This is a genomic window from Streptomyces sp. NPDC031111 (assembly GCF_055570675.1).
Map to the genome: position 1 here is coordinate 170,879 of NZ_JBVIGS010000004.1, position 49,636 is coordinate 220,514.

Below are 49,636 nucleotides of genomic sequence, written 5' to 3' on the forward strand. Positions count from 1 at the left end.
GGTCCTCGTCGGCCGGACGCCCTCGACCGAAGGAGCCTGACATGCCGTTGTCCGTATCCCTGTCCGTCGACGGAGACGTCGCCGTGATCGAGCTGAGCGGTGAACTGGACGCCCGTACGGCGCCCGACTTCCACCAGACGATCGAGAAGGCCGCGGCGCACGGCACCACCGTCGTCGAGATCCGCATGCACCGCCTCGGCTACATGGCCAGCGCCGGACTGCGCTCGCTGGTCTTCGCCCAGCAGAAGGTGTCCGACGACGTCAGCATCCGGGTGGTCGGCGCCAGCGAGCCGGTCGCCCGGACGATCCGGACCGCCGGCCTGGACCGCACGATCACGCTGGCCGATGAGTGAGGGGATCCGATTGGCGCAGCGGGCATCCGGGTTACGGGTGCCCGCCACGCTCGCCGCGCTGAGCGACATCGCCGGGTTCGTCCTGGCCCTGGCGGGGCGGGCCCGCCTCGACGAGTCCGCCGCCTACCGGCTGCGGCTCGCCGTGGACGAACTCGCCACCAATGTCGTGACGCACGGATACGGCGAGGCGGGCGTCCCGGCCGGCGAGATCCTGGTGACCGGCGGCTTCGACGCCGACCGGCTGTGGGTGCGCATCGAGGACACCGCGCCGCCCTTCGATCCGCGCGACGGCTGCCGCGCACCGACCACGGACGTACCGCTGGAGCGGCGGCGCGTCGGCGGACTCGGCATCCACCTGGCCCTGACCAGCGTGGACGAGTTCGCCTACGACCGGCAGGGCGGCCGCAACGTCAGCACGCTGACGATGCGCACCCGGCCGGTACGGCCTTGAGGAGACGCTTCATGCCCACCACCACGGTGCTCGTCGTGGACGAGGACCCGCCCGTTCCCGGGGCCCTGCTCGACGCCCTGGAACAGGTGGCGCCCTCGGTCACCCTGCGGTCCCTCGTCCGGCTCGGGAACGAACCGTCCGCCGCGCTGCCCGCGGCGGACGTGCTCCTGGCCCCGGCCCGGTGCGCACCCGGCGCGGTGCGGGACGTGGTCCGGCGGCTGCGCCGGCGCGGGGCGGACCCCGTCGTCGTGGTGTACGCGGTGGACGGCTTCGAGGAGCTCGAGCCGCATGTGCGGGCCGGGCACGACTATCTGGTCCCGCCGTTCCTGCCCGCCCTGGTCGGCGCCCGGCTGACCGGGTCCGCGGACCGGTCCGGGCGGGACCGCGCGGCCGGCGCGGCCGAGGCGCGCACGGAACTGATCCGCTACGAGCGGGAGCTGGAGATCGGCCGGGAGATCCAGGCCGGTTTCCTGCCCGAGGACCTGCCGGTGCCCCGGGGCTGGGAGATCGACGTCCGGTTCCGGCCGGCCCGGCAGGTCGCCGGGGACTTCTACGACGTGTTCGAGCTGGTGCACCGCAGGAGGCTGGCGATCGTGGTGGCCGACGTCTGCGACAAGGGCGTCGGCTCCGCGCTCTTCATGGCGCTGATCCGCAGCCTGCTGCGGCACACCGCGGAGAACAGCGGCCTCCAGCACCTGGTGGCCACCTCCCCGGCCGCGAACCGCGCCGGGGTGCCCGTCGTGGGCGCCACGTCGCTGCTGACGGCGGTCAGCGCCACCAACGGCTACCTCACCCGCAACCATCTGCGCCAGGGCTACTTCGCCACCCTGTTCTTCGGCGTCCTGGACCCGGTCACCGGCAGCCTCGTCTACATCAACGGCGGTCACAACCCGCCGCTGCTGCTGGACGCGGACGGCGGGGACCCGACCCCGCTGGAGGCCACCGGCCCCGCCGTGGGGGTGCTGCCGGACTCCTCCTTCACCCTGGGGTACGCGCAACTCGACCCGGGGGACACGCTGTTCGTCTACACCGACGGTGTGCCCGAGGCCCGCTGCCCCAACGGGCGGTTCCTCGGCGAGGAGCGGATGCTGCGGCTGCTCGCCGGGCCCGCGCCGCGCGGCCGGGACCTGGTGGAACGGCTCGACTCGGCGGTCCGCGCGCACACCGCGGACGGGGAGCAGCACGACGACGTCACCATGCTCGCCCTGCACCGGCCGCGCGCCGGCGGACCGCCACCGGCCGCCCTGGCGGTGGCGTGATGGCGCGCACCGTGGTGATGCACTCGCACCGGGGCGGCACCGGGAAGTCGACGCTGCTCGCCAACATGGCGTATCTGATCGCCGGTGAGGGGCGGCGCGTGGCCCTGGTCGACACGGACATCCAGTCGCCGACCCTGGACGTCCTGTTCGGACTGGGTCCGGGCGACTGCTCGCTCACCGACTATCTGCTGGGCCGCTGCGAGATCGAGGACGCGGTCCACCAGGTGGGCCCCGAGGGGCTGTACGTGGTGCCGGCCCGTACGGAGCCCGGATCGCTCGCGGAGATCATGTCGGCCGGATACGACGTGGGCCTGCTGCCGGAGGCGTTCGGCCGGCTCGTGGCCTCCTACGACCTGGACGTCCTGCTGCTGGACACGCACGCGGGCCTCAACAACGAGACGGTCACCGCCATGGCCAGCGCCGATCTGCTGGTGATCGCCCTGCGGGCGGACCGCATCGACCTGGCGGGCGCCGACGAGCTCGCCCCGCTCGCCGGGCGGCTCGCCTGCCGGCGGGCCCTGGTGATCAGCATGGCGCCCGAGGGCGTCGAGGCGGCCGCCGTCCGGGCGCGGGCCGAGCACGCCTACGGCGCCGAGACGGCCGGAATCCTCCCTTACGTCGCGGAACTCGCGGCGCTCGGCGGGGACCGCATATTCGCCGACGCCCGCCCCGGCCATCCGGTGATCGCGGAACTCCGCAGGATCATCGGCGTACTAGCTCCGGCGGACCGGAGGAAAAGGGCGACGGAAGCGGATTCCTGAAGTTCAGGAAGTTCCCGAAGTTCCTGAATTTCCGGAGGAAAGGAATACCGAAAGCGAAAGCGGCGGGAGAACCGCAAAAGGCGCGAGAAATTGCGGGAAGGCTCACCGAGCGCGACACAACGCGCGGAAAACGGGGGTGCGGATGGAAAGCGTACCGGCAATGGCCCTGGCGGGCGGCCGGGGGGTGCGGGCCCGCCCGATCACCCTCAACTCCGCCGACCACCTGCGCAGCAAGGCGGCCATGCGGGTGGCCGGGCGGCCGTTGATCGAGTGGGCGGTCGGCGCGCTCCGGGACCAGGGCGTGGGGCGGTACTACGTCGTCGCCAACGGCGGGGAGAACCGGGCCCAGACCCAGGCGATCCTGGGCCACGGCGACCGGCTCGGCGTCACCGTCCGGTACTCCCGGACCCGCTTCGACCGCGACAACACGGGCAGCGGGGAGGCCACCCTGCGCTGCCTGGAGTACTGGGACCTGACCGGGCTCGCCCTGGTCTTCCCCACGGACTCCCTGTTCGACTTCGACCTCGGCGACATGGTCCGGGCCCACCGCGCGGCCCGCGCCGACGTCACCGTGGCCACCGTACGGCGCCCGGCGGCCACGGCGGCCGGCAAGTACGGGGTGCTGCGGCTCGGGCGGGACGGGCTGGTCGACGGCTTCCTGGAGAAGCCGGACCTCGCCGCCGTGCGGGCGCTGACCCGCGGGGGCGGCGACGATCCGGTGCACACCAACGCCGGGATGTACCTGATCGACTGCGAACGGCTGCGCATGGCCGCCCGCGACCCGGAACTCGCCGCGCTGACCCGGTGCCGGCTCGACTGGGGCGGCGATCTGCTGCCGTACCTGGTGCGGCGGGGGCACCGGGTGCTGGCCCGCCCGATCGCCCGGTTCGGCGACCTGGGCAGCCCGCGGGACTATCTGGACACCCTCCGGGACCTGCTCCTCGGCCGCTATCCCCGGCTCAGCGAGGGGCTCGGCGAACCGGCGGGCCCCGGCGGGCACCGGGTCCATCCCTCCAGCCTGGAGATGAAGGACCGGGTCAGCGGACGCACCCTGGCGGAGAAGATCGAGGACGGCAGCGTCCGGATCGGCCCCGGGGTGCGCATCGGGCGGGACGTGGAGATCGCGCCCGGTGTGGCGCTGGCCGAGTCCGACATCGGCGACGGGGTGGACATCGGCGCGGACAGCACCCTGCGCGGGGTGGCGTGCGGCGACCACAGCGTCATCGGCCCCGGCGCCCGGCTCACCGACGTCTTCCTCGGCTGCATGGCCGACGTCCGCTCCACCCTGAGCGAGCCCGTGGTCCTGGACGACTACTGCGCCCTCGGCGACGAGGTCCGGGTGCGGCCGGGAACACGGCTGCGCGGGGTGAGCGCCTTTCCCCGGCTGGAGATCGGCGGGGGCATTCCGAGCGGCACGAGTCTGTCCGGCGTCCGCGATGTGCTGCGGTGCCTGTGAGGAGTCCGGAATTCACCCTTGTACGGCTGTGGAAGGGCCGGAATATCGGCACGGCCGCAGGGCGTGTGAATCTTTGACCAGTTTATACCTGACGAAGTATCGAGTGACTGAGCAATTCCTCTCGAAAAGCGCCGGGCGGCGTGGTCACATCGAGAACGCCGGACCCTGGCAGCGTCACCGGAATTCACGAAGGAGAGATCGGCCATGAGGATCCTCGTCGTCATGACGGCCAAGGCAACGCTCCATCTCCTGGACGGTGAGCGGCACCCGTCCGGCTTCTGGGCCGAGGAGTTCGTCGTCCCGTACCAGATCTTCACGGACGCCGGACACGTCGTGGACGTCGCCACCATCGGCGGCCAGTCCCCGACCGTCGACCGGACCAGCATCGACCCGCAGTTCCTCCAGTACGTCCGCCCGCAGGGCTCCGCGGACGACGACGCGGCCAACGCCGCCGAGTACGTCCGTGTCATCGAGAGTGTGCCGCAGCTGAAGAAGCCGCTGGTCCTGGAGAACCTCACCGAGCAGGACATCGCCGGCTACGACGGCCTGTACGTCAGCGGCGGCCACGGCGCCATCGGCGACCTGCCCAAGTCCGACGAGCTGGCGCAGATCCTGCGCTGGTGGCTCGCGGGCGGCAAGCCGCTCGCGACCGTCTGCCACGGCCACACCTCCCTGCTCGCCCTGCGGGACGGCGAGGGCCGCTGGCCGTTCGAGGGCTACCGCATGACCGCGTTCTCGCACTCCGAGGAACTGGTCACCAACATGGCCGGCCGGCTGCCGTTCATCCTCGAGGTGGAACTGTCCCGGCTCGGCGCCAAGTACGAGAAGGCCGACGTCATCTGGGACTCGCACGTCGTGGTGGACCGCAACCTGACGACCGGCCAGAACCCGTACTCGTCCAAGGCGCTCGCCGAGACGTTCCTGGAGCGGCTCGGCTCAGCGTGAACCCGTCCGCTCCGTCCGCCCCCACCGGAGGCAACCATGTCCAAGCGCGATCTGCCCGACCGCCCCTTGGCCCACCCCGGCACGCTCTACGTCGACGGGAAGTGGACACCGGCCCGTGACGGGGACACGGTGCCGGACGTCTCTCCCGTGGACGGACGGGACATCGTGCCCGTCGCCCAGGCCGGCGCCGCCGACGTCGACAGCGCGGTCGGGGCCGCGCGCCGGGCGTACGAGGAGGGACCCTGGGGCCGGCTGCCCGATCAGGAACGGGCCCGGCTGCTCACCCGCGTCGGAGAGCTGATCGAGCGCGACAACGACGAGATCGCCCTGCTGGAGACGGTGGACATGGGCAAGCCGTTCGCCTTCTCCAGCACGGTCGACGTGCCCATGGCCGCCCGGCTGATGCACTACTACGCCGGCCTGTGCACCCAGGTGGACGGCGCCACCCGCAACCCGGCGGGCGACAGGTTCGCCTACACCCGGCGGGAGCCGCTGGGCGTCGTCGCGGCGATCACCCCGTTCAACTTCCCGCTGCTGCTGTCCATGACCAAGATCGGCCCGGCCCTCGCGGCCGGCAACACGGTCGTGCACAAGCCGTCCCCGGCCACCCCGCTCACCGCGCTGAAGATCGCGGAGCTGTTCGAGGAGGCCGGTGTTCCCGACGGCGTGCTCAACGTCGTCACCGGACCGGGCGTCGCCCTCGGCGAGGCACTGGTCGAGCACCCCGGCATCGACAAGATCGCCTTCACCGGCTCCACCTCGGTGGGCCAGGGCATCATCCGCAAGGCGGCGGCGACCCTGAAGAAGGTGACGATGGAGCTGGGCGGCAAGTCCGCGAACATCGTCTTCGAGGACGCCGACCTGGACGCCGCCGAGGAACTCGCGTTCTTCGGCATCTTCTACAACAAGGGCGAGATCTGCACCGCCGGCTCCCGGCTGCTGCTGCACCGCTCCGTGCACGACGAGATGGTGGAGCGGCTCGTGGCGCGTGCCGCGGCCCTGATCCCCGGGGACCCGCGCGAGGAGTCGACCCTGTTCGGGCCGCTGGCCCACCGCGGCCAGTTCGACAAGGTCTCCTCCTATGTCGAGCTGGGCCAGAAGGAGGGCGCCGAACTGCGCGTCGGCGGCGGACCGTTCACTCCCGAGGGGACGTCCGGCGAGGGGCTGTACTTCCTGCCGACGATCTTCACCGGCGTGGACAACGGCATGCGCATCGCCCAGGAGGAGATCTTCGGCCCGGTGCTCTGCGTGATCCCCTTCGACACCGAGGAGGAGGCCGTACGGATCGCCAACGACAGCGCCTACGGCCTCGCGGCCGGCGTGCACACCCGGGACCTGCGCCGGGCGCACCGGGTGGCCGCGCGGATCAACGCGGGCACGGTGTGGGTGAACTGCTACAACCAGTACGACCCCGCCGTCCCGTACGGCGGCTACCGGGCCTCCGGGTTCGGCCGCGAGTGCGGTCCGGAGTCCCTGGAGAGCTACACCCAGACGAAGTCGGTCTGGATCGGCATGGACTGAGACCGTCCACCGGATGGACCGGGACGGTCCACCGGATGATCGAGGCCCCCCGCCGGACCGGCCCCGTGCCGCGGCGGGGGACCGCCGTATGCCCGGAGAAAGCGACTTCACCAAGTAATTTCAGACCTGACCAAGTGCGGCCGGAATACCCCGCCCCTCTGGCTCGCGTCGTAATTGCTCGGACAGGATGTGCGGACGGAACGAAAAGCGGCAAGTGACCGTAATTCCGAGGCCGGAACGAGCGAGGTGCTGTACCGATGAAGACGTGCGTCCTGGGGGCCGGCCGTATCGGCGCCACGCTCGCCCGGCTGCTGGTCGCGGCCGGGCACGAGGTGCGGATCGCCAACGCGAGCGGCCCCGCCCGGCTGGCCCCGCTGCTGGCCGAACTCGGCCCCGCCGCGACCGTCGGCTCCCCCGCCGAAGCCGTCCGGGACGCGGACCTCGCGGTGCTGATGGTCCCCTTCGGCAGCGCCCGGACCCTGCTCCCGCCGGCGTCCTTGGCCGGAAAGGTGCTGGTCGACGCCATGAACGCGTTCGGCGAGGACCTGGGCGAGCGCGGGTCCAGCGAGCTGGTGGCCGAGTGGTACCCGGCGGCCCGCCCGGTGAAGTCGCTCAACACCATGCACTTCGAGACGCTCGCCACCGCCGGGCGCCCCGGCGCGGACCTGGCCGAGCGGCTCGCGCACTACGTCGCGGGCGACGACCCGGACGCCAACGCGACGGTCTCCGCGCTGATCCGGGAATTGGGATTCGCGCCGGTGGAAACCGGTTCGCTGCGTACCGGCGGACTGCTTCAGCAGCCCGGCGGGCCACTTTTCGACAAACCGCTCACCGAACGCCAGGCGCGTATTGTCCTCGGATTCTGAAAGACCCCTCGAAGGTCGGAAAAGGGCGTGGTCATGAAGGTATCCCTCACTGTGAACGGGGCGCCGCGGGAAATGGACGCCGACCCATCTGAACTCCTCGTGGAACGGCTCAGGGACGGCCTGGGCCTGACCGGCACCAAGGTCGGCTGCGACACCGGCCAGTGCGGCAGTTGCGTGGTCCGGCTGGACGGACGGTCCGTCAAGAGCTGTCTGCTGCTCACCGTCCAGGCGGCCGACTGCGAGGTCACCACCATCGAGGGGGTCGGGACCGGCGGCGAGCCGACCGGTCTCCAGGAGGCGCTGCGGGCCGAGCACGGCACCCAGTGCGGCTTCTGCACCCCGGGCATGGTCATGGCGCTCGGCGAGCTGGTCGAGGGGGCGGACACCGAGCCGGCCGAGGGCGAGATCAGGGAGTGGCTCACCGGCAACCTCTGCCGGTGCACCGGTTATCACGGCGTGGTGCGCGGAGTGCAGCGTGCCTGCGCCGCCGGGCCCGTCGGCCACGCGGTGAAGGAGTGAACCCGTCATGACCACAGCGGAGGAACGTTCCACCACGGCCGGATCCGAGACCGGCCCCGCCCCGTCCGGCGGCAGCGGCCTGCTCGGCACCCCGCTCGACGTCCGCGAGGACGAGGAACTGCTGCGCGGCACCGCCACCTTCATCGCGGACGTGCGGCTGCCCGGCACCGCCCACATGGCGATCCTCGGCAGCGACCACGCGCACGCCCGGATCCGCGGCATCGACACCGCGGCGGCCGAGGCCATGCCCGGCGTCCTCGCCGTCGCCACCGCCGCCGACTTCCAGGACGTCATGCCGCTGCCCTGCATCTGGGTCCCCGGCGGCGTCGAGAGCCACTTCCCGCCGCACCCCTACGGCCTGCCCGGCGCCCGCCCGGTGCTCTCCGGGGACGTGGTGCGGCACGTCGGCGACCCGATCGCCGTCGTCGTCGCCGAGACCGACAAGCAGGCGGCCGCGGCCGCCCGCGCCCTCGTCGTCGACTACGAGCCGCTGCCGGTCGTCCTGCGCGCCGACCACGCCCTGGAGGACGGCGCCCCGCAGCTGCACGAGGCCGTGCCGCACAACCTCAACGCCCACTGGACGTGCGGCGACCGGGAGCGCACCGACCGCGCCGTCGCCGACGCCGAGATCGTCGTCGAGCTCGACCTGGTCAACCAGCGCACCGTCAACAGCCCCATCGAGCCGCGCGGCGCCGTCGGCCACTACGACCCGGACACCGGCGACTACACCCTCTACGCCTCCACCCAGGGCCCGCACAACCACCGCTTCCTGCTGTCCGCGCTGGTCCTCGGCATCCCCTTCAACAGATTGCGCGTCGTGGCCCCCACGGTCGGCGGCAGCTTCGGCACCAAGGGCTACCTCTACCCCGACATGGCGCTCGTGCTGCTGATGTCGAAGCGGCTGGGCCGGCCCGTGCAATGGGTCGACACCCGCACCGGGCTGATGAACTCCACCGTGCAGGGCCGCGACCACCGCCAGCACGCGGTCCTCGCCGGCACCCGAGACGGCCGGATCACCGCCGTCCGCTGCACCAGCTACGCCAACCTCGGCGCCTACCCGTCCACCATCGGACCCGGCGTCGCCACCGCCCTGATGGGCCGCAGCATCACCGGCATGTACGCGATCGACGCGGCCTTCTGCGAGGTCTACGCGGCCTTCACCAACACCGTCCCGCTCGGCGCCCAGCGCGGCAGCGGACGCGCCGAGGCCGCCTTCCTGATGGAGCGGCTGGTCGACCGGTACGCCCGCGAGATCGGCATGGACCCCGCCGAGGTGCGCCGCCGCAACCTCGTACCGGCCGACGCCTTCCCGTACGACAACGGCCTGGGCTGGACCTACGACTCCGGCAACTACCCGGAGAACTTCGACAAGGCCCTCGCGCTCGCCGGGTACGACGGCCTGGACGCCCGGCGGGCCGAGGCCGCCCGGCGCGGCAAGCGGCTCGGCGTCGGCATCGCCACGTACGTCGCCGTCTGCGGTGTGGGCCCATCGACCCGCATGTCGCAGGAGGGCATGCTCGGCGGTACCTGGGAGAGCGCCAACATCCGGGTGCACCCGACCGGCGAGGTCACCGTCACGGTGGGCTCCGCCTCCACGGGCCAGAGCCACCACACGATCTTCGCGCAGGTGGCCGCCGACCAGCTCGGCATCGACCCGGCCGCCGTGCAGGTGCTGGAGGCCGACACCCTCAAGGCCCCCTACGGGCAGGGCACGTACGGCAGCCGTTCCTACAGCATGGCCGGGCCCGCGGTCGCGCTGACCGCGCAGAAGATCAAGGACAAGATGCGCTGCGTGGCGGCGGCCATGTTCCAGGTCTCCGAGGACAAGGTCGTCCACGCGGGCGGCAAGGTGTTCGTCCCGGGGGACGAGGACAACGGCAAGACGTTCGCCGACCTGGCCATGGCGCTCTGGTACGGCTGGAACCTGCCGCCCGGGATCGAGCCCGGCCTCGACGAGACCACCCACTTCGACCCGCCGGACTTCAACTACCCCTTCGGCACGCATGTCGCGGTCGTGGAGATCGACGAACTCACCGGTGAGACCGAGGTCGTGAGCTACACGGCCGTGGACGACGCCGGGAACATCGGCAACCCGACGATCGTGCGGGGCCAGATCGAGGGCAGCATCGTCCACGGCCTGGGGCAGGCGCTGATGGAGGCCGCCGAGTACGCCGACGACGGCCGCCTGGTCACCCGCGACCTGCGCACCTACGCCCTGCCGCGGGCCACCGACGCCCCGTTCTTCGCCCTGGACCGGACGGTCACGCCCAGCCCGCACAACCCGCTGGGCGCCAAGGGCGCGGGCGAGATCGCCACGGTGCCGCCGGCCGCCGCGGTCACCAACGCAGTCGTCGACGCGCTGTCCGACGTGGGTGTCACGCACATCGACATGCCGCTCACCCCCGAGAAGGTGTGGCGGGCGATGCGCGGGGAGCCGGGGGCGGCGCCGTGACGGCCGCCGCGCCCGCGACCCACGCCCCTGTTGACCACCGCACCTGGGGAGCCGACCTGTGATACTCAGCGACTTCGACTACGTCCGGGCCGCCACCCTCGACGAGGCCACCGCCCTGCTCGCGGAGCCCGGCAGCCGTGCCCTGGCGGGCGGGCAGTCCCTGCTGGTCGACCTGAAGACCGGTGAGGGCACCGCCGGCCGGCTGGTCGACCTGCGGGGCGTCGCCGGCCTGCGCGGCATCCACGGCACCGGCGACGGCGGGCTGCGCGTCGGCGCCCTCACCACGCTCGCGGAGCTGGCCCGGGACCCGCGGGTGCGGGCCGTGTCCCCCGCCCTGGCGCAGGCCGCGCGGGCGGGCGGCGACCCGCAGGTCCGCAACCTCGGCACGCTCGGCGGCAACCTGGCCGCCGCCACGGAGGACCGGGGCGGTGCCACCGACCTGCCGGTCGCCGTGCTCGCCGCCGACGCGACGCTGCTTCTCGCCGGGGCCGGCGGACCGGACACCATGACGGCCGACGACTTCGCGCGCGACGGGCTCCCCGAGGGCGGCCTGATCACCGCGATCGAACTGCCCGCGCCCGGCCCGGGCGAGAGCAGCGCCTTCGAGAAGACGGCGGACCGCGCCTCCCGCTACCCGGTCTGCGCCGTGGCCGTACGCGTCACCCGGGGCCCCGGGGGCCTGACCGGCCTGCGCGTCGCGGTCACCGGTGCCACACCCCGCGCGACCCGGCTGCCCGCCGTCGAACAGCTCCTGACGGGCACCGCACCCGACACCGCCGGGATCCTCGCGGCCTTCCACGCCCAGCCGGAACACCTCTTCGTGCCCGGCCGGGGCACGTCGGCGGAGTATCTGCGCCATCTGTCCGGCGTCCTCACGACCCGCGCCCTGACCAGGGCGACGACCACCTGAACCGGCGGCGGTCCGCCCGACGCGGACCGCCGCCGGACGAACGGGGGAACCACCGTGCCGAACCAGACAGCCACCACCCGCCCTTCCGATCCGCGGCCGGCACCGCGTACCGAGGAGCCCTTCCGGTGATGTCATCGCCTCGCACCGCCCGCGCAGCCGGCCCGGGCCGTCCCGCCGGGGGTCTCGGCGGCGGCTTCCTGCTGGTCGGCGCCGTGCTGGTGCTGCTGATGCTCTCGTCCTCCGCGCCCTCCGCCCTCTACGTGCTGTACCAGGAGAAGTGGGACCTGTCGGCCGGAATGATCACGGTGGTCTACGGCGTCTACGCCGTCACCGTGCTGGCCGCGCTCCTGCTGTTCGGCGCGCTGTCCGACACCCTCGGCCGGCGCCCCGTTCTCATGGTCTCCCTGGTGCTGGTGATCCTCTCCATGGCGCTGTTCGCCTCCGCGCAGGGTCTCGGCTGGCTGCTCGCCGCCCGTGCCGTGCAGGGACTGGCGGTGGGTCTCGCCACCGGGGCGACCGGCGCGGCGCTGCTCGAACTCGCCCCGGCGTCCCGGCCAGGGCTGGGCGCCCTGGTGAACAGCGCGGGCCCGCCCGTCGGCATCGGCCTGGGCGCGTTCGGCGCCGGTCTGCTCGTGGAGTTCGCGCCCGCGCCCACCGCGCTCACCTATCTCGTGCTGGCCGGTGCCTTCGCGCTCGCCCTGCTCCTGCTGCCGAGGCTGCCGGAGACGGCGCCCGGCGCGGACGGCGGGTTGCGGTTCGCCCCGCACCGGGTCCGGGTCCCGGCCGCCGTGCGCCGCCGGTTCCTGATCCTCGTGCTCACCGTCGTCGCCGTGTGGACCGTCGGCGGCTTCTACCTCGCGCTCGGCCCGAAACTCGTCCTGGTCCTGCTGGGCAGCACCAACTACCTGGTCGGCGGCGCCACCGTCGGCCTGCTCGCCGGCACGGCCACCGTCACCCAGCTGCTGATCGGCCGCGTGCCGCCGCTGCGCGCCGCGATGCTCGGACTGACCCTGATGATCGCGGGCCTGGGCCTGGTGCTGCTGTCCCTGGGCATGGAGTCGCCGGTGCTGTTCCTGCTGGCGACGGCCGTGCTGGGCAGTGGCTGGGGGGCCGCGTTCCTGGGCGCCTTCCGGGCGCTGATGGGGCTGGCCGCTCCGCAGGGGCGGGGTGAACTCACCGCCGCGGTCTATGTGTTCGGCTATCTGGCGATGAGCGTGCCCGCCGTGCTCGCCGGCATGCTCAGCAACCGCTACGGCCTGCGCACCGCCTCGGTCGGCTTCATGGCCGCGGTGGCCGCGATCTGCGCCCTGGCCCTCGTCGCCACGGCCCTGCTCTCCCGCCGCCCCGCCCCCACGGCCCCACCGGCGGGCACCGCGACCCTGGGCACCCCCTCCTCGGGCCCCTCCGGTCCTGCGGCTTCCGGTCCTGCGGCCGGCTCGCCGTCCGGCGGTTCCGCGACGCCCGGCGCCCCGGCGTCCGGTTCCGCCGCGCTCCGTGGCTCCGGGGCCGGTGATGCGGTGGCCGGGCGGGACGCGGCCGAGAGGAGCGCCGCTCCCTCGGCCCCACGGACGGGCACGGCGGCCCTGGGCCCCGCCGATCCAGTCGCCCCGGCGGCTTCCGGTCCTGCGGGCGGCTCGCCGTCCGGCGGTTCCGCGACGCCCGGCGCCCCGGCGTCCGGTTCCGCCGCGCTCCGTGGCTCCGGGGCCGGTGAGACCCCGGCGGCGGTGCGGGACGCCGCCGAGAGGAGTGCCCAGTGACGGGTCCGGCGGAGTTGCGTGCGGTGCTCCGGGGTCTGGAGCTCTTCGCGCGGGTCACCGAGGAGCAGCTGGACTGGCTCGCCTCGGTCTCCCGGCCCACCGTCCACCAGGACGGCGAGATCCTCTTCCGCGACGGGGACGAGGCCACGCACTTCTACGTCCTCCTGGACGGCGGACTCGTCGTCTCCAAGGTCGTCGACGGCCGCGAGGAGATCCTCACCCGGCACTTCGCCCACGACGTGCCGGCCGAGCGGCACGACAACAAGCCCTCCGCCGCCCACCGCTTCACCGGCGAACTGCCGCTGCTCACCGAGGGCGGCTACGTGGCGACGGTCGCCGCCTCCGGCACCACCACCGTCCTGGCGTACCCCAAGGACGTGTTCCTGGACATGCTCGCCCGCTGTCAGGGCGTCGCCGCCGTGCTGCTGCCGGTGCTCGCCTGGCGCATCAAGTCCTCCGAGGTGCAGGCCCGCAACCGGGCCACCGTGGAGGCGCTGGGCACGCTGGCCGCGGGGCTCGCGCACGAACTCAACAACCCCGCGGCGGCCGTGGCGCGCGCCGCCGAGGACCTCGGCGCGGCCATCGACCCGCTCACCGCCACCGCGCGGGACTGGGGCGCGGCCGCCGACCCCGGGGAGCGTGCCGTGTTCGACCGGCTCACCGCCGAGCTGGCACGGACGCCCGACCCCCTGGACAGCGACCCGTTCGCCCAGGCCGACGCCCTCGACGACATCGAGGAGTGGGCCGAGGACGCCGGCGCGAGCCGGCCCGGGCTGCTCGCGTCGGGCGTCGCAGACCTCGGCCTCGACCTCGACTGGCTGCGCACCCGCCTGTCCGGGGTGGGCGAGGAGGCGCTGCCGGCCGCGCTGGACCACCTGGCGGCCGTACTGGAGACCCGGGCGCTCACCGCACAGCTGAGGGCGGCCGGACCGCGCATCTCCCAACTGGTCGCGGCCACCCGCGACTACGCCAACCTCGACCGGGCCCCCGAGCAGCAGTTCTCGGTCACCGAGGGCATCGACACCACGCTGACCATGCTGCGCGCCAAGCTCGCCCGGGTGAAGGTGGTCCGCGAGTACGCCCCCGGCCTGCCCCGCCTGACCGGCTACCCGAGCGAGCTGAACCAGGTGTGGACCAACCTCGTCGACAACGCCGTCGACGCCATGGGCGGCGAGGGCACGCTCCGGCTCGGTGCCCGGGTCGAGGGGGGCTGTCTGGTGGTCGAGGTGGCCGACACCGGACAGGGGATCCCCGAGGAGACCCTGCCGCGCATCTTCGAGCCCTTCTACACCACCAAGGACGTCGGCAAGGGCACCGGACTCGGCCTGCACCTCACCTACCGGATCGTGACCCAGCGCCACCGGGGCTCGATCACCGCCCGGTCCCTGCCCGGCGACACCCGTATGACCGTCCGGCTTCCGCTGGGCGGCACCGCCGACGGCACCGTCTGCGCGGTCCCCGGTGCCTGACCGGCACCCCACAGCCACCACGGCACCACGGCACCACCGTCACCCACCACACCGATGAGGGAGCTGCTCATGCCCACGTACGACCTCTCCACGCTGCACCCCGTCTTCCAGCGGCAGATGGAGGCGCTCGCCGCGCTCGACATCGACGCGCTGATGAAGAACTACACCGACGACGCCGTCCTGCTCCGCTTCGAGGGCGTCTCGGAGGGAATCGACGCGGTCCGGGAGACCTTCACCGGATATCTCACGCTCAAGCCGTCCCTGGTGGAACTCCAGGAGTACGTCGAGACCGACGACACGATCTTCTATCGCGCGATCATGAATCTCAACGGTGAGCCGGAGCACGCCTTCGGAACCATCGTCGTCAAGGATGGCCGAATCTGGCGGCAGGCGGCCGGATTCGGTAGCTGACTCGATTCAGTCGGCACGAAAGCTGGCCTTGTCCGCCGAGAGGACCGTAGGTTCTCCGGTATTCTGCGCGGAGAGGCCCGACCCCGGGCCTCTCCGCGTCTACAGGTGATTTAAAAGGAAACCTGGGGGGAAGAGCGTGGAACAGGAAACCGGCCGGGTCGAGGCGTTCAGCGACGGCGTATTCGCCATCGTCATCACCATTCTCGTCCTGGAGATCAAGGTACCCGAGGACGAGGGCTCGCACCTCTGGGACGGGCTCGCCGAACAGTGGCCGCACTACGCGGCGTACGTGGTCAGCTTTCTGGTGATCGGCGTCATGTGGGTCAACCATCACACGATCTTCAGTCATCTGAAAAAGGTGAACCGCCCCCTCCTCTTTCTGAACCTCCTGGTCCTGATGGTCGTCTCGGTGATTCCCTGGACCACCGCCGTGCTCGCCGAGCACCTGAAGGACTCCGAGTCGGCCGAGATCGCGGCCATCCTCTACAGCGGCTGGACCGTGGTCTACGCGGTGGCCTTCATGGGCTTCTGGTGGTACATCACCCACGTCGGACACCTCTTCCACGACCGCGTCGACCGCGAGGGCGCCCGCGCCACCCGGCTCCGCTTCGGCCTCGGCAGCATCGCCTACCCGGTCACGCTGCTGATCTCCTTCTTCTCCGCCCCCCTCGCCCTGATCGCGCACGGCGTCATCGCCCTCTACTACGCGGCGAACCAGATCCCCATTCCGGTGACCAACGACGACAACGGCGGGGAGAAGGGGAACGACGGGGAAGCGGGGGCGGACGGCAATAGCGGGGCGCAGGGCGACGCACGGGGCACCGCTGCCCCGTCCCCCAGCACCACCTGACATCCGGCCCGCGTTTTCCTCATTCCCCGGACCCCACCGGTTTCGGTCATCGTGTCGAATATCTTCGGACACGCTGCCGTGATATGCCCCCAGCGCTCCTGCCGTTCTCGACGCGGCGCGTACCGCCGGCGCCGTCGTCGGGCCTGGCCAGCGCTATTCGGCAAGATCGGAAAAGGCTTTCCCGTGCCGTCCCCCGTCCGCGCTCCGAGCGCAGAATTTTACTTTCTTTGGGGTGACAAACCGGCCGGGGGGCGACCTCAGGAAGTCGATGCGGCCCCCTACGGCTGCGGCTTTCGGTCAAGTAGGGTCACACGTCAAGCAGTTCACGGGGGAGGCGTAGATGCAGAGCAATACGCTCCGTACAAACTCGAAGAGAGATGTTTCCGCGCTGCTGGACGAAGTGATATCTCTGCTCTTCGAATCACTGCCCAGGCGTGATCAGCGGAAATGGGCTCGGGTCTATTTGAACGGCCTCATGTCGACCTCCGGCAAGAAGACCATCCGCAACATCGCCGGAGCCGACGCCGGCTCGGTGGAGCAGAGCCTCCAGCAGTTCATCAGCAAGTCGCCCTGGGACTGGACGCCGGTGCGCCGCTCCCTGGCCCAGCACATAGAGCGCGGGGTGCAGCGTCCGCTGGCCTGGGTGGTGCAGCCGGTCGTGATCGAGAAGGCCGGGGACTGCTCGGTGGGCGTGGGCCGGCAGTTCGTCCCGCAGCTGGGCCGAATGGCCAACTGCCAGCAGGCGGCCGGGGTCTGGCTGGTGTCCAGCGAGGCGGGGTTCCCTGTCGAGTGGAGCCTGACGCTGCCCGGCCCCTGGACGACGGAACTGCTGCGCCGGCGCAGCGCCGGCATCCCGGACGCGGTGCGCTCGCGCACCCCCGCGCAGGACGCCGTCCACACGGTGCTGCGGATGGCGGACACCTGGCAACTCCAGTTGCGCCCGGTCGTCATGGAGGTCTCCAACGCCGATCTGGCGGAGACGATGGACACGTTCACCTCGTCCGGCATCCCCTGTGTGCTGAAGGTCGACGGCTCGCTGCCCGTCGTCCTCGCCACGGCGGCACGCCGCAAGCCGAGCCTGTACGCCACGTCCGCGCGCGAGCTGATCGACTCCCTGCGCTCGCAGCGCCGGCTCGTCGAATGGCCGAGGCACGGGAGGTCCGACGACCTCGTCACACCGCTCGCCTCCGCGCTGGTGCTCGCGCCGCCGGGCGAGGAGCAGACGACCGCAGCGTCGGTGCCGATGACGTTGTTCGGGGCGTGGGCCGAGGTGGGCAGTCCGTTGCCGTCGGAGTTCTGGGCCACCAACATCCAGGATCTGCCGCTGGCCCAGCTGTTCCTGCTGGCGAGGCTGACCGACCGGGTCGCGCTCGACTTCGACGAGGTGTGCGAGGGGGTGGGCATCCGGGACTTCGAGGGCCGGTCCTTCCGGGGCTGGCACCACCACATGACCCTCTCCAGCGTGGCCCATGCGGCCACGCTGCTCGCGTTACGGGGGCAGAAGTTCGCCGAACCGCCGCCGAACAGGCCCGACCCCGTCGGCGGGACCCGCCGTGCGGGCCGGGTCAACGGCGCGCGGATGGCGGCTCCGGTCGCCGACGACACGGCGGACGGCCACCCGGTGGGGCCCGTGGGCCAGACGCGGCGGCCCGCCCCGCTGAGCGTCCCGGCCCCGGCGCCCTTCCCGCGGGCCCACCGGCTGCGCGAGTTCACCTCCTGAAGGAAGGGCAGGTCGAGCCATGCTGGACATAGCAGCCGAGCTGCGTGAATGGTGCGCGGACGGGCGGGACTTCGCCCTCGCCACGGTCGTCTCGGTGACCGGCAGCGCCCCCAGACTCCCCGGCGCGGCGCTGGCCGTGGACGACACGGGCACGGCGCTCGGCAGCGTCTCGGGCGGCTGCGTCGAGGGCGCGGTGTACGAACTGTGCCTGGACGCCATGGAGAGCGGCGGGGCGGTGCGCCACCGCTTCGGCTACAGCGACGACGACGCCTTCGCCGTGGGGCTCACCTGCGGTGGCGTGCTCGACGTCCTGGTCGTGCCGGTGCCGCGCGGACACGCCGCGCGCCCGGCCCTCGCCGCCGCCGTGGACGCCGTGGCCGGCGGGCGGCCCGTCGCCCTCGCGAGAGTCTCCGACGGGCCCGGCGAACTCCTCGGCCGCGGCGCCCTCGCGGTCCGGCCCGACGGGACGTACGACGGCACCCTGGGCGGTACCGCCGCCCTGGACGCCACCGCGGCGGGCGAGGCGGCGGCGCTGCTCGCGCAGGGGCGTACGGCCGCAGTGGTCGTCGGCACGGAGGGCGGGGTGTGCGGAGAGCCGGTCACGTTGTTCGTGGAGTCGGCGGCGGCGCCACCGCGGCTGCTCGTCTTCGGCGCCGTCGACTTCGCCGCCGCGCTGGTGCGGGCCGGCCGGTTCCTGGGCTTCCACGTCACCGTGTGCGACGCCCGCCCCGTCTTCACCACGGCGGAGCGTTTCCCGGGGGCCCACGAGATCGTCACGGAGTGGCCGCACCGCTATCTGGACGCCGAGGCGCGGGCCGGCCGCGTCGACGCGCGCACGGCGCTGTGCGTCCTGACCCACGACGCGAAGTTCGACGTACCGCTGCTGGAGCTGGCGCTGCGGCTGCCGGTCGGCTACGTCGGTGCGATGGGCTCGCGGCGCACGCATCGGGACCGGGTGGCCCGGCTGCGTGAGGCGGGCGTGCCCGAGGGCGGCCTCGCCCGGCTGTGCTCGCCGATCGGCCTCGATCTGGGCGCGCGGACGCCTGAGGAGACGGCGCTGTCCATCGCGGCGGAGATCGTCTCCGTGCGCCACGGCGGCACGGGTACGGCGCTGTCTCGAACGCGGGACCCCATCCACCGCACTCCAGGGGGCTCCGCCCCCCGGACCCCCGTTCGGCCCTGAACGGGCCTCGTCCTCAAACGCCGGACGGGCTGTCTGCCCCGAGGGCGCTTGAAGGGCTCCGCGCCTTGGACCCCTGTTCGGCCCTGGACGGGCCTTGTCCTCAAGCGCCGGACGGGCTGTCTGCCCCGAGGACGCTTGAAGGGCTCCGCGCCTTGGACCCCTGTTCGGCCCTGGACGGGCCTTGTCCTCAAACGCCGGACGGGCTGATTGGGCGCGCCCGGGGCTGGAGTACGTGCGGTCAGCTCGGGGTTTGGCGCATGCGTAGGGCGACGAAGGCCAGGCCGAAGCCCAGGCCGATGAGGACCAGGCCGCTGCCGAGGGGCAGGATGCGCAGGACGGGCTCGGTGCTCGCGGCCGTGTCCGGTGCCGCCGCCCGCGAGGTCGCGGAGGGTACCGGGACGGCCGCCTGGGACGCCGGTGTCCGGGGCGCGGTGTCGTTCCCGCCGGGTGGCCGGGACACGGCCCCCTCGTCACCCGGGCGCGGCATGTCGTGCCGGGCGTCGGCGTCCGGCCGTCCGGGCCGGTCACCGGCGCCGGTGTGCCCCGGCCGGTGCGGCAGGTCACCCCTGTCGTCCCGCTCACGCTCCCTCTCGTGCCGCCCCGGCCGGTCCCGGCCCTCACCCGGTCGGCTCCCGGCCCGCGACGGCTCCCCGGTGTGCGGCGACGGCGAGGAGGAGGAAGAGGAAGAAGGGGAGGACGAGGGGGAGGGGGACCGGGACGACGGATCGGCGCCGACCCCCGCCGCGCCGTACGCCACCCCCGTACCGAAGGGCGGCGCGACAGGGCCGTACGGCATCACCGCCGCCCCCGCCACCAGAACAACCGTCGCCCCCACTGCACGCAGCCATGAAGTCACGACCGTGACCTCCCGCGCCGTCCGGTGCTCGGTCGCACCGTCGGCAAGATGGGCCGGATGGACGCCAACAGCCTCGCATTGCGTCACACTCCCGGCATGTCGGATACACCCGTCGGGTGGACCCGTCCACGTCGGCCACTTCCGGGGGCACCGCCGAAGGGGACCACGGGTGTGCGCGACAATGGCGGCATGGAGATGCCGAGGAACGAACGGTCGCCGGAGAATCCGCAGATCCTGGTCGTCGGCCAGGACGGCATGGCACTCGGCGGCGGCACCGGGGACGAGGACTCCCGCGAGACACCGGTGACGGAGCAGGTGGAGCAGCCGGCGAAGGTCATGCGGATCGGCAGCATGATCAAGCAGCTGCTGGAGGAGGTGCGCGCGGCTCCCCTCGACGAGGCCAGCCGGGCCCGGCTCAAGGAGATCCACGCCAGTTCGGTGAAGGAACTGGAGGACGGTCTGGCCCCGGAGCTGGTGGAGGAGCTGGAGCGGCTCTCCCTGCCCTTCACGGACGAGGCCACCCCCAGCGATGCCGAACTGCGGATCGCGCAGGCCCAGCTGGTCGGCTGGCTGGAGGGCCTGTTCCACGGCATCCAGACCACGCTCTTCGCCCAGCAGATGGCCGCCCGCGCCCAGCTGGAGCAGATGCGCCGCGCCCTCCCGCCGGGCGCCGGCGACGGTCAGGAGGACCCCCACATGGGCGGCCGCTCGGGCGGCCCGTACCTGTAGACAGCCTGTCCGTCCACCCTCCCGCCCGAACGAACCGAAGGGGCCCGGCATCCGCGATGCCGGGCCCCTTCGTCGTGCCGCGTGCGGCCGGGATCGGGACGAGGATCAGGACGGGGGGTTGCCCGTCGAGACCTTCAGCGTGATCTCGGGCATGTCCTCGGGGTCGACGTCCGTGCCCGCCGGCGGGAACTGCTCCCGGATCGAGCCGTCGCCGTAGGTGTTCTCGTCCACCTTGACGATCTTGAAGTCGCCCCAGCCGGCGGCCTGGAGGCACTCCTTTACCGAGCCGATGTACTTGAACTTGAAGTTCGGCAGCCGGATCTTCTCGGGGTCGTTGTACGACTCCTGAGGCTCGGTGCACTCCTCCTTGTCGATCTTCTTCGACGTGTCCGGCCCGCGGTAGCCCGCGGCCTTGGTCGCCGAGGCCGACGGGGAGGCGCTGCCGCCCCCGCCGCCCTGCGGGTCCTCGTCGCCGCCGTTCATCATCAGCGCCGTGATCAGGGCGCCGACGGCGACGAGGGAGACGACGACCGACCCGATGATCACCGGCTTGTTCCGGCCGCCCCGGCCCGAGCCGCCCGAGCCGGAGCCCTGGGGCGTGATGTTGTACGGCGGCGGGGTCGACGGCCCCTGCTGCGGCGCGTACGCCGAGGGACCGGGCGTCTGGTAGCCGCCCTGCTGCGGATATCCGTACGCGGACGACGGCGCCGGAGTGCCGTACGGGTTCGGAGCCGGCGTCGGCTGGTACGGCGTCTGGACGTTGCCCGTGGGCGCCGGGGTCCCCTGGCCGACCGGCGGGAACACCGCGGAACCGACGCCCGCGCCGCTCTGCGCCTGCGAGCCGGGGACGATGCTCGGCGGGGCCGCCTGGAAGGACTGCGCCACCCGCAGGCACTCCCCGCGCATGGCCTCCGCGCTGGGGAAACGCTCGTTCGGATTCTTCTTCAGCGCACGGGCGATCAGCGCGTCCACCGCGGGCGGCAGCGAACGGTTGATCGAGGACGCCGTCGGCGGCTCCTCCTGCACATGCGCGTACGCGATGGCCAGCGGCGAGTCCGCGTCGAACGGCAGCCGCCCGGTGACCAGCTGGAACAGCATGATGCCGACCGAGTACAGGTCCGAGCGGGCGTCCACGCCCCGGCCGAGCGCCTGCTCCGGGGAGAGGTACTGCGGGGTGCCGACGACCATGCCGGTCTGCGTCATCGACGTCACACCGGACTGCATGGCGCGGGCGATGCCGAAGTCCATCACCTTGACCACGCCGCGCTTGGTCATCATCACGTTGCCCGGCTTGATGTCGCGGTGGACCAGCCCCATCTCGTGGCTGATCTCCAGCGCCGCCAGCACGTCCGCGGTGATCTTCAGCGCCTTGTCGGCGGGCATCGCGCCCTGCTGCCGTACGTCCTCGTCGAGCACGGAGCCGAGCGGGCGGCCCTCCACGTACTCCATGACGATGTACGGCGTCGTCATCCCGTCGACGTCGTCCTCGCCGGTGTCGAAGACCGACACGATGTTGGTGTGCGTGAGCTTCGCCACGGACTGGGCCTCGCGGCGGAAGCGCTCACGGAACGCCTGCTCCCGGCCGAGTTCCGTGTGCAACGTCTTGATGGCGACCTGGCGGTCGAGCACGCTGTCGTAGGCGAGGTGCACCGAGGCCATGCCGCCCTGGCCGAGCAGGTCCCGCAGTTGGTACCGCCCGCCGGCGAGTGCCCGCCCCGCGCCCCGGCCCTGTGCGCCGTCCTGGCTCATGTTCCGCTTCCCCCGTAGCCTCTCCGGCGCCGCCGTCGGTGACCGATCGTCGTAGATCCCATGTGCTATTCCCGGCCAAGTCTGCCCCAGGGCACTGACACGTCAAGCGCGGTGCCCGTTCCGTGACCGTACGCGAAAGAAGCGTCGCGGAAGCGTTACAGCGGTCGTACTACCGGTACACGGAATTTGCACGACAGTACGGAGTACGGGTTTCATGGCCGGTCCGTCTCGTGCCGGTCCAGGGGGCCCGTCCCGGACCGGAGGCACACGCGGAGGCTGTAGCGTGGCCGACGGAGACCGTAACAACACCGCGCGCACCGCGGGCAGAAACGACGGCGAGGACTGATGGCACAGCAGCAGCGCGCTCAGGGCCCGTCCGACCCCGAGGCGACTGGCGGCGGCATCTCGGACGCGCCGGACAACTGGGGCAACGGCGGGCTTGTCGGCGACGGCCGGTACCGGTTGACCCACAGGCTCGGCCGGGGCGGCATGGCCGAGGTCTTCGCCGCCGAGGACGTACGCCTCGGCCGCACGGTCGCCGTCAAGCTGCTGCGCGCCGACCTCGCCGAGGACCCGGTCTCCAAGGCGCGCTTCACGCGCGAGGCCCAGTCCGTGGCCGGCCTCAACCACCACGCCATCGTCGCCGTGTACGACTCCGGTGAGGACGTCGTCGGCGGCCAGTCGGTGCCGTACATCGTGATGGAGCTGGTCGAGGGCCGCACCATCCGCGACCTGCTGATGAACGCCGAGGCCCCGGGCCCCGAGCAGGCGCTGATCATCGTCTCCGGTGTCCTGGAGGCGCTCGCCTACTCGCACCAGCACGGCATCGTGCACCGCGACATCAAGCCGGCCAACGTCATCATCACGCACAACGGCGCCGTGAAGGTGATGGACTTCGGCATCGCCCGCGCGCTGCACGGCGCGTCCACGACGATGACCCAGACCGGCATGGTCATGGGCACCCCTCAGTACCTCTCCCCGGAGCAGGCGCTCGGCAAGGCCGTCGACCACCGGTCCGACCTGTACGCGACCGGCTGCCTGATGTACGAGCTGCTGGCGCTGCGTCCCCCCTTCACCGGTGAGACGCCGCTGTCGGTGGTGTACCAGCACGTCCAGGACATCCCCACGCCCCCGTCGGAGGCCTCGGACGCCTCCCCGCCGGAGCTGGACGGCCTGGTCATGCGCTCCCTCGCCAAGGAGCCCGACGACCGTTTCCAGACCGCCGAGGAGATGCGCGGGCTGGTCCAGTACGCGCTCCAGATGCTCTACGACCACGGCGGTCACACCGGTACCTGGAACACCGGCCCGGTGGACATGCACGAGGGCCCCCGCACCCCGGCGGCCGGCTTCGCGGGCACGACCGCGATGCCGCACCCGGACGTCTCCGGCACGGCCGCGATCCCCCAGCCGATCCTGCCCGCCGGGTACGGCGGCGGATACGGCGGGGACGACGGCGGCTTCGAGGGCCACGGCAACAAGGGCAGCGGACGCGGCAAGCTGTGGATCCTCGCGGTCCTCGCCGTGATCGCCGTCGCGGCGGGCGTCGCGCTGGCGCTGAACAACGGCGGCGGGGGCGGCGGCGGAGGCAACCCCGACACGTCGCCGACCACCTCGCAGACCACCGAGGACGAGAAGGCCAGCGAGAGCCCGAGCGACGAGGCGACCGAGGAGACGACCGACCCGGGCACCGACACCGAGACCGACCCGGGCACCGGCACCGGCGGCAACTGGGACCAGACGTACACACCGTCCGAGACGCCGACGCACACGGAGACGCAGGACCCGACGGGCGACCCGACGGACGACCCGACGTCGTCGGAGCCCACGGACACTGAGACGGAGGAGCCGCCCGCGTCGCCGCCCGTGACACCGCCCACGGGTGGCAGCGACGGCGGGGACAACGGTGGCACGGAGGGCAGCATCGAAGGCGTGACCGGCGACTGAAGCGTGGTGGCCCGCCGCCCCCGCATCGCGTCGTACCCCCGGTTACTCCACTCGGCCCACCACCCCCGGTCACGAAACTCGGCTCTTCCCGTGCCCGGGGTGGCCGGGATAACGTGCCGTTGCTCCGGCCTCCTGCAAGGCTGTGACCAGCGCGCCTTCGGGACCTTCCCCGATTTACTTGGAAATCCAAGCAAAATCGCAGGTCAGATGGGGTTTCACAGAAATGTGGGGCTCTGGGTAACGTGCCTGTTGCAGGGCGCTCGCCGGGGCACCTGTCACGCCTGTTCCCGGTCGAGTGGCACCCACCCCGTGCCCGGTGGTCGAGAAACAGGTGAGCCGCACTGGCCTACCGGCAACCCCGGGGGCCGGACCGACGGAGGAGCACACGTGACCGTGGAGAGCACTGCCGCGCGCACACCGCGACGCAGCGCCGGAAGCAAGGCCGGCACCACCGGCACCAAGCGCACCACCAGCACCAAGAAGGCCACCGGCGCCGGGAAGAGCGCCGAGCCCGCCCTCGTCCAGCTGCTGACGCCCGAGGGCAAGCGCGTCAAGAACGCCGAGTTCGACAAGTACGTCGCCGACATCACCGCCGAGGACCTGCGCGGTCTGTACCGCGACATGGTGCTGACCCGTCGCTTCGACGCCGAGGCCACCTCCCTCCAGCGCCAGGGCGAGCTGGGCCTGTGGGCTTCGCTGCTCGGCCAGGAGGCGGCGCAGATCGGCTCCGGCCGGGCGCTGCGCGACGACGACTACGTCTTCCCCACCTACCGCGAGCACGGCGTCGCCTGGTGTCGCGGGGTGGACCCGACCAATCTGCTCGGCATGTTCCGCGGCGTGAACAACGGCGGCTGGGACCCGAACGGCAACAACTTCCACCTGTACACGATCGTCATCGGCTCGCAGACCCTGCACGCCACGGGCTACGCGATGGGCATCACCAAGGACGGCGCGGACAGCGCGGTCATCGCCTACTTCGGCGACGGCGCGTCCAGCCAGGGCGACGTGGCCGAGGCCTTCACCTTCTCCGCGGTCTACAACGCCCCGGTGGTGTTCTTCTGCCAGAACAACCAGTGGGCGATCTCCGAGCCGACCGAGAAGCAGTCCCGCGTGCCGCTGTACCAGCGCGCACAGGGCTTCGGCTTCCCGGGCGTCCGCGTGGACGGCAACGACGTGCTGGCGAACCTGGCCGTCACCAAGTGGGCCCTGGAGCGGGCCCGCGCCGGTGAGGGCCCGACGCTGGTCGAGGCGTTCACGTACCGCATGGGCGCGCACACCACCTCCGACGACCCGACCCGCTACCGGGGTGACGAGGAGCGGCTGGCCTGGGAGGCCAAGGACCCGATCCTGCGTCTTCGCCGCCATCTGGAGTCCGCAAACCACGCGGACGAGGGATTCTTCGCGGAACTGGAGGCCGAGAGCGAGGCGTTGGGCAAACGAGTGCGCGAAGCGGTCCGCGCCATGCCGGACCCGGACCACTTCGCCATCTTCGAGAACGTGTACGCGGACGGACACGCGCTCGTGGACGAGGAGCGGGCGCAGTTCGCCGCCTACCAGGCCTCGTTCGCGGACGCGGACGGGGGTAAGTGAGATGGCGGAGACCGTGACTTCCAAGAACATGGCCCTGGCCAAGGCGATCAACGAGTCGCTGCGGCGTGCCCTGGACACGGACCCGAAGGTCGTCGTCATGGGCGAGGACGTCGGCAAGCTCGGCGGCGTGTTCCGGGTGACGGACGGCCTTCAGAAGGACTTCGGCGAGAGCCGTGTCATCGACACCCCGCTCGCCGAGTCGGGCATCGTCGGCACGGCGATCGGCCTGGCCCTGCGCGGCTACCGCCCGGTGGTGGAGATCCAGTTCGACGGATTCGTCTTCCCGGCCTACGACCAGATCGTCACGCAGCTCGCGAAGATGCACGCCCGTGCGCTGGGCAAGGTCAAGATGCCCGTCGTCGTGCGCATCCCCTACGGCGGCGGCATCGGCGCGGTGGAGCACCACTCCGAGTCCCCGGAGGCGCTGTTCGCGCATGTGGCGGGCCTGAAGATCGTGTCGCCGTCGAACGCGTCGGACGCGTACTGGATGATGCAGCAGGCCATCCAGAGCGACGACCCGGTGATCTTCTTCGAGCCCAAGCGGCGCTACTGGGACAAGGGCGAGGTCGACACCGAGGCGATCCCGGGCCCGCTGCACACCGCGCGCGTGGTGCGCGAGGGCACGGACCTGACGCTCGCGGCGTACGGCCCGATGGTGAAGCTCTGCCAGGAGGCCGCGGACGCGGCCGCAGAGGAGGGCCGCTCCCTGGAGGTCCTCGACCTGCGCTCGGTCTCCCCGATCGACTTCGACTCCATCCAGGCGTCGGTGGAGAAGACCCGCCGGCTGGTCGTCGTCCACGAGGCACCGGTGTTCTTCGGGTCCGGCGCGGAGATCGCCGCGCGGATCACGGAGCGCTGCTTCTACCACCTGGAGGCCCCGGTGCTGCGGGTGGGCGGCTACCACGCCCCGTACCCGCCGGCCCGGCTGGAGGAGTCCTACCTCCCGGACCTGGACCGGGTGCTCGATGCCGTCGACCGCTCGCTGGCGTACTGAGGAGAGGGTCGTGACGACGATGACGAACGCGTCCGTACGCGAGTTCAAGATGCCGGACGTGGGCGAGGGCCTCACCGAGGCCGAGATCCTCAAGTGGTACGTCCAGCCGGGTGACACGGTCACCGACGGCCAGGTGGTCTGCGAGGTCGAGACGGCGAAGGCGGCCGTCGAACTGCCCATCCCCTACGACGGCGTGGTCCGCGAACTGCACTTCCCCGAGGGCACCACGGTCGACGTGGGCACGTCGATCATCGCGGTGGACGTGTCGGGCGGCGCGGCGGCCGAGCCGGAGGCACCTGCCCCGGCCCCCGCCGAGGAAGCCGAGGAGAAGCCGGCGGCCCGCCAGCCCGTCCTGGTCGGCTACGGCGTGTCGACGTCCTCGACGCGCCGCCGCCCCCGCAGGACGGCGACCCCGGACGCCGCGGCCGAGCAGGCGGCGGCTGCCGTCCAGCAGGAGCTGAACGGGCACGGCGCCCCCGCCGTTCCCCGGGAACGCCCGCTGGCCAAGCCCCCGGTGCGCAAGCTGGCGAAGGACCTGGGCGTCGACCTGGCGACGGTCACCCCGACCGGCCCGGACGGCATCATCACCCGTGAGGACGTCCACGCGGCGGTGGCCGCTCCGGCGGAGGCCGCCCCGGAGGCCCCGGCGGCGGTGGCCGCTCCCGCCCCGGTGTCGTACGACACCACCCGCGAGACGCGCATCCCGGTCAAGGGGGTCCGCAAGGCCACGGCGGCGGCGATGGTCGGCTCGGCGTTCACGGCACCGCATGTCACGGAGTTCGTGACGGTCGACGTGACCCGCACGCTCAAACTGGTCGAGGAGCTCAAGCAGGACAAGGAGTTCACGGGCCTGCGCGTGAACCCCCTCCTGCTGATCGCCAAGGCCCTGCTGGTCGCGATCAAGCGCAACCCCGACATCAACGCGTCGTGGGACGAGGCGGCCCAGGAGATCGTGGTCAAGCACTACGTCAACCTGGGCATCGCGGCGGCCACCCCGCGGGGTCTGATCGTCCCGAACATCAAGGACGCCCACGCCAAGACGCTGCCGCAGCTGGCCGAGTCGCTGGGCGAGCTGGTGTCCACGGCCCGCGAGGGCAGGACCTCGCCGGCCGCGATGCAGGCGGGCACGGTGACGATCACCAACGTCGGCGTCTTCGGCGTCGACACGGGCACCCCGATCCTCAACCCCGGTGAGTCCGCGATCCTCGCGGTCGGGGCGATCAAGCCCCAGCCGTGGGTCCACAAGGGCAAGGTGAAGCCCCGCCAGGTCACCACCCTGGCCCTCTCCTTCGACCACCGCCTGGTCGACGGCGAACTGGGCTCGAAGGTCCTGGCCGACGTGGCGGCGATCATGGAACAGCCGAAGCGGCTGATCACCTGGGCGTGACCGTGTGACACGGCGGCGGCCCCCACCCCTTGGTGGGGGCCCCGTCGTTTCGTACCGTCAGATCTTGCCGAAGCCGTAGCCCAGCAGCTTCTTCGCGTCCGTCTCGCGCTGGGTGGCGGAGGACGACGCGAGGACCGTGCCGATGACGGTCTTGCCGTTCCTCGTCGCGGCGAAGACCAGGCAGTACTTGGCCTCCGGGCCCGAGCCGGTCTTCACGCCGATCGCGCCGCTGTAGTTGCTGAGCAGCGTGTTCGTGTTGGTCCACGGCGCCATCGTGCGGGTGCTGCCCGTCTTGGTCCTGGTCTTCGCCGTGTACTTCTTCGTCTTCACGATCGAGCGGAACGTGGAGTTCTTCATCGCGCTGCTCGCGATCTTCGTCAGATCGCGGGGCGTCGAGTAGTTCTTGCCGTTCCCGATGCCGTCGAACGAGTCGAAGTGGGTGTTCTTCAGGCCCAGCTTCTTCGCCTCGGCGTTCATCTTGCCGATGAACGACTTCACCCGCGCCGAGCGCGTGCTGCCCGAGCCGAACTTGTCCGCGAGCGCGTACGCCGCGTCGCAGCCGGACGGCAGCATCAGCCCGTAGAGCAGCTGGCGCACGGTGACCTTGTCACCGACGATCAGCCGCGCCGACGAGGCGTTGTTCTTCACGATGTAGTCGCTGTACGCCATCTGGATCGTGACCTTGGCGTCCAGGTTCAGATTCTTCTGCGCCAGCACGACCTTCGCGGTCATGATCTTCGTGGTGGAGCCGGTCGATCTGCGAGTGTCCGCCGACTTCGTGTACAGCGACTTGCCGTTCGCGTTGTTCATCACATAGCCGCCCTTGGCGACGATGGACGGTGCGGCGGCGGCCTGCGCGGGCGCCGCGTGGAGCGCCCCGGAGGCGAGCACGGCGCCGGTGGTCATGGCGACGCCGACGGCTCTGCGGAGCCGGATGCCCTGAATGTCGATCTTCAAGTCGAATACCCCGATTACCTGGAATGGCCCTACCGTGCGGCCAGTTGAGGCGCGGCCGCGCGTAAAGGGGCCGCACATGACTGACTCGTACGCGGAATGGATGGTTGTGCGGGAGATGGGGCAACTTTTCCGGGACTCCCGGGTCCGCATCGTGGACGGAATCTTCCACGCGTACGTGTTGTATCTATCCTGTCCGCATGAGCCTGGCCTCCGTGAAGCAACCCCCCGCCGCCGACCGCGTCTACACCCACGTCAAGCAGGGCGTGCTGGACCGCCGCTACGAGGGAGGGACGCTGCTCACCGAGGGTGAGCTGGCCGAGGCCACCGGGGTCTCGCGGACCCCGGTGCGCGAGGCGCTGCTCCGGCTCGAGGTCGAAGGGCTGATCAAGCTCTACCCGAAGAAGGGCGCCCTCGTACTGCCGGTCTCCGCGCAGGAGATCGCCGACGTCGTCGAGACCCGGCTGCTCGTCGAGGAGCACGCCGCCAGGAAGGCCGTACCCGCGCCGCCTGTGCTCATCGAGCGTCTCCAGGAGCTGCTCGACCGGCAGCGGGAGCAGGCCGCCGCCGGGGACTTCGCCGCGGCCTCCGTCACCGACCGCTGCTTCCACGCCGAGATCGTCCGCAGCGGCGGCAACGAGATCCTCTCCCGCCTCTACGACCAGCTCCGCGACCGTCAGCTGCGGATGGGTGTGGCCGTGATGCACTCCCACCCCGACCGCATCGCCAAGACCCTCGCCGAGCACGGGGAGATCCTCGAAGCGCTGCGCTCCGGCGACGCGGAGGCGGCCGTCGAGGTCGTCCACCGGCATGTCGGCTGGTTCTCCCACCTGGCCCGGGGTGAGGTGCGATGAGCGGCACGCTGCCCGGGGACCCTCCCGGCGGACGACGCGCCCTCCTCGTGTGGGGGATCGGTGTCTCCGTCTACTTCGTCGCCGTCATCTTCCGTACGTCGCTGGGTGTGGCCGGCCTCGACGCCGCCGACCGCTTCCACGTCAACGCCTCCGCCCTGGCCACCTTCTCCATCCTCCAGCTGCTGGTCTACGCGGGCATGCAGATACCCGTGGGGCTGCTGGTCGACCGGCTCGGTACCAAGAGGGTGCTGGGCATCGGCGTCGTGCTGTTCACGGCCGGGCAACTGGGCTTCGCGCTCTCACCGTCGTACGGCATGGCGCTCGCCTCGCGGGCGCTGCTCGGCTGCGGTGACGCGATGACGTTCATCAGCGTGCTGCGGCTGGGCACCCGGTGGTTCCCGGCCCGGCGCGGGCCGCTGGTGGCGCAGATGGCGGGGCTGGTCGGCATGGCGGGCAACCTCGTCTCCACGCTGGTGCTGTCCAGGCTGCTGCACGGTATCGGCTGGACGCCGGCGTTCGCGGGCAGCGCGCTCGCGGGGGTCGTGGCCTTCGTGCTGCTGGTGATGTTCCTCAAGGACCACCCCGAGGGGTACGAACCGGAGCCCGTCCCGCACCAGGGCGCCGCCTATGTACGCCGTCAGATCGCCGCCTCCTGGCGGGAGCCGGGGACGCGGCTCGGGCTGTGGGTGCACTTCACCACCCAGTTCCCGGCGATGGTGTTCCTGCTGCTGTGGGGCATGCCGTTCCTGGTCGAGGCACAGGGGCTGTCCCGCGCGACCGCCGGTGAGCTGCTGACGCTCGTCGTGCTGTCCAACATGCTCGTCGGGCTCGTCTACGGCCAGATCATCGCCCGGCACCACGCGGCGCGGCTGCCGCTGGCGCTGGGGACGGTGGGGGCGACGGCGCTGCTGTGGGCCGTGACCCTGGCCTATCCGGCGGATACGGCGCCGATGTGGCTGCTGGTGGTGCTGTGCGCGGTGCTGGGGGCGTGCGGGCCGGCGTCGATGATCGGGTTCGACTTCGCGCGGCCGGCGAATCCGCCGGAGCGGCAGGGGACGGCGTCCGGGATCACGAACATGGGGGGCTTCGTCGCCTCCATGACGACGCTGTTCGCGGTCGGGGTGCTGCTGGACGCGACCGGGGACGACTATGGCGTCGCGTTCTCGTCGGTGTTCGTGCTTCAGGTTCTGGGTGTCACCCAGATCTTGCGGTTGCGGAAGCGGGCGGCGCGGGCGGAGCGGGAGCGGTTGGTTGCGAGTCGGGTGACTTCGGTGCACGTGCCCGTGTAGCTGCGGGGTGTGTGGGCTGGGCGGGGGTGGGGCGCGCTGCGCGGCGCTTGCCGGGGTCCCGCCTGCGCCCACCCGTGCCGCCCCAGCGGCACGACTGCCCGCAGCTGGGCGGCCGGGCGGGGTGCCGTCGCGCCCACCCGTGCCGCCCCGCGGCACGATTGCCCGCGGATACGCGGGGCGCGGTTATGGCGTCACCGCGAAGTGGCGGAGGATCGCTGTCGCCAGGTCCAGGTCGCCCTCCGTCTTCACCCTGTCCGCCACCGACTCCGGTGTCACCCGGCCGCAGGCCAGGCGGACATAGGTTTCCCAGTCGAGGGTGAGGGTGGCGGCCGGGCCGAGGGCCGGGGCCGTTTCCAGGGTGCCGCGGCCCTGGATGTCGACGCGGATCGTGCGCAGGAACTCCACCGGCCCGTGGACGTCGATGACCACGGCCGAGCTGCGCGGCGCCTGCGCGTCCTCGGCGACCACGCGCGGCAGCTCGGCGAGCAGCACGTCCCGCGCGATGTGCGCGCCCGGGGAGTCGAGGTTGCCGGGGCGGCCGAGGGCGGCGCGCAGGTCCTGCTCGTGCGCCCACACGGCGAAGGCGTGCCGGCGCATCGACTCCTCCAGCGTGAGTTCCGTGCCGAGCGGGCCCCGTACCGTGGTTCCCGGTTCGCGCGTCTCGTTCCGCAGCTGGCGGTTGCGGCGGATGATCATGAGCTCCAGCTCGGAGGTCATCTCCGGCGCCGTGTGGTGGCGGCGCACGTCGACCTGCATCTCCATGTAACGCTGGTGGTCGTTGGTGACGTGGAACAGGTCGCGCGGCAGCGTGTGGATGGGGCGGGGGTCGCCGTACATCTCCGAGTCCAGCCCGATGACATGCGAGACCACGTCACGGACCGACCATCCCGGGCAGGGCGTCCGCCGGTTCCAGTCGGCCTCCGGGAGATGCTGCACCAGCTCGGATATCGCCTCGACGGAGTGGGACCAGGCGTCGGCGTAGGGCTGGAGGGTGGGATGCAGACTCACGGAACGGGACCCCTCGGCGGTCGGTACACGGGCAGGTGGTGGCGGCGGTGCCAGTGGGCGATGGCTGCACCAGGTGGGTGTCTCGGGTCGCTAAGTTACGCTGCTGTGAGGCACCCCGGCAGTGCTTTCGTGTGACGATCGTAGGCCCGTGAGCGCGGGTCGAATGCCAGGACGGTGGTAGTGTGCGCGCTTCCTTGCTCCAAGTCGCCGTGAACGAGGGCGAATCGGTCGAATCGCGTCGGCGTCGCGTCGCCGGGCTGGTACGGGATCAGGCCGGAGCCGATCTCGTCGTGCTGCCGGAGCTGTGGACCACGGGAGCGTTCGCGTACGAGGAGTTCGCCGGCGAGGCGGAACCACTCGAAGGGCCGACGTACGAAGCGATGGCCAAGGCGGCGAGCGACGCGGGCGTGTGGCTGCACGCGGGCTCCGTCCCGGAGCGCGCCCCGGACGGCCCCCTCTACAACACCTCGCTCATCTTCTCCCCCTCCGGTGACCTGGCCGCCGCCTACCGCAAGATCCACCGCTTCGGCTTCGACAAGGGCGAGGCCGTGCTGATGGGAGCGGGCGACGAACTCGTGACGGTCCGTCTGCCGCACACCGTCCTCGGTGTGGCGACCTGCTACGACCTCCGTTTCCCCGAACTCTTCCGCGGTCTCGTCGACGCCGGCGCCGAGACCCTCGTCGTCCCGGCGGGCTGGCCGGAGCGCCGCCGGTCCCACTGGACGCTGCTGGCTCAGGCGCGGGCGGTGGAGAACCAGTCGTTCGTCCTCGCGTGTGGAACGGCCGGGACGCACGCCGGAGTTCCGCAGGCGGGTCACTCGATCGTGGTGGATCCCTGGGGCGAGGTCCTGGCGGAGGCGGGCCCCGACGAACAGGTCCTGACGGTCGACTTCGACCCGACCACGGTGGCGGCCACCCGCGACCGCTTCCCGGCCCTCAAGGACCGCGTCCTGGGCCTGGCACCCCCCGGCCGCACTCCCTAGTCGCCCTCCCGCTCCTTCTCCGCCAGGTGGATCACACACACCGCCACCGCGATCAGCAGCGCCGGGTCCGCGTCCTCCCGTACGACGTCGACGCCGTACGTGTCCCGGACGTGCAGCCACCGCCGTGAGACGACGGCGAGCAGCTCACCGTCGTACTCGACGGCGAACTCGCGGTCCAGGATCCGGCCGCTGACGTCCAGCTCCGTGCTGCCGTCCGCCAGGGCCACCCGGTAGTGGTTGCGCAGCAGCGACAGCCGCTTCCGCCGGACGGTCGCGAGCGCCTCCCCGCCCCGCTCGATCACCATCGTGTCCCGCAGGGCGAACATCTTCTGCCGGATGTGGACGAGCACCCGCCCCCCGGTGTCCTTCAGTTCGAAGGTGTCCCGCAGCCGCATCGCCTTGCCGTCGACGAGGAAGACCTTGTTCCCATGGTCGTCCTCGATCCAGTAGTCGTCCCCGATCCCGAGGATCCGCTCCCGCACAAGAAATCTCATGCGTCCAGGGCTTCCCCGCCTCGCGTTCCGAAACGCCGCCGGTAGGCCGACGGGCTGAGTCCCGTCTCGCGCCGCAGCAGCACCCGCAGGTTCGCCGCCGTCCCCAGACCGCTGCGCGCGGCCACCACGTCCAGCCGCTGCTCCCCCCGCTCGATGAGCCGGCACGCCAGCGCCACGCGCTCACCGGTCAGCCACGCGAGCGGTGTCGTGCCGAGCTGCGCGCGGAACCGCCGGTGCAGGGTGGCCGGGCTCACCGCCGCGCGGGACGCGAGGCCCGCCACCGTCAGCGGCTGGTCCAGGTGCTCCTGCGTCCAGGCCAGCAGCGGGCCCAGCGACTCGTCCGGCACGGGAGGGACCGGACGCTCCACGAACTGCCGCTGCCCGCCGTCCCGGTGCGCGGCGAACACCAGGCGCCGGGAGACCGCGTTGGCGACCTCGGCCCCGTGGTCCCGGCGCCACAGGTGCAGTCCCAGGTCGAGCGCGGCGGAGCTGCCCGCGGCGGTGAGGACGTCCCCGTCGTCCACGAACAGCACGTCCGGCTCCAGCAGCACCTTCGGATGCAGCTCCCGGAAGGAGTCCACCCACATCCAGTGCGTCGTGGCGGGGCGCCCGTCGAGCAGGCCCGCCTCGGCGAGGGCGAAGGTGCCGGTGCAGAAGCTGACGACACGGGCGCCCCGCGCGTGGGTGCGCCGGATCGCGTCGAGGACCGCCTCCCCGCGCGGTACGACGTTGTCCGGCCGACCGGGCACGACGAGGGTGTCCGCCTCGTCCACGGCGTCCAGCCCCGCCACGCCGGTCATGGTGAAGAACCGGTGGTTCATGGGCACTTCGGGCGTGGGGGTGCACAGGGCCACCCGGTACGGCGCGCACGGCATTCCCAGTTCGGGCCGGGGCAGCCCGAACAGCTCGGTGGCCACCCCGAGCTCGAACGGGTTGGTGCCCTCGTCGACGATCACGGCTACGCGGTGGGTGCGCGAGGGCTGAGAGGATCCTTGCGGCATGCGCGATTTCTAGCACTGGCACGGGGTCGGCGCATCACCGACGCTGACGGCATGGCACAGGAACCCATCTCCCTCGACCGGGCCCTCGCCTCCTTCACGGAGCAGTGGAGCCCCCGCATCGTCACCGCCGTCAACGACTACGACGTACGCGTCGCCAAGGTGGAGGGCGAGCACGTCTGGCACGCGCACGACCACACCGACGAGTTCTTCCTCGTCCTCGACGGCGAACTGCACATCGCCCTGCGCGAGCCGTCCGGAGAGCGCACGGTCGTCCTCCCGAAGGGCTCCGTGTTCACGGTCCCCCGCGGCACCGAGCACAAGCCGTACGCGCCCGTCCCCACGGCCATCCTGGTCCTAGAACCGACCGGCACCCTGACCGTCGGCGACCGGCACGACGAGGTGCCGGACCATGTGGACGCGACGACGGGCCACGCGCTCGGCTGACCGGCGACGCGGGCTTGCTCCGCCGAACCAGTACCTCCCGGCCTTCCCAGGTCGGACGGCCCGGGGTGCGGGCCCTGGTGGCCCTACACCCCGTACCCGTCGCTGTAGCCGTCGCGGGTGTGGTGGTGCGGGCGGGTGGTGTCGTCGACGACCGGGGTGGCGGGGGGTACCACGACCCGCCTGCGCCGGGCGATGCTGCTGAAGACCGCGACGCCGATCAGACCGACGATCATGAAGATGATGCCGACCAGGTCCAGGTTGACTCCCTGCATGTCCCAGTCGGTCGCGAACGTGAGGATTGCTCCCGCGGCGATGAGGATGATGCATCCGCCGAGGCCCATGAGTGTCGCCTCCCTGTCCGGTGGTTCCGGTCGGAGCCGGGTACCCGGGCGGGCCGCACTCACTCATGCGCCCTCGGCGCACGGCTCCTGACTAGTCCTCAAGGAATGCCGTGAGGGCGTTCGCCAGCAGGAACGGGTCCTTCGCGCCGCAGAGTTCGCGGGCGCTGTGCATCGACAGGATGGCCACGCCGATGTCGACGGTCCGGATGCCGTGCCGGGCCGCGGTGATCGGGCCGATGGTGGTGCCGCACGGCATCGCGTTGTTGGAGACGAAGGACTGGAAGGGGACGTCCGCCTTCTCGCAGGCCGCCGCGAAGACCGCCCGGCCGGAACCGTCCGTGGCGTAGCGGTTGTTGACGTTGACCTTGAGGATGGGGCCGCCGTCGACGCGCGGGTGGTGCGTCGGGTCGTGCCGCTCCGCGTAGTTGGGATGGACGGCGTGGCCGGTGTCGGAGGAGAGGCAGACGGTGCCGGCGAACGCGCGGGCCCGGTCCTCGTACGACCCTCCGCGCGCGAACACCGAACGCTCCAGGACGCCGCCGAGCAGCGGGCCGTCCGCGCCCGTGTCGGACTGGGAGCCGTTCTCCTCGTGGTCGAAGGCGGCGAGGACGGGGATGTGGGAGAGGCCGGAGCCCCGGCCCGCCGCGGCGGCGAGCGCGGCCGTACCGGCGTGCACGGAGAGCAGGTTGTCCATGCGCGGACCGGCCACCAGCTCGCGGTCGCGGCCCAGGTAGGCGGGCGGCTCGACGGAGTGCGTCATCAGGTCCCAGCCGGTGACCTCCCCGGCGGGGAGACCGGCGGTCTCCTCCAGGAAGGCGATCAGGTCGCCGTCGCGGATCTCGTCGCCCAGGCCCCAGACCGGCTGCATGTGCCGCTGCTTGTCGAGCTTGAGGCCGTCGGAGTTGACCGCGCGGTCCAGGTGGATGGCGAGCTGGGGGACCCGCAGCAGCGGCCGGTCGACGTTGACCAGACGGGTGGAGCCGTCCCGCAGGGAGAGCCGGCCGGCCAGGCCCAGGTCGCGGTCGAGCCAGGAGTTGAGCAGCGGTCCGCCGTAGATCTCCACGGCCACCTGGCGCCAGCCGTGCGCCCCGCTGTCCGGGCGGGGCTTCACGCGCAGGTTGGGGGAGTCGGTGTGGGCGCCGACGATACGGAAGGGGGTGTGCCGGTCCGCGCCCTCGGGGACGTACCAGGCGACGATCGCGCCGCCGCGCAGCACGTACTTGCCGCCCGACGACCCGTCCCAGGCGTCCGTCTCCGCGACCTGCCGGAAGCCGGCCTTCTCCAGCCGCTCGGCGGCGTTCGCCACGGCGTGGTACGGCGTGGGGCTCGCCGCCAGGAAGGACATCAGGTCTTCGGTGTGGCCGCGATCGAAGCGGGAGGGTGCGCTCATGGGTTCACCTTAACGAGCGCGAGGGCCCGCCTCCCTGTGCGGGAGCGGGCCCTCGCGGGGGTCCGGCCGGGTCTCGTGGCGTTCTGTACCGGTTACGTACAGCGAGGTCCCGGAAGGGTCAGAACGCCGCCTCGTCCAGTTCCATCAGGTCCAGCTCGACGCCCTCGGCGACCTTGCGGGCCAGGGTGACGCCGGGCAGCACGTTGGCCGCGAAGAACTTCGCCGCGGCGATCTTGCCGGTGTAGAAGGCCTTGTCCTTGGCGGAGGCCGTCGGGAGCTTCTCGGCGGCGATCGCGGCGCCCTTGAGGAGCAGGTGGCCGACGATCACGTCACCGGAGGCCATCAGCAGGCGGGTGGTGTTCAGGCCCACCTTGTAGATGTTCTTGACGTCCTGCTCGGTGGCCGCGAGGTCGGTGAGCATCAGGCCGACGATGGCCTCCAGCTCGACGGCCGCCTTGGCCAGGTGCTCGCGGGCGCCGGCCAGCTCCTCGCCGCCCTCGCCGAGCGCCAGGAACTTCTTGATGTCCTCGGCGAGCGAGTTCAGCGCCGCGCCCTGGTTGCGGACGATCTTCCGGAAGAAGAAGTCCTGGCCCTGGATCGCGGTCGTGCCCTCGTACAGGGTGTCGATCTTGGAGTCCCGGATGTACTGCTCGATCGGGTACTCCTGGAGGAAGCCGGAGCCGCCGAAGGTCTGGAGCGACTGCGCGAGCTGCTCGTAGCCCTTCTCGGAGCCGTAGCCCTTCACGATCGGCAGGAGGAGGTCGTTGAGGGCGTGCTCGGCCTTCGCGTCCTCGCCCGCCGCCTCCTTCACCGCGATCGTGTCCTGCACCGACGCCGTGTACAGCACCAGCGCGCGCATGCCCTCCGCGTACGCCTTCTGCGTCATCAGCGAGCGGCGCACGTCGGGGTGGTGGGTGATGGTGACCTTGGGCGCGGTCTTGTCCATGAAGTTCGCCAGGTCGGGGCCCTGGACGCGCTCCTTGGCGTACTCCAGCGCGTTGAGGTAGCCCGTCGACAGCGTGGAGATCGCCTTCGTGCCGACCATCATGCGGGCGAACTCGATGATGCGGAACATCTGGCGGATGCCGTCGTGCTTGTCGCCGATCAGCCAGCCCTTGGCGGGGTGCTGGTCGCCGAAGGTCATCTCGCAGGTGTTGGAGGCCTTCAGGCCCATCTTGTGCTCGACGTTGGTGGCGTAGACGCCGTTGCGCTCGCCCAGCTCGCCGGTCTCGAAGTCGAAGAGGTACTTCGGGACGAGGAAGAGGGACAGGCCCTTGGTGCCGGGGCCGGCGCCCTCGGGGCGGGCCAGCACGTAGTGGAGGATGTTCTCCGACATGTCGTGCTCACCGGACGTGATGAACCGCTTCACGCCCTCGATGTGCCAGGAGCCGTCCTCCTGCTGCACGGCCTTGGTGCGGCCGGCGCCCACGTCCGAGCCGGCGTCCGGCTCGGTGAGGACCATGGTCGAGCCCCACTGCTTCTCGACGGCGATCCGCGCGATCCTCTTCTGCTCCTCGTTGCCCTCGTCGTGCAGGATCCCGGCGAAGGCCGGCCCGGAGGAGTACATCCACACGGCCGGGTTGGCGCCCAGGATCAGCTCGGCGTACGCCCAGATCAGCGACGGGGGAGCCGTCGTGCCGCCGATGCCCTCGGGCAGGCCCAGGCGCCAGTACTCGGAGTCCATGAAGGCCTGGTAGCTCTTCTTGAAGGACGCCGGGACCGGCGCGGTGTTGGTCTCCGGGTCGAAGACCGGCGGGTTGCGGTCGGCGTCGGTGAAGGACTCGGCCAGCTCGTTCTCCGCGAGCCGGGTCAGCTCGTCGAGGATGCTCTTCGCGGTGTCGACGTCCATCTCCTCGAACGGACCCGTGCCGTACAGCTTGTCGCGCCCGAGTACTTCGAAGAGGTTGAACTCGATGTCGCGGAGATTCGACTTGTAGTGCCCCATGGCGACGGCTCCGTTAGAGAGGTATCGGCGAGGCACTGACTCCTCGCAACTGATTCACGTACCGACAAGTAGCTACGATGATGCTACCCGTCGGTAATAAGAAGCAACCCCGATCCGGACATCTGTGACCCAGCCCTCCCGCCGGGTCAGTAGTCTGTGCGGCATGTACGGCTACGACCAGAGCACGGGGGCACAGCAGGGTTACGTCCCGCCGCAGCAGCAGATGCCGGGCGGGTACGGGCAGCAGGCGCCGCTGTATCCGGAGCCGTCCGCGCCCTCGCTCGCCGACGCGGTGCGCGCGTTCACCACCGGCCAGATGGCGGCCGAGGACTTCCAGCAGGTCTTCGCCACCTCCAAGGTCTACTGCCCGCGCGGCGACAACCCGGGATTCCTCGCCCTGCACAACACCCAGCAGCCGGTGATCCCGATGTTCACCTCGCTCAAGGAGCTGCGGCGGTACGCGGGCAAGGAGTCCAAGTACTTCGTGATCACCGGCGCCGAGGTGATCGACCTGCTGCCCACGGGCTACGGCTTCGTGCTCGACATGGAGGGCGAGCACCGGATGGTGTTCGACGCCAAGGCCGTGGAGCAGATGGTCGAGTTCGCGATGCGCCGCATGTATGGCTGATCCGTGTCGCTCGCGCGAGCCCGGAGGGAATTCCCTCCGGGCTTTCTCTGTTCCGGGTGGCAGGAAGTTCAATGCTCAACTAAAATGGGTGTAACCGAGGAGGTACCGACATGCCTGCAGTGACCGTCGAGAACCCGTTGACGCTGCCCCGCGTGACCGCGCCCGCCGATGCCACGGCACGTCCCGTGCTCACCGTCACGACCGCGCCGAGCGGTTTCGAGGGCGAGGGCTTCCCGGTGCGCCGGGCGTTCGCCGGGATCAACTACCGCCATCTCGACCCGTTCATCATGATGGACCAGATGGGTGAGGTGGACTACGCGCCGGGAGAGCCGAAGGGCACCCCCTGGCACCCGCACCGCGGCTTCGAGACCGTCACCTACATCATCGACGGCGTCTTCGACCACCAGGACTCCCACGGCGGTGGCGGCACCATCACCAACGGCGACACCCAGTGGATGACGGCGGGCTCCGGACTGCTGCACATCGAGGCGCCGCCGGAGCAGCTCGTCATGTCCGGCGGTCTCTTCCACGGCCTCCAGCTGTGGGTGAACCTCCCGGCCAAGGACAAGATGATGGCGCCGCGCTACCAGGACATCCGGGGCGGCAGCGTCCAGCTGCTCACCTCCCCCGACGGCGGCGCGCTGCTGCGCGTCATCGCCGGCGAGCTGGACGGCCACCAGGGTCCCGGCATCACGCACACGCCGATCACGATGGTGCACGCGACGCTGGCACCGGGCGCGGAGATCAACCTGCCCTGGCGCGAGGACTTCAACGGCCTCGCGTACGTCCTCGCGGGCAAGGGCTCCGTGGGCGCGGAGCGCCGCCCGGTCCAGCTCGGCCAGACCGCCGTCTTCGGCGCGGGTTCCTCGCTGACCGTCCGCGCGGACGAGAAGCAGGACTCGCACACGCCGGACCTGGAGGTCGTGCTGCTGGGCGGTCGGCCGATCCGTGAGCCGATGGCCCACTACGGCCCGTTCGTGATGAACACCCGTGACGAGCTCCAGCAGGCCTTCGAGGACTTCCAGAAGGGCCGGCTCGGAACGGTTCCGGCGGTGCACGGCATGTCCGAGGGCGGACCCGCCGTCGGCAGCAACGGCGCCTGAAAGACTGCCTGCTCCCGGCAGTGAACCCGGCCGCGTACGGACACGATGATGTGTCCGTGCGCGGCCGGACGGCCGCCTGGCCGGGGTGAGGGGGCGGGGCGACGATGAGCGAGCGCCGGGTACGGAGGATGCTGCGGCGGATGGAGAGCGGGGAGCCCGTCCGGGTCACCGGCGCCCTCGCGACCACGACGAAGCTCGCCCGGCTCGCCGCCATGGCCCAGCAGTTCGGCTACGAGTACGCGGACGTGCGGCAGAACGGCGGGCCGCAGGGCAACCAGTACGTGATCGTCATCGTGCCCGACCCCACTCCCGAGGCCCGCGCGCGGGCCGCGCGGAACCGGGAGCGCTACCCGAGGGCCGCCCACGGCGGCGAGCTGCCGCGCATCGCGCCCGAAGCGGTCGAGCTGCTCAAGGCCCGCATCACGTTCGACATCAGCACGATGTACACCGACAAGCAGCTGGTCCTGCTCGCCGGCATCGGCACCGTCCCGCTGGCCCTGCCGCTCGGCCTCCTGCTCGGCTCGGGCGCCGGGGCCGTCGTCCTCACCGTCGTCCTCTGGGCGGCGTTGATGGCCGTCGTCCCCGTCGGACTCGCCTTCACCCGTCGCCACCGCACCAGGTACGCCGCCCTCCTGCGGGCCGCGGGGTTCACACCGGTGACCGACCCGACGGGCCGGCTGCGGTACGTGCCGCCGGGCGGCCGGCTGCCCGGGCACGGCAATCCCGTGGTCGGCTGAGCACCGGCCCGCCCGGCCCGCTCAGTCGGCCCCGGTCTCCTCCGTCTCGTACAGCTCGAACCAGATGCTCTTGCCCTCGCCGCGCGGGGCGACGCCCCAGGTGTGGGCGAGGAGTTCGATCAGGACCAGTCCGCGTCCGGAGGACGCCAGCTCGCCGGGCCTGCGCACATGCGGCAGATCGTCGCCCGCGTCCGTGACCTCGATGCGCATCCGCCGGCCGTCGCCGCCGCCGGTGACCTCGGCGAGCAGCAGCGCGTCGGTGTCGGTGTGCACGAGGACGTTGGTGAGCACCTCGGACAGCAGCAGCACCGCCGAGTCCACCTGGTCCGGCGAGGACCAGTCGTGCAGCAGCTCGCGCAGTTGCTGACGGGCCACCGCGATCCGTTCGGGCTCGGCCTGCGCCACCGTCAGCATGGTGCGGCGCACCGGGGGCCGTACCGTGTCCGCCTCCGCCCCGCAGCCGCAGCCCTCGCCCTGCCGGGACAGCAGCATCAGGGCGATGTCGTCCTCGCGGCGGTCGGCGAGCGGGCCGGTGGTGTGGTGGGAGGACGGCCCGTGCACCGCCTGGACCAGGGCGTCGGCCAGTTCCTCCTGGTTGCCCTTGTGCTCCTCGAGGATGTCGCGCAGCCGCTGCCAGCCGGTCTCCAGGTCGTGGCCGCCGGTCTCGATCAACCCGTCCGTGCAGATCAGCATGGTCTCGCCGGACTCCAGCACGATCCGGGTGGTGGGGTAGTCGGCGTCCGGGTCGATGCCCAGCGGCAGTCCCCCCGCCGTCGGCCGGGTCAGCACCGTCCCGTCGGCCATGCGGATCACCGGATCCGGATGTCCGGCGCGGCCCACCTCCAGTACTCCGCTCGCCGGGTCGACCTCGACGTACAGACAGGTCGCGAAGCGCAGCTCGACCGGGTCCGCCTCGTTGATCCCGTGCAGAAAGCGGGAGGCGCGGGAGAGCACGGCGTCGGGGCGGTGTCCCTCGGAGGAGTAGGCCCGCAGGGCTATCCGCAGCTGGCCCATCAGCCCGGCCGCCCGTACGTCATGGCCCTGGACGTCCCCGATGACCATCGCGAAACGGCCGCTCGGCAGCGGGATGACGTCGTACCAGTCGCCGCCCACCTGGAGTCCGCCGCCGGTGGGAACGTAGCGGGCGGCGATGCTCATGCCCGGGATGCCGGGCCCGAGCTTCGGCATCATCGTGCGCTGGAGGCCCTCGCTCAGCTCCCGCTCGCTCTCCGCCGTGCCCGCGCGGGACAGCGCCTGCGCCAGCATCCGGGCCACCGTGGTCAGCACGGAACGCTCGTCGGGCGTGAACGCGACCGGGTAGGCGAAGGCCGCCAGCCAGGCACCCATCGTGCGGCCGGACGCGGTCAGCGGCAGAAAGGCCCAGGACTGGCGTCCGAAGCGCTGCGCGAGGGGCCAGGTGAGCGGGTAGCGGGCCTTGTACTGCTCCGGGGAGGAGAGGTAGACGGCGCGTCCCGTGCGCACCACCTCGGCGGCCGGGTAGTCCGTGTCCAGCGGCATGTAGGTGAACGGGTTGTCGGCGCCGGGCTCGTGTCCGTGGTGGCCGATGATCGTGAGGCGGTCGCCCTCCACCCCGAACACGGCCAGTCCGTCCGGTGAGAAGCCCGGCATCGACAGATTGGCCGCGACCCGCAGCACCTCCTGCGTCGACCGCGCCTCCGCCAGCGCGCGGCCCGCGTCCAGCAGGAACGCCTCCCGGGAGCGTCGCCAGTCGCCGGTGACCGCGCTGCGCCCGGCGGGCGTGCCCGGCATGGGCTCGGTGACCTCCTGGAGGCTGCCGGTCAGGACATACGCCTTGCGGGCGCGGTCGAAGGAGGGTTTGGAGCGGCTGCGCACCACGCGGACGACCCGGTTCTGGTCGTCCATGATCCGGACCCGTACCTCGGCGAGGGTGCCCTCGGCCACGGCGAGCTGGATCACCCCGGTGATCTCGTTCCAGTCGACGGGGTGCAGACGGGCCCGGACCTGTGCCTCGGTGAGCGTGACCTGCTCGGCGGGCAGTCCGAGCAGCCGTGCCGCCACGGCGTCTACCGTGACCAGCCCGGCGGCGGTGTCCCAGTGCCACAGACCGGTGTCGAGGGCGGCGAGGACGTCCCCCAGGGCGGGCAGGGGCTCACCAGTGCGCATTGCACCACTTTATGAAGATGGTGTCGAAAACTTCCACAGGGGGCGCGGGAGCGCTCGCTGAAGAATGGCGGCGAAGCGATCTTGGGTCGGCCGGTAGGCTTGGGGGAGTTTCACGTGAAACAAAGACCCCGATCCGCGAAGGCTGGATGAACGACGATGCATCGGTACAGGTCCCACACCTGCGGCGAGCTCCGCGCCTCTGACGTCGGCACCGACGTCCGGCTGAGTGGCTGGCTGCACAATCGGCGCGACCTGGGCGGCATCCTCTTCATCGATCTGCGCGATCACTACGGCATCACGCAGCTCGTGGCCCGCCCGGGCACGGAGGCGTACGAGGCGCTGGACAAGCTCTCCAAGGAGACCGTGGTCCGCGTCGACGGCAAGGTCGTCTCGCGCGGCGCGGAGAACATCAACCCCGAGCTGCCGACCGGTGAGGTCGAGGTCGAGGTCGGCACGGTCGAGGTGCTGGGCGCGGCCGCCCCGCTCCCCTTCACGATCAACGCCGAGGACGGCGTCAACGAGGAGCGGCGCCTGGAGTACCGCTTCCTGGACCTGCGCCGCGAGCGCATGCACCGCAACATCATGCTGCGTACGCAGGTCATCTCGGCGATCCGCCACAAGATGACCGCGCTGGGCTTCAACGAGATGGCGACGCCGATCCTGTCCGCGACCTCCCCCGAGGGCGCCCGCGACTTCGTCGTCCCGTCCCGCCTGAACCCGGGCAAGTTCTACGCCCTCCCCCAGGCGCCGCAGCAGTTCAAGCAGCTGCTGATGATCTCCGGCTTCGACCGCTACTTCCAGATCGCGCCCTGCTTCCGCGACGAGGACGCCCGCGCCGACCGTTCGCCGGGCGAGTTCTACCAGCTCGACGTGGAGATGAGCTTCGTCGAGCAGGAGGACGTCTTCCAGCCGATCGAGAAGCTCATGACCGAGTTGTTCGAGGAGTTCGGCAACGGCCGTCATGTGACGTCGCCGTTCCCGCGGATCCCGTTCCGCGAGGCGATGCTGAAGTACGGCTCCGACAAGCCGGACCTGCGGGCCAAGCTGGAGCTCGTCGACATCACCGACATCTTTGAGGGCTCGGAGTTCAAGGCCTTCGCCGGCAAGCACGTGCGCGCGCTGCCGGTTCCGGACGTCTCCGGCCAGCCCCGCAAGTTCTTCGACCAGCTCGGCGACTTCGCGGTCACGCTGGGCGCGAAGGGTCTGGCCTGGGTGCGGGTCGGCGAGGACGGCTCGCTGGCCGGCCCGATCGCGAAGTTCCTCACCGAGGAGAACGTCGCCGAGCTGACCAAGCGGCTCTCCCTGGCCCCCGGCCACGCGGTGTTCTTCGGCGCGGGCGAGTTCGACGAGGTCTCGAAGATCATGGGCGCGGTGCGGGTCGAGGCCGCCAAGCGCGCCGGGCACTTCGAGGAGGACGTCTTCCGCTTCTGCTGGATCGTCGACTTCCCGATGTACGAGAAGGACGAGGAGACCGGCGCGATCGACTTCTCGCACAACCCGTTCTCGATGCCGCAGGGCGGTCTGGAGGCCCTGGAGACCCAGGACCCGCTGGACATCCTGGGCTGGCAGTACGACATCGTCTGCAACGGCGTCGAGCTGTCCTCCGGCGCGATCCGGAACCACGAGCCGGAGATCATGCTCAAGGCGTTCGAGATCGCGGGCTACGACCGCGAGACGGTCGAGGAGAAGTTCGCCGGCATGCTCCGCGCGTTCCGCTTCGGCGCCCCGCCGCACGGCGGCATCGCGCCCGGCGTCGACCGCATCGTCATGCTCCTCGCCGACGAGCCCAACATCCGCGAGACCATCTCCTTCCCGCTCAACGGCAACGCCCAGGACCTGATGATGGGCGCGCCGACGGAGCTGGAGGAGCCCCGCCTGAAGGAACTCCACCTCTCCATCCGCAAGCCCCAGCCGAAGTAGCCCCGGCGCAGGCAGAGGGGCCTGGAACTGGTACCGGTTCCAGGCCCCTTCGCCGTGTTCGGGTCTAGGAAGCCGGATCCTCGTCGGCGAAGAGCTCCTCCGCCCGCGTCACCGTGCCGGCGCGGTCGAGCCAGTCATTGAGCCGGTCGAGATCCGTACAGCCGGAGACCCGGCGACGCACGTCATCGGAGACGACGAGTCCACGCACCTCCAGCACCCGAAGGACCCCCTTGGCCTCACCTCGGGCCTCACCTTCATGGAAGGCCTTCTCGAGAACGGTGCCCCTGCCCGGGAAGTAGTTGACGAACGTCAAGATGTGCCTCCATTTGTCTCCGGCTGGGGTCTTGCCCAGGGTGACATCCAGGAACTGGTAGAAGTAGTCGGCGGCGTTCTCGCCCATCCCGTGCAGGGCAAGGCCCAGCGCATCCAGTATGGCGTCGATGTCGGGGCTCTGGGCGTGTGCCAGGGCGGAAAAGGCGGCCATCGCGGGCTTTTCGGCGGCGGTTCTGTCATCTGTGATGACCGGGAGGTTGTCGGGTCCGATGACCAGGGGGCAGGTCCGCTGAGCGGTCCACCCTCGTGTTCCGCAGTCGAAGGGACCGGTCGCCCATTTCGCCGTGGTTCGGTCACGGCAGACGACGAGGAGCAGGACAGGCAGACCGTATCTCGCCTGGAGGTACGCGATGTAGTACGCCCAGCTCGATGCCTTTCCGGGGTCCTTTCGCTCCTGCGCCTCCACGGCGAGCAGGAAGTCCTCCCCGTCGGACGGTCCGATGCGCAGCAGCGTGTCGATGCGGCGCTCCATCGGCCGCGTCTCCGTCACATCGGTGGTGACGGCGTCCACGGTCGCCTTCTCCGGTAACGGGACGCCGAGCACCTGGAAGACGGGAGCGAGGATCTCGGGTCGCTCCTGAAAGATGCGGTGCATTCCCTCATGGGCTGATGTGACCATGCGCCGAACGTACGGTGGCCGGGTGCCATGAACCCGGCCGATGAAGTGCGTTCACCCGTTCGTGAATCGGGGAAACGTTCATGTCCAGCCGCGGGACCCGGGATGACGGAGCCCGGGTCCCGCTGGGATCAGCGGGCCACGAACTGGGTGAGGATGGCCTGGACCTCGTAGATGTCGACGCCCTTGGTGAAGGTCTTCTCGACCGGGGTGGGGGAGCCGGAGATCCAGATCTTCAGTTCCGCGTCGAGGTCGAAGGTGCCCGCGGTCTCCACCGCGAAGTGGGTGATGCTGCGGTACGGGATGGAGTGGTACTCCACCTTCTTGCCGGTGATGCCCTGCTTGTCGACCAGGATCAGTCGGCGGTCGGTGAACAGGATGGTGTCGCGGATCAGCAGGAACGCGGCGTGCACCTGCTCGCCGTGGCCCAGCAGACGGGCGTAGTCCTGCTGCGCCTTGGCCGGGTCGACGGTGTGCGCGTTGCCGAAGAGTGCCATGGATGAGTCCCCCCACGGGATGCCGACGGCCGGATCTCGGCCGCCTTCACATGATCTTCGCAAAGCGAGGGGCCCAGGAGAAGGTTCTGCTTCTCCTGGGCCCCTGCTGTTGCGAGCGCGTTACGCGGTCGGCTTCTCCTCGAGACGCGGGAACAGCACCGCGCCCTTGGTGACCGTGGAGCCGGGGGGCAGGGCGCCCCAGGTGCCGGCTTCCTGGACCTTCTGGTCGGCGAGCGCGCCGAGGCCGGCCTCCGCGCCGAGGGAGTCCCAGAGCTTCTGGGAAGTCTCGGGCATGACCGGGTTGAGGAGGACCGCCACCGCGCGGAGGGACTCCGCGGCCGTGTAGAGGATCGTCGCCAGGCGGGCCTTGCCCTCCGGCGAGTCGTCCTTCGCGACCTTCCAGGGCTCCTGCTCCGTGATGTAGCCGTTGACCTGCTTCACGAAGTCGAACACCGCCAGGATGCCGCCCTGGAAGTCCAGCTCCTCGCCGATGCGGCGGTCCGCCTCCGTGACCGCCTTCGCCAGGCCCTCGTGGATCGCCCGCTCCGCCTCGCCGTCGGCCGTCGACGCCGGCAGTTCGCCGCCGAAGTACTTGCCGACCATCGCGGCGACGCGGGACGCCAGGTTGCCGTAGTCGTTCGCCAGCTCGCTGGTGTAGCGGGCGGAGAAGTCCTCCCAGGAGAAGCTGCCGTCCTGGCCGAAGGCGATCGCCCGCAGGAAGTACCAGCGGTACGCGTCCACGCCGAAGTGCGAGGTCAGGTCCTGCGGCTTGATACCGGTCAGGTTGGACTTCGACATCTTCTCGCCGCCGACCATCAGCCAGCCGTTCGCGGCGATCTTCCCGGGGAGGGGCAGGCCCTGCGCCATCAGCATCGCCGGCCAGATGATCGCGTGGAAGCGGAGGATGTCCTTACCGACCAGGTGGACGTCGGCCGGGAACGTCGACTCGAACTTCTCCGGGTTCTCGTTGTACCCGACCGCCGTGGCGTAGTTCAGCAGCGCGTCGACCCACACGTAGATCACGTGCTTGTCGTCCCACGGGACCGGCACGCCCCAGTCGAACGTCGAGCGGGAGATGGAGAGGTCCTGGAGGCCCTGGCGGACGAAGTTCACGACCTCGTTGCGCGCGGACTCCGGCTGGATGAAGCCCGGGTTGGCCTCGTAGTGGGCGAGCAGCTTCTCGCTGTACTCGCTCAGCTTGAAGAAGTAGTTCTCCTCGCTGAGGATCTCCACCGGCTTCTTGTGGATCGGGCACAGCTTCTGGCCCGCGTACTCGCCCTCGCCGTCGAGCAGCTCACCGGGGAGCTTGTACTCCTCGCAGCCCACGCAGTACGGGCCCTCGTAGCCGCCCTTGTAGATCTCGCCCTTGTCGTACAGGTCCTGCACGAACTCCTGGACGCGGTCGGTGTGCCGCTTCTGCGTGGTGCGGATGAAGTCGTCGTTCGCGATGTCGAGGTGCTCCCACAGGGGCTTCCAGGCCTCCGTGACGAGCTTGTCGGCCCAGGCCTGGGGTGTGACCCCGTTCGCCTCGGCCGTGCGCATGATCTTCTGACCGTGCTCGTCCGTGCCGGTGAGGTACCACACCTTCTCACCGCGCTGGCGGTGCCAGCGGGTGAGCACGTCGCCTGCGACGGTCGTATAGGCGTGGCCCAGGTGAGGAGCGTCGTTGACGTAGTAGATGGGGGTCGAGACGTAGTACGCCTTCGCCCCCTGCTTCTCGGATCCAGTGGCCGCCATGGTCGAAATCCTACTGGCCTCGTGGAGATCGACTCACACGCGTTTCGCGGGGCGGACGGGCGTGCCGTCCGCCCCGCGGAAGAGGGCTACGGGCGCCAGGACGCCAGTACCCCCTCGTACAGCTCCTTGTCCGTGAGCTCGCGGGGGGCCGGGCCCGCGTGGAAGAACGAGGTGTTCTCCGTCTTCAGCTTGCGGAGGTAGTCGAAGGCCTTGTTGTCGTGCTCACCGAAGGCGACGAAGGAGAAGAACACGGTGGGGTGGTTCTTCGCCGCGTCGGTGAGGGCCTGGGTGGCGGGGGTCTTGGCGTCGGGGGCGCCGTCCGTCTGGAAGACCACCAGGGCGGGGGTGCCGTCCGCTTCCTTGGCGTGCTGGGCGAGGACGGCCTCGACGGCGACGTGGTAGCTGGTGCGGCCCATGCGGCCGAGGCCGGCGTGCAGCTCGTCGATCTTGTTCTCGTGGTCGGCGAGGGTCAGCTCGCCGGTGCCGTCGAGTTCGGTGGAGAAGAACGTGACGTGGAGGGTGGCCTCGGTGTCCAGGTGGGCGGCGAGGGCGAGGGTCTGCTCGCCGAGGGCCTGGGCGGAGCCGTCCTTGTAGTACGGGCGCATGGACGCGGAGCGGTCGAGTACGAGGTAGACCTTGGCGCGGGCGCCGGTGAGGTTGTGCTTCTTGAGGGCGGTGCCGGCTGCCTTGTAGGCGGTGGTGAGGGTGGTGTTGCGGAGCTTGGCGGCGGGGGTGGCGGGTTTGGCCTCCGGCTCCGGGGTGGGCTGGGGGTCGGCATCGGCCTCCGGCTCGGCCTCCGGCTCGGGCTGCGGTTCGGCCTCGGCTTCGCCTTCGGCCGGGGATTCGTTCCCACCCGCACCGCCCGTGCGGGTTTCGTTGTCGGGTGCGGGTGGCCCCTGTGGGGCGTCCTCGCCGTCGGCGGCTGCGGGCTCGGCTTCGGCCTTCGGCGCGGCGGCCGCGGGTTCGGCCTCGGCTTCGCCTTCGGCGGGGGATTCGTTCCCACCCGCACCGCCCGTGCGGGTTTCGTTGTCGGGTGCGGGTGGCCCCTGTGGGGCGTCCTCGCCGTCGGCGGCTGCGGGCTCTAC

Annotated in this window: 45 protein-coding genes (1 of these 45 only partly in view); 31 read left to right on the forward strand and 14 right to left on the reverse strand. The window is 71.2% G+C overall.

The window, feature by feature from the left end; all coding sequences use genetic code 11:
* The 18 genes from glgX to ACZ470_RS11185 form a co-directional block, all read left to right on the forward strand.
* On the forward strand, positions 1–40 hold the 3' end of the coding sequence (gene glgX, locus ACZ470_RS11100) for a glycogen debranching protein GlgX (protein WP_468426570.1). 2,093 nt of this gene lie to the left of the window's left edge; the window shows 40 of its 2,133 coding nt (coding positions 2,094–2,133); its start codon lies off the left edge, out of view; the stop codon is at positions 38–40.
* Between the two features lies 1 nt (position 41).
* Positions 42–353: an STAS domain-containing protein gene (locus ACZ470_RS11105; RefSeq protein ID WP_468426572.1), complete on the forward strand. Its 312-nt coding sequence runs from the start codon at positions 42–44 to the stop codon at positions 351–353.
* Positions 346–804 (forward strand): ATP-binding protein, encoded by a 459-nt coding sequence (locus ACZ470_RS11110; RefSeq protein ID WP_468426574.1) that lies wholly within the window; start codon positions 346–348, stop codon positions 802–804. The genes ACZ470_RS11105 and ACZ470_RS11110 overlap by 8 nt, the downstream gene beginning before the upstream one ends.
* Before the next feature lie 11 nt (positions 805–815).
* Entirely contained in the window at positions 816–2,063 is a 1,248-nt protein-coding gene (locus ACZ470_RS11115) for a PP2C family protein-serine/threonine phosphatase (protein WP_468426576.1), read from the forward strand.
* Positions 2,063–2,824: a MinD/ParA family ATP-binding protein gene (locus ACZ470_RS11120; RefSeq protein ID WP_468426578.1), complete on the forward strand. Its 762-nt coding sequence runs from the start codon at positions 2,063–2,065 to the stop codon at positions 2,822–2,824. Before ACZ470_RS11115 ends, ACZ470_RS11120 begins: the two co-directional genes overlap by 1 nt.
* Positions 2,825–2,966: 142 nt before the next feature.
* The gene (locus tag ACZ470_RS11125) at positions 2,967–4,280 is read left to right on the forward strand and encodes a sugar phosphate nucleotidyltransferase (RefSeq protein WP_468426580.1); all 1,314 of its coding nucleotides are present in this window, start codon (positions 2,967–2,969) and stop codon (positions 4,278–4,280) included.
* Positions 4,281–4,484: 204 nt separating this feature from the next.
* Positions 4,485–5,225, forward strand: coding sequence for a type 1 glutamine amidotransferase domain-containing protein (locus ACZ470_RS11130; protein WP_468426582.1), 741 nt, complete (start codon positions 4,485–4,487; stop codon positions 5,223–5,225).
* Positions 5,226–5,261: 36 nt separating this feature from the next.
* On the forward strand, positions 5,262–6,746 hold the full coding sequence (locus tag ACZ470_RS11135) for an aldehyde dehydrogenase family protein (protein ID WP_468426584.1): 1,485 nt from the start codon (positions 5,262–5,264) through the stop codon (positions 6,744–6,746).
* Positions 6,747–7,003: 257 nt separating this feature from the next.
* Positions 7,004–7,612: an NADPH-dependent F420 reductase gene (locus tag ACZ470_RS11140; RefSeq protein ID WP_468426586.1), complete on the forward strand. Its 609-nt coding sequence runs from the start codon at positions 7,004–7,006 to the stop codon at positions 7,610–7,612.
* A gap of 33 nt (positions 7,613–7,645) precedes the next feature.
* Positions 7,646–8,131 carry a (2Fe-2S)-binding protein gene (locus ACZ470_RS11145; RefSeq protein WP_468426588.1) on the forward strand — a complete coding sequence of 162 codons (486 nt, stop codon included), beginning with the start codon at positions 7,646–7,648 and terminating at the stop codon, positions 8,129–8,131.
* A gap of 7 nt (positions 8,132–8,138) precedes the next feature.
* Positions 8,139–10,583 (forward strand): xanthine dehydrogenase family protein molybdopterin-binding subunit, encoded by a 2,445-nt coding sequence (locus ACZ470_RS11150; RefSeq protein ID WP_468426590.1) that lies wholly within the window; start codon positions 8,139–8,141, stop codon positions 10,581–10,583.
* A gap of 58 nt (positions 10,584–10,641) precedes the next feature.
* The gene (locus tag ACZ470_RS11155; protein WP_468426592.1) at positions 10,642–11,493 is read left to right on the forward strand and encodes an FAD binding domain-containing protein; all 852 of its coding nucleotides are present in this window, start codon (positions 10,642–10,644) and stop codon (positions 11,491–11,493) included.
* A gap of 128 nt (positions 11,494–11,621) precedes the next feature.
* Complete coding sequence (locus tag ACZ470_RS11160) at positions 11,622–13,250, forward strand: MFS transporter (protein WP_468426593.1); 1,629 nt, start codon at positions 11,622–11,624, stop codon at positions 13,248–13,250.
* Entirely contained in the window at positions 13,247–14,719 is a 1,473-nt protein-coding gene (locus tag ACZ470_RS11165) for a sensor histidine kinase (protein ID WP_468426595.1), read from the forward strand. The genes ACZ470_RS11160 and ACZ470_RS11165 overlap by 4 nt, the downstream gene beginning before the upstream one ends.
* 69 nt (positions 14,720–14,788) lie before the next feature.
* A complete protein-coding gene (locus ACZ470_RS11170) occupies positions 14,789–15,130 on the forward strand; it encodes a nuclear transport factor 2 family protein (RefSeq protein ID WP_468426596.1) in 342 nt (113 codons plus the stop codon).
* Positions 15,131–15,266: 136 nt separating this feature from the next.
* Positions 15,267–15,980 (forward strand): TMEM175 family protein, encoded by a 714-nt coding sequence (locus ACZ470_RS11175; RefSeq protein WP_468426598.1) that lies wholly within the window; start codon positions 15,267–15,269, stop codon positions 15,978–15,980.
* 340 nt (positions 15,981–16,320) lie between these two features.
* Positions 16,321–17,700, forward strand: a complete 1,380-nt coding sequence (locus ACZ470_RS11180) for an IS701 family transposase (protein ID WP_468426600.1) — start codon at positions 16,321–16,323, stop codon at positions 17,698–17,700.
* Between the two features lie 19 nt (positions 17,701–17,719).
* Positions 17,720–18,883: an XdhC family protein gene (locus ACZ470_RS11185; protein WP_468426601.1), complete on the forward strand. Its 1,164-nt coding sequence runs from the start codon at positions 17,720–17,722 to the stop codon at positions 18,881–18,883.
* A 238-nt stretch (positions 18,884–19,121) separates the two neighbouring features.
* Here the strand turns inward: ACZ470_RS11185 and ACZ470_RS11190 are convergent, their stop codons facing one another.
* A complete protein-coding gene (locus ACZ470_RS11190; protein WP_468426603.1) occupies positions 19,122–19,739 on the reverse strand; it encodes a hypothetical protein in 618 nt (205 codons plus the stop codon).
* A gap of 189 nt (positions 19,740–19,928) precedes the next feature.
* On the opposite strand from ACZ470_RS11190, the gene ACZ470_RS11195 reads away from it, so the two are divergent.
* Positions 19,929–20,468, forward strand: a complete 540-nt coding sequence (locus ACZ470_RS11195; RefSeq protein ID WP_468426605.1) for a bacterial proteasome activator family protein — start codon at positions 19,929–19,931, stop codon at positions 20,466–20,468.
* A gap of 105 nt (positions 20,469–20,573) precedes the next feature.
* Here the strand turns inward: ACZ470_RS11195 and ACZ470_RS11200 are convergent, their stop codons facing one another.
* Complete coding sequence (locus tag ACZ470_RS11200) at positions 20,574–22,217, reverse strand: protein kinase domain-containing protein (RefSeq protein WP_468426606.1); 1,644 nt, start codon at positions 22,215–22,217, stop codon at positions 20,574–20,576.
* A 345-nt stretch (positions 22,218–22,562) separates the two neighbouring features.
* Here ACZ470_RS11200 and ACZ470_RS11205 point away from each other — a divergent pair, with 345 nt between their 5' ends.
* The 4 genes from ACZ470_RS11205 to ACZ470_RS11220 all read left to right on the forward strand — a co-directional run bounded on the left by ACZ470_RS11205 (position 22,563) and on the right by ACZ470_RS11220 (position 28,132).
* Positions 22,563–24,161: a protein kinase domain-containing protein gene (locus ACZ470_RS11205; protein WP_468426607.1), complete on the forward strand. Its 1,599-nt coding sequence runs from the start codon at positions 22,563–22,565 to the stop codon at positions 24,159–24,161.
* Between the two features lie 387 nt (positions 24,162–24,548).
* The gene (pdhA, locus tag ACZ470_RS11210) at positions 24,549–25,751 is read left to right on the forward strand and encodes a pyruvate dehydrogenase (acetyl-transferring) E1 component subunit alpha (protein WP_468426608.1); all 1,203 of its coding nucleotides are present in this window, start codon (positions 24,549–24,551) and stop codon (positions 25,749–25,751) included.
* 1 nt (position 25,752) lies between these two features.
* Positions 25,753–26,745 carry an alpha-ketoacid dehydrogenase subunit beta gene (locus ACZ470_RS11215; RefSeq protein WP_468426609.1) on the forward strand — a complete coding sequence of 331 codons (993 nt, stop codon included), beginning with the start codon at positions 25,753–25,755 and terminating at the stop codon, positions 26,743–26,745.
* A 10-nt stretch (positions 26,746–26,755) separates the two neighbouring features.
* Positions 26,756–28,132 (forward strand): dihydrolipoamide acetyltransferase family protein, encoded by a 1,377-nt coding sequence (locus tag ACZ470_RS11220; protein ID WP_468426610.1) that lies wholly within the window; start codon positions 26,756–26,758, stop codon positions 28,130–28,132.
* 57 nt (positions 28,133–28,189) lie between these two features.
* Here ACZ470_RS11220 and ACZ470_RS11225 read toward each other — a convergent pair whose 3' ends face one another.
* Positions 28,190–29,038, reverse strand: a complete 849-nt coding sequence (locus tag ACZ470_RS11225; RefSeq protein WP_468426896.1) for a D-alanyl-D-alanine carboxypeptidase family protein — start codon at positions 29,036–29,038, stop codon at positions 28,190–28,192.
* A gap of 248 nt (positions 29,039–29,286) precedes the next feature.
* Here ACZ470_RS11225 and ACZ470_RS11230 point away from each other — a divergent pair, with 248 nt between their 5' ends.
* Complete coding sequence (locus ACZ470_RS11230) at positions 29,287–29,940, forward strand: GntR family transcriptional regulator (RefSeq protein ID WP_468426611.1); 654 nt, start codon at positions 29,287–29,289, stop codon at positions 29,938–29,940.
* Positions 29,937–31,229 (forward strand): MFS transporter, encoded by a 1,293-nt coding sequence (locus ACZ470_RS11235; protein ID WP_468426612.1) that lies wholly within the window; start codon positions 29,937–29,939, stop codon positions 31,227–31,229. The genes ACZ470_RS11230 and ACZ470_RS11235 overlap by 4 nt, the downstream gene beginning before the upstream one ends.
* A 183-nt stretch (positions 31,230–31,412) precedes the next feature.
* Here ACZ470_RS11235 and ACZ470_RS11240 read toward each other — a convergent pair whose 3' ends face one another.
* Entirely contained in the window at positions 31,413–32,237 is an 825-nt protein-coding gene (locus ACZ470_RS11240) for a maleylpyruvate isomerase family mycothiol-dependent enzyme (RefSeq protein WP_468426613.1), read from the reverse strand.
* 182 nt (positions 32,238–32,419) lie between these two features.
* Between ACZ470_RS11240 and ACZ470_RS11245 the strand changes: the two genes are divergently transcribed.
* Positions 32,420–33,220: a carbon-nitrogen family hydrolase gene (locus ACZ470_RS11245; protein ID WP_468426614.1), complete on the forward strand. Its 801-nt coding sequence runs from the start codon at positions 32,420–32,422 to the stop codon at positions 33,218–33,220.
* On the opposite strand, the gene ACZ470_RS11250 is transcribed toward ACZ470_RS11245, so the two are convergent.
* Positions 33,217–33,714, reverse strand: a complete 498-nt coding sequence (locus ACZ470_RS11250; RefSeq protein WP_468426615.1) for an LURP-one-related/scramblase family protein — start codon at positions 33,712–33,714, stop codon at positions 33,217–33,219. The two genes, ACZ470_RS11245 and ACZ470_RS11250, sit on opposite strands and share 4 nt — an antisense overlap.
* Positions 33,711–34,715 carry a GlxA family transcriptional regulator gene (locus ACZ470_RS11255; RefSeq protein WP_468426616.1) on the reverse strand — a complete coding sequence of 335 codons (1,005 nt, stop codon included), beginning with the start codon at positions 34,713–34,715 and terminating at the stop codon, positions 33,711–33,713. The genes ACZ470_RS11250 and ACZ470_RS11255 overlap by 4 nt, the downstream gene beginning before the upstream one ends.
* Positions 34,716–34,766: 51 nt before the next feature.
* Between ACZ470_RS11255 and ACZ470_RS11260 the strand changes: the two genes are divergently transcribed.
* Positions 34,767–35,159, forward strand: coding sequence for a cupin domain-containing protein (locus ACZ470_RS11260; RefSeq protein ID WP_468426617.1), 393 nt, complete (start codon positions 34,767–34,769; stop codon positions 35,157–35,159).
* Positions 35,160–35,242: 83 nt separating this feature from the next.
* Here ACZ470_RS11260 and ACZ470_RS11265 read toward each other — a convergent pair whose 3' ends face one another.
* The 3 genes from ACZ470_RS11265 to ACZ470_RS11275 form a co-directional block, all read right to left on the reverse strand.
* Positions 35,243–35,500 (reverse strand): DUF6458 family protein, encoded by a 258-nt coding sequence (locus ACZ470_RS11265; protein ID WP_468426618.1) that lies wholly within the window; start codon positions 35,498–35,500, stop codon positions 35,243–35,245.
* Positions 35,501–35,591: 91 nt separating this feature from the next.
* Positions 35,592–36,890: a M18 family aminopeptidase gene (locus ACZ470_RS11270; RefSeq protein ID WP_468426619.1), complete on the reverse strand. Its 1,299-nt coding sequence runs from the start codon at positions 36,888–36,890 to the stop codon at positions 35,592–35,594.
* Between the two features lie 118 nt (positions 36,891–37,008).
* Complete coding sequence (locus ACZ470_RS11275; protein WP_468426620.1) at positions 37,009–38,835, reverse strand: acyl-CoA dehydrogenase; 1,827 nt, start codon at positions 38,833–38,835, stop codon at positions 37,009–37,011.
* Positions 38,836–38,998: 163 nt separating this feature from the next.
* On the opposite strand from ACZ470_RS11275, the gene ACZ470_RS11280 reads away from it, so the two are divergent.
* From ACZ470_RS11280 to ACZ470_RS11290, 3 genes are all read left to right on the forward strand, one after another.
* Positions 38,999–39,463, forward strand: a complete 465-nt coding sequence (locus ACZ470_RS11280) for an SseB family protein (RefSeq protein ID WP_392368717.1) — start codon at positions 38,999–39,001, stop codon at positions 39,461–39,463.
* A 110-nt stretch (positions 39,464–39,573) separates the two neighbouring features.
* Complete coding sequence (locus ACZ470_RS11285; protein WP_468426621.1) at positions 39,574–40,566, forward strand: pirin family protein; 993 nt, start codon at positions 39,574–39,576, stop codon at positions 40,564–40,566.
* A gap of 104 nt (positions 40,567–40,670) precedes the next feature.
* The gene (locus ACZ470_RS11290; protein WP_468426622.1) at positions 40,671–41,303 is read left to right on the forward strand and encodes a hypothetical protein; all 633 of its coding nucleotides are present in this window, start codon (positions 40,671–40,673) and stop codon (positions 41,301–41,303) included.
* Between the two features lie 21 nt (positions 41,304–41,324).
* On the opposite strand, the gene ACZ470_RS11295 is transcribed toward ACZ470_RS11290, so the two are convergent.
* Entirely contained in the window at positions 41,325–43,448 is a 2,124-nt protein-coding gene (locus ACZ470_RS11295) for an ATP-binding SpoIIE family protein phosphatase (RefSeq protein WP_468426623.1), read from the reverse strand.
* A 156-nt stretch (positions 43,449–43,604) separates the two neighbouring features.
* Here ACZ470_RS11295 and aspS point away from each other — a divergent pair, with 156 nt between their 5' ends.
* Complete coding sequence (gene aspS / locus ACZ470_RS11300) at positions 43,605–45,368, forward strand: aspartate--tRNA ligase (protein WP_468426624.1); 1,764 nt, start codon at positions 43,605–43,607, stop codon at positions 45,366–45,368.
* A 64-nt stretch (positions 45,369–45,432) separates the two neighbouring features.
* Here aspS and ACZ470_RS11305 read toward each other — a convergent pair whose 3' ends face one another.
* From ACZ470_RS11305 to ACZ470_RS11320, 4 genes are all read right to left on the reverse strand, one after another.
* Positions 45,433–46,320, reverse strand: coding sequence for a hypothetical protein (locus ACZ470_RS11305; RefSeq protein WP_468426625.1), 888 nt, complete (start codon positions 46,318–46,320; stop codon positions 45,433–45,435).
* 128 nt (positions 46,321–46,448) lie between these two features.
* Positions 46,449–46,814 (reverse strand): PH domain-containing protein, encoded by a 366-nt coding sequence (locus ACZ470_RS11310; RefSeq protein ID WP_468426626.1) that lies wholly within the window; start codon positions 46,812–46,814, stop codon positions 46,449–46,451.
* Between the two features lie 120 nt (positions 46,815–46,934).
* Positions 46,935–48,551: a methionine--tRNA ligase gene (gene metG, locus ACZ470_RS11315; protein ID WP_468426627.1), complete on the reverse strand. Its 1,617-nt coding sequence runs from the start codon at positions 48,549–48,551 to the stop codon at positions 46,935–46,937.
* Positions 48,552–48,637: 86 nt separating this feature from the next.
* On the reverse strand, positions 48,638–49,636 hold a 999-nt coding region (locus tag ACZ470_RS11320; protein ID WP_468426628.1), incomplete at its 5' end, for a VWA domain-containing protein.

Bases quoted from the DNA above. Each gene is read 5' to 3' on its own strand.
- ACZ470_RS11105 (WP_468426572.1), top strand. From the start codon at position 42: ATGCCGTTGTCCGTATCCCTGTCCGTCGACGGAGACGTCGCCGTGATC.
- ACZ470_RS11110 (WP_468426574.1), top strand. From the start codon at position 346: ATGAGTGAGGGGATCCGATTGGCGCAGCGGGCATCCGGGTTACGGGTG.
- ACZ470_RS11115 (WP_468426576.1), top strand. From the start codon at position 816: ATGCCCACCACCACGGTGCTCGTCGTGGACGAGGACCCGCCCGTTCCC.
- ACZ470_RS11120 (WP_468426578.1), top strand. From the start codon at position 2,063: ATGGCGCGCACCGTGGTGATGCACTCGCACCGGGGCGGCACCGGGAAG.
- ACZ470_RS11125 (WP_468426580.1), top strand. From the start codon at position 2,967: ATGGAAAGCGTACCGGCAATGGCCCTGGCGGGCGGCCGGGGGGTGCGG.
- ACZ470_RS11130 (WP_468426582.1), top strand. From the start codon at position 4,485: ATGAGGATCCTCGTCGTCATGACGGCCAAGGCAACGCTCCATCTCCTG.
- ACZ470_RS11135 (WP_468426584.1), top strand. From the start codon at position 5,262: ATGTCCAAGCGCGATCTGCCCGACCGCCCCTTGGCCCACCCCGGCACG.
- ACZ470_RS11140 (WP_468426586.1), top strand. From the start codon at position 7,004: ATGAAGACGTGCGTCCTGGGGGCCGGCCGTATCGGCGCCACGCTCGCC.
- ACZ470_RS11145 (WP_468426588.1), top strand. From the start codon at position 7,646: ATGAAGGTATCCCTCACTGTGAACGGGGCGCCGCGGGAAATGGACGCC.
- ACZ470_RS11150 (WP_468426590.1), top strand. From the start codon at position 8,139: ATGACCACAGCGGAGGAACGTTCCACCACGGCCGGATCCGAGACCGGC.
- ACZ470_RS11160 (WP_468426593.1), top strand. From the start codon at position 11,622: ATGTCATCGCCTCGCACCGCCCGCGCAGCCGGCCCGGGCCGTCCCGCC.
- ACZ470_RS11170 (WP_468426596.1), top strand. From the start codon at position 14,789: ATGCCCACGTACGACCTCTCCACGCTGCACCCCGTCTTCCAGCGGCAG.
- ACZ470_RS11180 (WP_468426600.1), top strand. From the start codon at position 16,321: ATGCAGAGCAATACGCTCCGTACAAACTCGAAGAGAGATGTTTCCGCG.
- ACZ470_RS11185 (WP_468426601.1), top strand. From the start codon at position 17,720: ATGCTGGACATAGCAGCCGAGCTGCGTGAATGGTGCGCGGACGGGCGG.
- ACZ470_RS11195 (WP_468426605.1), top strand. From the start codon at position 19,929: ATGGAGATGCCGAGGAACGAACGGTCGCCGGAGAATCCGCAGATCCTG.
- ACZ470_RS11200 (WP_468426606.1), bottom strand. From the start codon at position 22,217: ATGAGCCAGGACGGCGCACAGGGCCGGGGCGCGGGGCGGGCACTCGCC.
- ACZ470_RS11205 (WP_468426607.1), top strand. From the start codon at position 22,563: ATGGCACAGCAGCAGCGCGCTCAGGGCCCGTCCGACCCCGAGGCGACT.
- ACZ470_RS11215 (WP_468426609.1), top strand. From the start codon at position 25,753: ATGGCGGAGACCGTGACTTCCAAGAACATGGCCCTGGCCAAGGCGATC.
- ACZ470_RS11225 (WP_468426896.1), bottom strand. From the start codon at position 29,038: ATGACCACCGGCGCCGTGCTCGCCTCCGGGGCGCTCCACGCGGCGCCC.
- ACZ470_RS11230 (WP_468426611.1), top strand. From the start codon at position 29,287: ATGAGCCTGGCCTCCGTGAAGCAACCCCCCGCCGCCGACCGCGTCTAC.
- ACZ470_RS11235 (WP_468426612.1), top strand. From the start codon at position 29,937: ATGAGCGGCACGCTGCCCGGGGACCCTCCCGGCGGACGACGCGCCCTC.
- ACZ470_RS11250 (WP_468426615.1), bottom strand. From the start codon at position 33,714: ATGAGATTTCTTGTGCGGGAGCGGATCCTCGGGATCGGGGACGACTAC.
- ACZ470_RS11255 (WP_468426616.1), bottom strand. From the start codon at position 34,715: ATGCCGCAAGGATCCTCTCAGCCCTCGCGCACCCACCGCGTAGCCGTG.
- ACZ470_RS11260 (WP_468426617.1), top strand. From the start codon at position 34,767: ATGGCACAGGAACCCATCTCCCTCGACCGGGCCCTCGCCTCCTTCACG.
- ACZ470_RS11265 (WP_468426618.1), bottom strand. From the start codon at position 35,500: ATGGGCCTCGGCGGATGCATCATCCTCATCGCCGCGGGAGCAATCCTC.
- ACZ470_RS11270 (WP_468426619.1), bottom strand. From the start codon at position 36,890: ATGAGCGCACCCTCCCGCTTCGATCGCGGCCACACCGAAGACCTGATG.
- ACZ470_RS11275 (WP_468426620.1), bottom strand. From the start codon at position 38,835: ATGGGGCACTACAAGTCGAATCTCCGCGACATCGAGTTCAACCTCTTC.
- ACZ470_RS11280 (WP_392368717.1), top strand. From the start codon at position 38,999: ATGTACGGCTACGACCAGAGCACGGGGGCACAGCAGGGTTACGTCCCG.
- ACZ470_RS11285 (WP_468426621.1), top strand. From the start codon at position 39,574: ATGCCTGCAGTGACCGTCGAGAACCCGTTGACGCTGCCCCGCGTGACC.
- ACZ470_RS11290 (WP_468426622.1), top strand. From the start codon at position 40,671: ATGAGCGAGCGCCGGGTACGGAGGATGCTGCGGCGGATGGAGAGCGGG.
- ACZ470_RS11295 (WP_468426623.1), bottom strand. From the start codon at position 43,448: ATGCGCACTGGTGAGCCCCTGCCCGCCCTGGGGGACGTCCTCGCCGCC.
- aspS (WP_468426624.1), top strand. From the start codon at position 43,605: ATGCATCGGTACAGGTCCCACACCTGCGGCGAGCTCCGCGCCTCTGAC.
- ACZ470_RS11305 (WP_468426625.1), bottom strand. From the start codon at position 46,320: ATGGTCACATCAGCCCATGAGGGAATGCACCGCATCTTTCAGGAGCGA.
- ACZ470_RS11310 (WP_468426626.1), bottom strand. From the start codon at position 46,814: ATGGCACTCTTCGGCAACGCGCACACCGTCGACCCGGCCAAGGCGCAG.
- metG (WP_468426627.1), bottom strand. From the start codon at position 48,551: ATGGCGGCCACTGGATCCGAGAAGCAGGGGGCGAAGGCGTACTACGTC.